This is a genomic window from Streptomyces sp. NPDC045470 (assembly GCF_040646595.1).
Classification (GTDB): Bacteria; Actinomycetota; Actinomycetes; order Streptomycetales; family Streptomycetaceae; genus Streptomyces.
In genome coordinates this window covers 267,997-324,872 of sequence record NZ_JBEZAN010000003.1, presented here as the reverse complement: position 1 = coordinate 324,872, position 56,876 = coordinate 267,997, and the positions used below count along the sequence as shown (strand labels likewise).

Genomic DNA, 56,876 nt, shown 5'->3' with positions numbered 1-56,876 from the left:
GTCGAGCAGGCACAGTTCGACGGAGCCGCCGTACGCGCCCGCCGAGGAGTACACGGCGAAGGAGGTGCCGGAGCCGTCCCCGTGGGCACCGAGCCGGTACGGGTCGCCGGGGGCGGGGGAGGTCGGGGAGACAGCCATCAGTCGTAACCGCCGAACATGAAGAGGGAGGCCCGCTGGTCCGCGGGGTTCATCAGCCCGTGCAGGTTGCCGCCCTTGAGAAGGGCGAGGTGCCCGGCGGGCAGCCGGCGCACCTCGAAGGAGCGCACCCGGCTGCCGGAGTCGGCCCAGTCGCCGACCACCATCAGCCCGTCGCCCTCCAGCATCAGGAAGACCTCCTGGTTGTCGCGGTGCCGGTGCAGACCGATGCCGCAGGCCGGGTCCAGGACGTGCAGGTCCATGTAGGTGACGGCGAGGAACGGCTCCACGTCGCCGCTCGGGTGCCCCTTGCGGCCGAACGCGTCGAGGTTGTACGGCTCCAGGGTGCGCCGCAGGTCGTCGGTGCCCGCCCAGCGGCCGTACTCGCTGAACAGCGTGCGGTATTCGAGGAAGCCGACGCCGCCGTGCGGGTGGGGGCTGGTGCCGACGCCGAGGTAGTTGTCCCAGCCGCGGATCTTCATCTCGAAGCCGAGGCGTACCGAACCGGAGGGCGGGTCGGCCGAGCCCGCGCCGTCGGGGCTCGCGGTCCAGCGCACGTCGATGTAGCAGGGGAGCACGGGGTGCATGGCGTGCCGCGGGGCGACCAGCCGCAGGTCCTGGTTGGTCATCTGGTCGCGGTGGAAGTCCTGGCCGAGGCCGGTGACGAGATCCGGCCGCGGTTGCAGGAGCCCGGAGTCGAGCGCCGTCCGGCCGCGTGGGCCGAGAAGGTCGCGGAGACCGTCGCCGACCCGGCCCCACAGCTCGATCGTGTAGAAGTCGGTCTCCTCGTCGTACGGCACCCGGACCGGCAGGGGGCGGCTGCCCTGGACGGACAGCACACAGCCGATGGCGTCGCCGAGCTGACCGGCCTCGCGCCACAGCGCGGAGTCCGGGCCGCCCCGGTAGGACAGTTGGAGGAACGGGCCGCGCCAGTCACCGATCTCGGCCCAGCCGCGCACCGCCCGGGTGTCGGCGAGGGTGAAGTCGCGGACGTTCTGCTTCTGGAAATCGGTCCTGTCGTCCTGCTGTGCCGGGTCGAGCTGGTCCTGGTCGGGCGAGGCGGGCCCGTACAACTGGAGCGTGCGCAGCGGGAACAGGTGCTGGAGCGAGGCGGGTTCGTACAGCTCGCGTTCGGCGGCGAACCGGGTGCGTTCGACCAGGCTCAGCAGCTTCAGCAGCGGGTTGGCCTCCGCGTAGTCCGGGGGCTTGACCGGGTCGACGCGGAAGACCGAGTCGGTGTGCACGATCTTGGGCATCGCGGGACCGCCTCAGGTGGTGTGGTAGAGGAACGCGACGAACTTCAGCGGCTCGGTGCCCGGGTTGCGGATGCCGTGCACGCCGCCGCTCTTGGTGTAGAGCACGCTGCCCGGTTTGACCGGCAGCTCACGGCACTTGACCGGGCCGATGCCGAAGACCGGCCGCTCGACCAGCGGGTAGGCGGCGGTCGTCGGGTCGTCGCCGTCGCTCATGTACGCGGTGCCGGTGCCGGAGACGACGTAGTACAGCTCCTCCGAGCCGATGTGCCGGTGGGCGCCCTCCACCGCGCCCGGCGGCACCGTCACCTCGTGGAAGAACACCAGGTCGCTGCCGAGTTCCCGCTGGAACAGCCAGCGCATCTGCACGATGTTGTCGTCCCGGCGTTCCGGATTGCCCTCGTCGGTCATGGCGTTGCGGTAGGTGACCGGCAGGATCTGCGCGGCGTCCGGGATGAAGAAGCCGCGCTGGAAGTCGAGGAGGTAGTTGCTGTCGGCGACGGTGTTGCGGGGGTCGCTGGGCTCCTGGGTGCGCGGCTCCTGGTGGGAGCGGAGGTAGGCGTTGTCCCACTGCGGGTTGCCCAGCCGCTGGCCCGTCGGGTACAGCACGCCGTCCTCACGGAAGGCCATCGCCACCTCGGAGACCGAGCCGAGCAGCGGGGAAAGCTGCGGCACCCGAGTGATCGGTGCGTTGCAGCCCATCAGCGGCAGGACGCGGTGGTCGTGCGCGGTGCCGTCCGGCGGCTCCAGCGTCTCCCAGATCTCCGTCGCGTACGCGCCGATCACCGGGTCCCAGTGCAGGGTCACGATGGCCTCGGCGGAGTCCGCCGGGTCCTCGCCGGTGACCTTCAGCCACGCCTTCGTACGGGGCCCCAGGCGCCGGTTGAACTCCCTGGCCTGCTCCACGAGCCGGATGCCGGAGTACTCGATGCGCAGCATCGGGCACAGCTTGGTGCCGCCGAGGAAGACGTCGCCCTTGATGGCGGTGCCGTCCGCCGAGCCGCGCACCTCGGCGACGTAGTAGCGGTAGCGGGAGGAGCGGGTGGCGTTGAGGTAGCGGGCGTGGTAGATCCGGTCCGGGTAGAAGACGACGCGGAAGATCTCGTTCTCGGGGTGGGTGTGGACCTCGTCGAAGCGGCTGTCCATGTCACGGCCTCCCGACCCTGTCCAGCAGCGCGTCGCCGACGCGGAAGGAGTTCGCCTCGATGGTCAGCGTCGGATTGGCGCTGCCCGAGGTCGGCATGAACGCCCCGTCGGTGACGTAGAGGTTGTCGAAGTTCCAGGCCCGGCAGTCGGGGTCGAGGACGGAGTCCCGGGCGTCCGTGCCGAACCGGGCACCGCCCAGCACATGGTTGGCGATCCGTACCACCGAACCGCCCACCGACCCCGAACTGACGTCGCGCACGTCACCGCCGCGCACCAGGATCTGCCGGCACTGCTCGGCGAGCGTGTCCATCAGCACCCGGTCGTGCGGGTGCCAGGTCTTGATGATGTACGCGACCGGGCGGCCCCACTTGTCCTTGACGCTCGGATGCAGTTCGATGCGGTTCTCCCGCTGCGGTACCTGGTTGGCCATGAACGCCACGGACAGACGCCGCCCGAAGCTCTCCTCCAGGTAGTCCTCGAAGCCGTTGCCGACGAGGCTCGTGTCGTAGAGGTAGCCCTTCCACATGGTGTCCATGTCCATCGCGTGCCAGGTGCGGGCGAGGGAGATGGGCAGGGCGCCGTCGGAGGTGTTGTTGTAGATCACGCCGCCCGCCCACAGACCCTGGGCACGGAACCACTCGGGGCGCGCGCAGTGGTCGGTGGCCCAGTCCGAGTCCAGCGTCTTGGACTTGTCGGCGCGCTCCGGCACGATGCACTGGGCGCCGCCGAAGCAGTGCGTCAGGAAGTAGCGCCCCAGCAGGCCGTTGGCGTTGACGCGCTTGTCGAAGGCCGGGTCGAGCAGCCCGGAGAGCTGGAGCAGCCGTACGGACTCGATGGCCGAGCAGGCCACGACGACGGTGCCGGCGATGAGCGTGCGCGGGCGGCCGCCGGGGTCACGGTAGTGCACCTTCGTCACACGCGGGCCGTCCGCCTCCAGGTGGGTGACGGTGCAGTTGGCCCGCAGGTCCAGGCCGCCGCTGCCGTCGGCGCCATGCAGCGGCGCCAGCAGCGACACCCAGACGTTGGACTTCAGGCCCAGCGGATCGCCGTAGCGGTTGACGAACGCCGTCTTGACGGTGTCGGCGTCGGCGGGCACCGTACGGCCGCTGGGCGCGTGGTCGCGGGTGATCACCGCGAGCGGTGTGCGGTAGCGGCGCATCCCGAGCGCGTCCATGCCGGCGGCCGCGTACGCGCTGATCGGATTGGGCTCCAGCGGCGGCTGGTAGTGGTCCTGGGACGGGACCTTGGCCTGCCCGTCCCAGGTCCCGTTGATGCCGACGAGTTCCTCGGCCTTGGTGTAGTACGGCTCCAGCGCGGCGTAGTCCAGCGGCCAGTCACGGGCCTCCCGGCGCACCTCGCCGTCCGGGTCGTCGCGCAGGTCGCCGCGCGACGCGTTGAGGGTGGCCAGCCGCAGGTCCTCGGGGGTGAAGCGGGGGGAGACACCGCCGTACAACTGGGTACCGCCGCCGACCACCTGGGCGGTGTAGCCCTCGATGGTGACCCGGTCCCGGCCGTCGCTGTCGCGGTAGACGTGCGGTTCGTCGTTCAGGTCCGGTTCCACGTGAGCGGAGTAGTACGACTCGCCGGTGTTGGCCACGCCCTGCACGGTGATGCGCTTCTCCGACCCGGTGGCGAAGCACTCGTCGCGCTTGAAGTCCGACAGGCCGGTGGGGCTCTGCGCCTGGGTGCGCAGCAGCGGCCCCTTCTCCAGCACGACCACCCGGTGGCCGGCCCGTACGAGCGTATGGGTGAGCGGCGCGCCGCCCGCGCCGCTGCCGATGACGACGACTTCGGCGCTCTCCTCGTCCATGCCGTCCCCCCTCAGCCGCGGTAGTCGGTGTTGTGGCCCAGCGGCGACTCCAGCGCCCGCCGCCAGTCGAAAAGCGTGCCGCCCCGCGCGTCCCGGAACCGGCTCTCCAGATACGTCCAGCCCGCCGCGCCGGAATTCCCACCGTGTTTCGGGTGGACGAAGGCACCGGTCATCGCGTGCCGGCGCAGGAGCAGCAGGAAGAACCGCGGACTTCCGTAACGGGAGTAGTCCCAGCCGTCCACCTTTTCGGTTTCCATCTGCCGGTGGAGATCCGCGTACAGCTCCGCGGGGGCGACCGCCGGATCGAGTCCGCCGAAACGGGACCGGATGATTTCCCCGATGATTTTGAGGCAGGTGTGGTAATCATCGGCATGGTGCTGTTCCTGGCGGGCGATCAGTTTGTCGATGTAGTTGACCGTGCCCACCTCGTCGTCCAGCAGATACGCCAGCGGGAATTCCTCGTCCCGGCTCGCGCGGTCCAGCGACTCGTGCACCTCGCGGATCAGCCGCCGGTTCTCGTCGAGCCGGAAGGGCAGCAGATGGCACACCAGCCGGCCCAGCAGCTCGCGCTCGGTACGGCTCAGCGACAGCGGCACGGTGCAGGCGTCGGTGAAGAAGCGGGACCACGGCTCGCCGTTGTCCAGCACGGTGCGCTGCGGGTTGACCGGGTCGAGCGTGTACACCCCGTCCACCGCGAACTTGTACGTGTGGACCTGCCCCTTCGGGACGCGCACGGTGGTGGCGAGGAAGCCGGTCGGCTCGCCGGCGAACACCAGCGGGCGCAGCGGCACCGGCGAGTGCAGCGGCCCGAAGGTGCCCAGGACGGCCACCGAGGCAGGGGCGGAGCGGCGGCCGTCGTAGACGAACGTCACGTCGTTGTACGGATACGAACCGGCCGCCGACGACCCGTTCCAGTGCGCGTCGACGACCGGGAAGCGCCACGCCTCACAGATCGCCGCGCGCTCGTCGCCCGGCGCGTACTGGCCGAAATCATGGCGCGCGTCCCGGCTTTCCCTGGCGAGGTATTTGGTGCAGTGATTGAGAATGTACTGATCGTCCTTCTCGATGACCTCGATCTTCACCGCGCACCTCCGGGACGGCTTGAGGTGCCATTGAAAGTATTGCGCGCGGCGGGGGTTGTCCACGCCGACGGCAGACGCCGTATCGTGCCGGTATGGGCGCCGCTTGGTACGAGAACAGGGGCCCGGCCCGAAAGGTGTTCCAGGTGGGGAGCCGCCCACACCCCGGCCCGGCCTCGGGGAACCGCGCATCCGGCTGGCGTTCTCCGGGATCGCTCCCGGTGACGTGAAGAAGCGGCCCGCGCGCGGCGCGGTGTTCGCGGTCGGCCCGGTGGCCGGGCGGACAGTGGTCGTGGCGCCCTGGGCAGCGTCGGCCGCGCGGCGGCCGTCCTGGCGCGGCGGGCGGGCGCGCAGGCCACCGGCACGGTCAGCCGTCCCGGCCGGCTCGCCGCGCTGCGGGAGCTGGAAGTGGACCGCGCGGTGTGCGCGGGGGCGACGTGGTGGACGCGGTGCCGGCCCTGACCGGGGGACGCGCGCCGACCGGGGTGTCGAGGTCGCCTTCGATGCCGACGCCGCCCTCGACGCGCGCCTGCTCGCCCCGGACGGCACCATCGCGGCCTACGCCACCCACGAGCCCGCCCCCGCGCACGAAGCCGTCGAACGTCCGGGGCGCCGGGCGGGTGCTGCTCGCGCTGCCGGACTGAGCGGCCGGGCCGGTCCGGAACCGCTCCGGCGCAGTCCCGGCCCCGGGACCGGTGGCCGTAAGCCCCGTGGCCGAACGGCGCCCGGTACGGCCGGACTGGGCCGTACGGCGTACATACCCGCGCGGAATGCGGGCACCCGGGCCGATCAGGGCAGGACCCCGAGGTGAGAGGAGACGCAGATGGTGGCGGAGGCCCGTAACGGGAGGCGGCCGCGCGTGGTGATCGTGGGGGCGGGCTTCGCCGGGTACGAATGCGCCCGCACGCTCGCCAGGAAGTCCCGCGGCGCCGCGGAGATCGTGCTGATCAACCCCAACGACTACTTCCTCTACCTGCCGTTGCTGCCCGAGGTCTCCGCCGGGATCCTGGAGCCGCGCCGGGTCTCGGTGTCGCTGACCGGCACCCTGCCGGACGTCCGGCTGGTGCTCGGCCAGGTCGGCGGCGTCGACCTGGCCCGCCGCCGGGTGGAGTACACCGACCCGGAGGGCCGCACCGGCTCGCTCGGCTACGACCGTCTCGTGCTGACCGTCGGCAGCGTCAACAAGCTGCTGCCCATCCCGGGCGTCGCCGAGCACGCGCACGGCTTCCGCGGCATGCCCGAGGCGCTGTACCTGCGGGACCACATGACCCGCCAGATCGAGCTGGCGGGCGCCGCCGAGGACCCGGCCGAGCGGGCCGCCCGGATGACCTTCGTGGTGGTCGGCGCGGGCTACACCGGGACCGAAGTCGCCGCGCACGGCGTGACGTTCACCCGGTCGCTGGCCCGCCACAACGCGGGACTGCGCGGCGCACCGCAGCCCCGCTGGATCCTGCTGGACCTCGCCGACCGGGTACTGCCCGAACTGGACCACCGGCTGTCGCGCACCGCGCACCGGGTGCTCAGCAAACGCGGCGTCGAGATCCGCACCAAGACCTCCGTCAAGGAGGCCACCTCCGAAGGGGTCCTCCTGGACGACGGCACGTCCGTCGACACCCGGTCGCTGATCTGGTGCGTCGGCGTGCGCCCGGACCCGCTGGTCGAGTCGCTGGGGCTGCCCACCGAACGCGGCCGGCTGTGCGTGGACGAGTTCCTCGCCGTACCCGGCCACCCCGAGGTGCTCGCCTGCGGCGACGCCGCCGCCGTACCGGACCTGACCCGGCCGGGCGAGACGACGCCGATGACCGCCCAGCACGCGCAGCGCCAGGGCAAGGTCGCGGCCCACAACGTCGCCGCCTCCTACGGGCAGGGCGAGCCGCGCGCCTACAAGCACCACGACCTGGGCTTCATGGTCGACCTCGGCGGGGTGCAGGCCGCCGCCAACCCGCTGCACGTCCCGCTGTCCGGTCCCGTCGCCAACGCCGTGACCCGCGGCTACCACCTGATGGCGATGCCCGGCAACCGGGTCAGGGTAGCCGCCGACTGGCTGCTGGACGCGGCACTGCCGCGCCAAGGCGTCCAGCTGGGCCTGGTGCGCTCCTGGTCGGTGCCGCTGGACACGGCGGCGCCGGAGCTGGCCCGCGTACCGGCCGACGGACGCGCGGGGAAGCACGACGGGCCCGCGGCGAAGGCCGCGAAGGACGACGCGCCGGACCGGCGGACGGCACCGGGTGAATCCGGAGCAACGGGGGAACCGGGGGAATCGGAGGGACCGGGGGAGGACACCGGCCCGAAGGACCGGCCCCAGGCGGCCGGACAGCAGTCCGACGGGCCCCGAAAAGCGGAAGGAACCTGATGACCACGCAGAACACCCCGGATGCCGACGCTCGCTACGGCCGGCTGCGCGAGCTGGGACAGCAGCTGCGCGTCGACTCCGTACGGGCCGCCGACGCCGCCGGCTCCGGCCACCCGACCTCCTCGATGTCCGCGGCCGACCTGGCCGCCGTCCTGCTCGACGCGCACCTGCGCTACGACTTCGACGACCCCGAGAACCCCGGCAACGACCACCTGATCTTCTCCAAGGGACACGCCTCGCCCCTGGTGTACGCCATGGGCAAGGCGGCCGGCGCCCTCACCGACGAGCAGTTGCTGACGTTCCGCAAGAACGGCAGCCTGCTGGAGGGACACCCCACCCCGCGCATCCCCTGGGTGGACGTGGCCACCGGCTCGCTCGGCCAGGGCCTGCCCTTCGGCGTCGGCGTCGCGCTGGCGGGCCGCGACCTGGACCGCGTCCCGTACCGCGTGTGGGTGGTGTGCGGCGACAGCGAGATGGCCGAGGGCTCGATGTGGGAGGCGTTCGAGCACGCCGGGTACGAGAAACTGGCCAACCTCACCGCGATCATCGACGTGAACCGGCTCGGCCAGCGCGGCGCCACCCGGCACGGCTGGGACCTGGACGCCTACGCACGCCGCATCCGGTCCTTCGACTGGCACACGATCGAGGTGGACGGCCACGACGTGGCCGCCGTGGACCGCGCGTACGCCGAGGCGGCCGCGACCACGGACCGGCCCACCGCGATCATCGCGAAGACCCGCAAGGGCCAGGGCGTGCGCGAGGTGGCCGACCAGGAAGGCAAGCACGGCAAACCGCTCAAGGACGCCGCGGAGGCGATCGAGGAGCTGGGCGGCGTCCGTGACCTGCACGTGGCGGTGCGGCCGCCGCGCGAGGCCGCGCCGCGCCCGCGGACCGGCGGCGGCACGCCCGAACTGCCGGACTACAAGGTCGGTGACTCCGTCGCCACCCGCAACGCCTTCGGCGAGGCGCTCGCCGCGCTCGGCGCGGCCCGCGAGGACGTGGTCGCGCTGGACGGCGAGGTCGGCGACTCCACCCGCGCCCAGATGTTCGGCGACGCCCACCCCGACCGGTACTTCCAGTGCTACATCGCCGAGCAGCAGATGGTGGCCGCCGCGGTCGGTATGCAGGTACGCGGCTGGGTGCCGTACGCCACCACCTTCGCCGCCTTCCTCAGCCGCGCCTACGACTTCGTCCGGATGGCCGCCGTCAGCCGGGCCGACCTCAACCTCGTCGGATCGCACGCGGGCGTCGCCATCGGCGAGGACGGCCCCTCGCAGATGGGCCTGGAGGACCTGGCCGCGTTCCGCGCCGTGCACGGCAGCACCGTGCTGTACCCGTGCGACGCCAACCAGGCGGCCCGCCTGACCGCCGCGATGGCCGACGCGAGCGGCATCCGCTACCTGCGCACGTCCCGCGGTGAGAGCCCCGTCATCTACGGGCCCGGGGAGGACTTCCCGATCGGCGGCAGCAAGACGCTGCGGGCCACGCCCGAGGACCGGGTCACCCTCGTGGCCGCCGGGGTGACCGTCCACGAGGCGCTGGCCGCCGCCGACACCCTGGCCGAGGAGGGCGTGGCGGCCCGCGTCGTCGACCTGTACTCCCTCAAGCCGGTGGATCTGCCGACGCTGCGGGAGGCCGCCGACGTCACCGGGCGGATCATCACCGTGGAGGACCACCACCCCGAGGGCGGCCTCGGCGACGCGGTGCTGGACGCCTTCACCGACGGCCGCCCGGTGCCGCGCCTGGCCCGGCTCGCGGTCCGCACCATGCCCGGGTCGGCGTCCCCGGAGGAGCAACTGCGCGCGGCGGGCATCGACGCTCAGGCGATCGCGGCGACGGCCAGGGGGCTGCTCACCTCGACACCGTGAGCGCCCGCGCTCGTGCGTACGGCGGCCCCGGCCCGGGAAGGTGCCGGGGCCGCCGTACGCGGTCCCTCGCCCAGCCGCTCACTTCGCCTTGCGGATCTCCTCCGCGCCCTTCTTGTCGAGCGCCGCGCGCACCAGCGCCGCCGCCAGCACGGCGGGCTCCGTCTTCTTCCCGGCGGCCTTGAGCAGCGCGTCGGGCGCGGTCGGCAGTCCGACGCGCTCCGCGCCCTGCAACGCCTTGGCGTCCAGGTGCGGCTCCAGCTCGGGCCACACGGCCTGCGCCTCCCGCAGGAAGATGTCGACACCGGCCGGCCCGAGGCCGGGCACCTCGCGCAGCAGCTTGCGCAGCCGGTCCGTGTCACCGTCCGCCGTGTCCCGTATCCGCCGCAGGTCGCCGCCGTACGAGTCGAGCAACAGCACCGCGCCGTCGCCCAGTTGGGTCGCGGTGCGTTCGTCGTAGCGCCGGTATCCGCCCTCGCCGAGGGCATCCACCCGCTGCTGCCAGGTCGCGTCCTTCATCCGCCGCGCGGTCCGCAGTCCCGCTTCGGACAGCGCGCGGCTCGCCGCCACCGCGATGTTCGCCTGGATACGGGCGCTGAGCAGGCAGGAGAGCACCAGTAGCTGGTACAGCGGCTGCGGCGTGTCCTTCAGGCGGATACCGGCCTCGTCGGCGTAGGTCCGGCCGTAGGTGTCCAGCAGGGCCCGGACCCGGGCGCGCTCGCTGCTCATGACCGCCTCCCGGACGTCGTGTCGTGCAGAGGTGTGTCCACGGTGTCCACGATGCCGTACATCTTCCTCACGTCCTGGTTTGCTCGGCCGGCACGGCGTTTCCCGGCCCGCGTACCCACCCGGTGGCCGGACCACCCGTCAACTCCCGTACGCTGCTCCTTCGACCGGAGGGGCTGGTGATTCCGGAGCCGCAGGGGGCTGCCGGGGCCAGTGGAGTGAAAGCGGGGGCCCATGAGCAGAACACGGTGCGCGGGAGCGGCGGCGGTCGCCACGGCGGTGGTGCTGGCGGCGGCAGGCCCGGCCGGCGCGGCACAGCCCGCCGGATCGTACGGCGCCACCACGTCCGTCGGTGTCCACAACGCCTACGAGAAGGCCAAGTACCCTTACTTCGCCGACGCGTTGGACTCCGGCGCGGGCCTCCTCGAACTGGACGTGTGGACCAACGCGCTCGGCAAGTCCTGGCGGGTCTCGCACAGCAACCCGTTCGGCAACAACAGCAACTGCGTCAACGCCGCCACCGCGGGCGAGCTGCGCACCAAGAAGCGCGACCAGGACCTCGGCGGCTGCCTCGCCGACATGAAGGCGTGGCACGACGCCCACCCCGGCCACCGGCCGGTCATGGTCAAGGTCGAGCTGAAGGACGGCTTCAACGACCAGGGCGGCCGGGGCCCGGCCGCCTTCGACGCACTGGTCCGCGCCAAGCTCGGCGACGCGGTGTACGGACCCGGCGACCTGGCCGCCGGCCACCGCGACCTCGACGAGGCCGTACGGGCGGACGGCTGGCCCACCCGCTCCGCGCTGAACGGCAAGTTCCTCTTCGAGCTCATACCGGGCACGGTCGAGGAGAAGAACCCCCTCGACAAGCTGTGGACCGACCGCGAGTACGCCACCCACCTGAAGAACCTCGCCGCCCAGGGCAAGCTCGCACAGTCCACCGCCTTCCCCGCGGTGCACGGCGCGGCCGGGGGCGACCCGCGCACCCGGTACGCCGACGCGGCGCTGCGCCCCTGGTTCGTGGTCTTCGACGGCGACGCCGCGACGTACCTGAAGGACGGCGTCGACACCGCCTGGTACGACAGCCGCCACTACCTCCTGATCATGACGGACGCGCACAAGGTGCCCCCGGTCATCGACGGCACCGAGCCCACCGAGGCCCAGGCACAGGCCCGGCTGCACCAGCTCGCCGCCGCCCACGGCAGCATCGCGACCGCCGACTGGTACCCGCTGCCGAAGGTCCTCAAGACCGTGGTCCCGCGCGGGAAGTAGCGCGTACGGGCGCGCCGCCTCAGACCCGTTCCGCGGTGGCGCGCCGGTACAGGGCGGCGGTGTCCGGGCCGAACCGGCTGCTGTACGAGGTCGCGTCGTCGCCGCCCTCCTCCAGGCCGCCGATGACCCCGGTCACCGTACCCAGGCCGGTGACCGGGTCGACGCCGGTGAGCATCGGGCCGCCGCTGGTCCCGTTGGGGAAGCCGGCGCAGTCGAAACGTAGCTGGCCGGGGACAGCGGTGGTGAGGTTCTGGCAGCCGACGGGCGTCTCCCGGTCGTCGGGGTAGCCGACCGTCCGGGTCGGCAGGCCGGCCGGCGCGGCGAAGCGGATCTGCTCGGCGCCGGTCAGCTCCTCGATGCGCTGCGCACCGGCTGCGCTGCCGTGCGGGCGGCGCACCCGCACGAACGCCACGTCGTGGGCGTCGTCGCGGTCGTCCGCCCAGCGCGGATCGACGTCGATACGGGACGGCACCCACACGCCGTACGGCAGGACGCCGTCGTGGTAACCGGGCGCGAAGACGAGGTTCGTACGGAAGCCGCGGTCGTGGACGCAGTGCGCCGCGGTGACGAGCAGGTCGCCTGCCGGGGAGTGCACCACGCTCGCGGTGCAGTGGTGGTCGGCGTCGCCGTCGCCGCCCGGCGAGAAGAGCGGGCCGACGGCGGGGGAGACGGCGGCCGGGGCGGCTTCGAGGGGCCGGGAGACCGGCAGGCCGGCCGTCTTCGCGGGGGGTGCGGCAGGTGCCGGGGCCGCGGCCCCGCCGGACACCGCTGCCCGGTCCGCCGCCGCGCGGGTGGTGACGCGAGGCGGAGCGGGGCGTTCGGTGTACGGGCCGGAGAGCAGCGCGTCGGCCGCCGCGTCCCCGTCGGCCGCTTCCTCGGCGTACGAGCCCGTGGCCGGGTCGCCGGGCGCCAGGTACCCGCCGTGCGTGAAGGACCGTACGGCCAGGGCCGTTCCGGCGCAGGCCAGGGTGAGCGCGGCACAGAGGCCGAGAGCGGTGGCGGTCCGGCGGCGACGGTACGGCCCGTCCGGGGCCGGGGGCCGTGCGGTGCGGCCGCGCTCGATGGTACTCACCAGCAGATCATACGGTTCCTGCCGGTCACGCGGTTCCGGGGCGGTCTTCCTCGTGCCCGGGCCCCGGGACCTGCCGGCCGTTCAGGCGCCGAGCGCGCGCATCAGCATCGGGAACGACGCCACCAGCTCACGCTCCCAGTACGGCCAGCCGTGCCCGCCCCTGGAAGCGCACACGGTCGCCGGGATGCCCAGCCGGGTCAGCTTGCCGCGCAGCTCCTGGTTCATCCCGTACACGGCCCGCTCGACCGGGTCCTGGGTGCCGTGCGCGGGCGGGTCGGTGCAGCGAGCGGGAGACGGCGCGGGCGGGCGGTCGCCGTCACCCCACGACCAGCCCGGCCCACCGTCGGTGGTCCCGTCCCCGTACGAGAGGTACAGCGGAGTGCCGCGCAGCGAGGCCGCCTGCTCCAGCGGGCTGTTGCGTTTCCACAGCCACTGCTGGCGCAGGTCGGCCGGGTCGGCCGTGTCGAACGGGTAACCCGGCTCGCCCCAGACGCGCTTCCAGTCGACGAGGCAGGTCAGCGCGCCCAGCTTGACGCCGTCCGGCCCGGAGAAGCCGCCGTCGGGCGACCGGTACAGCGGATGGACGGCGCCGCTGTACGAGGCGGCGGCACGGAACATGCCGGGGCGCGCCGCGGTGAACTTCAGCGCGCCGAGCCCGCCCATCGACAGGCCGGCGACGGCCCGCGCCGTCCCGGCCCGGTAGTCACGCTCCAGCAGCGGACGCAACTCGTCGAGAAGGTAGGTCTCCCAGGCCGGGGGTCCCCCGTTCCCGCCGTTGTACCAGTCGCTGTAACTGCTGCACCCGCTGGTCTCCGGCAGCACGACCAGGACGTCGCGGCCGGCGGCCAGTTGCTCGACATGGGTGTTGGCGGTCCAGTCCTTGTGGTTGCCGCCACCGCCGTGCAGCAGCCACAGCACCGGCCACGTACGGGAGGCGTTCTTCGACCAGCCCTTCGGCAGCAGCAGCCGTACCCACTTGACCGGCGCGTCGGTCGTGGGGGACGCGATACCGAGGTCGAGCATCCGGTCGCCGACCGGCACCTCGGCGACGACGCGGGCCGGATCGCGGGTCCGGTCGCGCGCCGGGCCGTCCGCCGCGTACGCGGGCTGTCCCGCCGCTGGGACCGTGAGGAACGGCAGCAACAGAGCCGTCACCAGACCCGCGCAGCCCGCGCCCCACGGCCGGCGGACGCGGGGGATTCGCCGCGGCCGCATGGTCACACTCCCGTGTTGTGCCGGATCACTGCCTCGGCCAGGCCCGCTTCGTTGGGAAAGTCCATCGGGACGATGCCCAGCCCCGTCCACCCGCGTGCCTCAGCGCCGTTCAGGAAGTTCTTCACCTGAGGGTTGAGCCGGTCCGCGTTGGAACGCGGGGGCAGCAGGGCAGCGGTGCTCACGTAGTTCATGAACAGCTTGCCGGGTTCCCTGACGGCCTTTTGGAACTGACCCTCGATGAGCGGGTACTTGCGCAGCGGCTCGGCCATGTAGTCGTCCTGGATGTCGAAGACGCGCGGATCGGCGTACCGCACCCCCGGCAACCCGTCGGAGTCGCCCAGCAGCACGACCTTGCCGCGGGCCTGCCCGAGAGAAGGCAGCGTGCCGTCCAGCCGGAACAGCGACCGCCAGCCCTTGCCGTCCAGGTAGCTGTCGAAGATCCGCCGGAACTCCGCCGCGCTCTCCTCGGAGTACTCCTGCTTGACGCGCATCAGTACGGTCTCCGACGGATGCGCCTGGAGGAACGCCCGGCACGCCACCAACACATCGCCGAACATCAGCTTCTGGTAGAACGCGCCGTGATGGATCGCGAAGGCCGAGTCGATGGCCCGGCAGCGTACGTCCAGGAAGCGGATGCCGCTGTCCAACTGCTGCGCGATGGTGGTGTTCTGGCAGACCACCCAGGGGCCGCCGTACCGCGCCCCGGAGTCGTGCGTCCCCGGGATGGAGAGCCGCTGCACCGCCGTGCTGTCCGGAAGAGCCGACATCCAGTCCTGCACGGAGGCGGCGCGCCGGGACCGCCCGGCCGGGCGTCCGACGGCCGGTGCCGCGACGGACAGCCCGCTCCCGGCTCCCGCCAGCACACCCGCGGCCGACACCGCCGCCGTCCCCTTCAGGAATCCCCGCCGGTCCATCCGTCCACCCCGGTCTCTCTGCCGCTCTGCCGCCCCTGCGCGAACAGGTGATCGGCAGCATCGAAGCACAGGAACGGAACGCTGCACAGGCGGCCGCGCGAACGCGCGGAGAAGACCGCGGTGCCTTTTCCCCGTACGGCCGTCAAGCGCCCTCGGGGCGCTCGCGGGGCGGTGCCGTGAGGGCGGGCCAGCGGCCGAGCATCCGCTCGCGCAGCGCACCGGCGACGCGGCCGAGACGGTGCAGGTCGTCGCGGTCGGCGGTGAGCCGGGCGACGACACCGAGCCGGTACGCCAGCCGCTGCCGCGCGGTGACCGTGCCCCACGTCCAGTCCTCCTCGGGGAGCCGGGCGAGGTGGTCGGCGGACCCGCGGTGGGCGCGCTGGACCAGCGCGTCGCCCCGGAGCAGCCAGCCCGCGCACGCGTCGACGAGGTCACCGGGCGGCGCGCCGCCGGTCGCCGCCTCCCAGGCCGCCCCGTACGCGGCTTCCGCCTCGCGCAGCAGCGGGCCGGGCGTGTCCGTGACGCACCAGCAGGTCGGGAAACCCATGCGCAGATAGGCGAGTTCGGTGAGACCGTTGCCCAGGGAGGACTGCTCGAAGTCGATGAACCGGATGCCGTCCGGGGTGTGCAGGTCGTTGCCGGGGCACGGGTCGCCGTGCAGCAGGGCGCGGCCGGGCGCGGTGCCGAGCCGCCGCAGCAGGGCCGCCAGTTCGGCGTCCGTCCCGTCCGGCACCGGCACCCCGAGGCGGCCGGCGAGGGCGAGGAAGGCGTCGAGGTCCGCGCGGACCGGACCCTGCCAGGCGGGCAGACCCGCCTCCTCCACGGGGGCGGACGAGGCGGCCGCGTGCAGGCGGGCCAGCGCCGACGCGTAACCGACCACCCAGTCCGGCGACGGCCGCCGGTGTTCCACGTGCTCCAGCACCAGGAGGCGCGCGCCGGGGTCCGTGCCGAGCAGCCGCGGCACCACCGGCGGCGTCACCCGTGCGGCCAGCCGCAGCGCGGTCACCTCACGGGCGTACCGCTCGTCGGCGTCCGCGCTCTCCACGGCCTGCTTGACCACCGCGGGTACGCCGCCCAGTTCCACCCGCCACACCCGGGACCGCGGGCTGCTGCCCAGCCGCACCGCGCGGCGGGCCGGGCCGAGCCGCTCCCGCAGGACATCCGTGAACGGCAGTTCTGTCGCCATGCGCGCATGGTCGCACGGGCTGATCACCACCGTCGCCGGATTTACCCCCGCACGTGGGCCGTCGTCCCCGCTCACCCCCTCGCCCCCTCACAACCGTGGGAAGAGATCCGTGAACGGCTCGGCGGACGTCGTGATGCCCCGGCTGAACGGGGCGTCGAAGTCCCACACCAGGAAGAGCAGGAAGGCGATCAGCGCGCTGAAGACGGCGGCCATCAGCAACTCCCGCCCCGACCTGCGGATCTGCAACGTGAAGATCAGCCCGATGGTGATCACGGCACCGGTGATCAGCCCGAACCAGACCACCGGCGGCAGGGTCGGCTCGATGCTGTCCGCGCGCGCGTTGCGGGCGTCGTCGGCCGCCGAGACCTGGTCGAGCAGGGGCTGGTAGTTCTGCCCCTCGTAATCGTCGCGCGGCCGGTAGTCGGTCACGTCGGCCCGTACCTTGGCCAGCAGTTCGGCGCCCCGGTCGGTGACCTCCCCCCGCTCGGCCATGGCCGGCCACTCCTGGTGGACGAGGTGGGAGACATAGGCGTCGACGTCCGCGCGGATGCGCTCCCGGGTGGCCTCCGGATAGGCCCGTACCCGTTCGCTGACCTCGTGCAGGGCCTGTGCCTCGGTCCGTACGGTGTCCTCGGCGCTGCCGCGGGCCTCCCAGACCCCGGCGATCGCGAGGCCGAGGACGATCGCGTACACCACCCCCACCATCATCGTCATGTACTCGATGACGTCGGGCGTCTCGGACGGGTCGTCGTCCTCGCCGATGCGGCGCTGCCTGAGGACCGTGATGGTCAGGACGACGGCGCAGACGGCGGCCATCGCGATGGTCAGTACCAGCCATTCCGACAAGGTGGCCTCCTACGAGGAACGCCGTCCGGACGAACCGGACGAGCTGGACGAACGGGGACGCAGCGCGGCGGCCGCCAGTACGGCGGGCGCGGTGATCAGCAGCATGGTGGTGACGACCGAATGGCCGCTGTGCTGCTTGCCGGCCGACGGGACGTACGCGCGCGGCAGGACGGCCGACGGGCTCGGCGTCGGGGCGGGACGCGGCGACGTGGGGCTGCTGGACGGCGGCGGGGCAGCCGCCGACTTGCTGGGGGTGGGGCGCGGCGGGGGCAGCGTCCTGGCCGGCGCGGCCGGCGCGGCGGAAGCGGGCGGCCGGGGGCGCGGGCGCGACGGCGTCGGAGTGGGTGTGGGCCGGGGTTTCGGGGGAGGGGTGTACGTGGGGGTGGGGGACGGCGGCGTGGGTGTGGGCCTGGGGGGCTTGGTGGGGGTGGGGCTCGGGGTGGGCGTAGGAGTGGGTGTAGGAGTGGGCGTGGTGCAGGGCCAGTGCCAGTCCGGCGGCATCGGCCAGCCGGTCGGCCCGTGCACCGGGGCGTGCGCCCCGGCGGTCGCGCACGCGTCGGCGGGCCGCGCCGCGGCAGCGGGCGGCCGGGCCTGCGCGGCACGCGGCGCGAGGAGCACGGCCAGAATCACCAACAGCGGTATCAAAAGCGCAGGTTGGGCGCTGCGGAAACGTTGCGATCCCTTCACGCTCGTGATGTTGCGCAACGCCGGCCGCCGTCAGCCGCCGAATGGCGGTGATTCCCCCGAACGATGGAATGCCGCCCGGTCGCCTGCGGGAGAACAGCCGAGGTGTTCGCACCGCGGTCGCAGGCCGCCCCGGTGCCGTACCGCGACGCCGGGAACGACCTCGCGGTCTCTACAACCATCCGCCTCCCCGGTACGTCTGACCAGGCATGAAAAGATCTATGGCACGTACACGGGGGCAGCGCCTGGCCGGGTCCGGGGCAGCGGCCCTGCTGACGGCACTCGGCACGGTGGTGACGTTCGGCGGCGCGACGCCGGTGGCCGCTGCCGGCGGTCAGCAGGCCACGGGGGCGCGGCTGACGGCCGAGCACATCATGAACACGTACTACATACCGAAGTACCGGGCGTCGGCCCCCGACGAGGGACCGACCGAGTACCAGATCAGCCTGAAGGCGACCGGACGTGGCGCCGACGGGCAGCCGCTGACGGTGAAGAACGTCAAGGTGAACATCGACCTGGCCGCCCTCAAGGGCAAGGCGCGTGTCGCCTGGGAGAACACGGGCTCCCACTGCAAGCGCTCGGGAACTCTCATGACCTGCGCGCTGGGGGACATCCAGGGCGCGCTGTTCACCCCGTTCCGCCTGCTGCCGGAGCCGGGTGCGGCGCTGGGCCCTGTCGGTGCCATGAACATCACCGTGACCAGTGCCAACGCCCCCACCGTCCGGCACACCACCCACGTCGTCATGGGAGCGCCGGTCCTGACCGCCCGGCAGAGCAAGCCGCTGACCGAGGTGCAGCCCGGTTCCGAGCTGCGGGTCTCGCCCGCCTTCGGCAACAAGGGTGACACCGCGATCGACGACGGTTTCCTCGTCCTGCTCACGGCCGAGCAAGCGACGCTGCGCAACCAGTACAGCAACTGCCGCTACGACAAGGCCACGGCCCCCACCAAGGCGCTGTGCGAGCTGCCCGGCCCGCTGCCCGCCGGGGCGGCCTACGAGACCGACGGGCCGCTGACGGCCGTGGTCGACAAGACGGCGATGTACGGCAAGGTCCACTACACCGTGCTCCGGGCGCACGACCCCCTCAACAACACCCTGCTGCCCGCCTCGTCGCCGCGCGGCACCGGAGGGCCGCTGGGCGTGCGTCCCGTCGACGGCAGCGGGGACGATTTCACCCCGTCCGCGTACTGGAAGGCCGAGATGGCCGGCAGCACCCTGGACTTCAGCACGAATCAGATCAACGACCTGCAGGCCGTCGGATTCACCATCAAGGGCAAGATCGGCCAGGTGGTCGACACGCAGGTGCCCTTCCCGCGGAACTTCCAGGGCGGGCTGATGCGGGTGAAGCTGCCCGCCGGTGTCAGCCTGGTGCCGATCAAGCCGGGGGGCCACCCGAGCGAGGACTCCTACTGCGGATACGCCTCGCAGGGGAACGGCCTGGTGCACTGCTTCGGAACCCTCGACCGCAACACCTACCTGCGGGCCCGCATCGACAAGCGCGTCCCGGGCGCCCAGGGCAGCATCTCCGCCGACTCGGACCCGGCGATCGACCCCGATCAGGAGAACAACACCGCGCCGGTGAAGGTGGAGTACGTCGGCTGAAGCCACCTGTGTACACCTCCTGAACGGCATGGTCCGGAACGGCAGGCGTGCAGTAGGCAGTCCCCATGACTGATCTTTGCCCGACTGGGCCGGAAGCGGGGGGCCAGGCGTTCTACCGGAACCTCGGTGACGGCCGCTACGAAAGCAGCTCGGCCACCGCAGGGCCGTGGAGCGCCAAGGCCCAGCACGCCGGCCCGCCCTCGGCCCTGCTGGGCCGGGCGATGGAGGAGCACGGGGCCCGTGACGGATTCCGTGTCGCGCGCGTCACCGTCGAACTGCCCCGCCCCGTACCCGTCGCGGAACTGCACGTCCAGGTGCGTACCGTCCGCTCCGGCGGACGTACGCACCTGGTCGAGGGCGAACTGACCGCGAACGGCGACACGGTGATGCTGGCCCGCACATGGCACATCGCCGCCGCCCCGGCCGACACCCCAACCCTGCGCCCCGCGGCCGGACCACCACCCCTCCCCGGCCCGCAGACGCCGCACACCATGGCCGGAGCACAGCCGTACGGCTACATCGCCGCCATGGAATGGCGCTTCGAGCCCGGAAAGGGCTTCGACACCCCCGGCCCGGGAACGGTCTGGGCACGCCAGCGCATCCCCCTGGTGGCGGGGGAACCGGACACACCACTCACCCGCGCGCTCACCCTGGCCGACAGCAACTGGGCGGTCGCCTTCCAACTCGACCACGTCCGCCAGTTCGTCATCAACACCGACATCACCCTGGCGCTGCACCGGGAGCCGGTCGGCGAATGGTTCTGCCTCCGGTCGGAGACGGCCGCCAGCCCCTCCGGCTCCGGACTGGCGCTCGGCCGGCTCGACGACACGGCGGGCGACTGCGGCCGCGTCCTGCAGACGCTGCTGGTGGCCGACCGCTGAACCGCACCTCTCTCCTGACCTGTTCCGACCTGTGAGGAGGCCCGCCGTGCCACTCGTCACGACCCCGGACGGAACCCGTATCGCCTATCAGCTCCGCGGTACGGGCCCCGTACTCGTCCTCCTCGCCGGCCAGGCCAACAGTCACCACTGGTGGGACGGTGTACGGGAGGACTTCCACGCCGCCCGGAGCGCCCTGACCCTCGACTACCGGGGCACCGGCGACAGCGACGCGCCCGATGCCCCGTACAGCACCGAACTGTTCGCCCAGGACGTCATCACCATCCTCGATGCCCTGGAGATCGACCGCGCCGACGTCTACGGCACCTCCATGGGCGGACGGGTGGCCCAGAAATTGGCCGCCCACCACCCCGGGCGGGTCCGTTCCCTGATTCTGGGCTGCACGTCACCCGGCGGCCGGCACAGCGTCGAGCGGAGCGACGACGTACGCCGCTCCCTAGCCACCACGGACCCGGCCGCCGCCCAACGCGCTCTGGCCGCCCTGATGTACACGCCCTCCTGGCTGGCCACTCACCCGGGCCCGCACCACACGATGGGCGACCCCACCATGCACACCCACGCCCGTCGCCGGCATCTGTCCGCCAGCCGCACTCACGACGCCTGGGAAGACCTGCCCCGCATCCGAGCCCGCACCCTGATCCTCCACGGCACCGCCGACCTCCTCAACCCCACCACCAACGCCCCCTTACTCGCCCGCCACATCCCGAACGCCCGCATGACCTGCTCCCCGGCGCCCGGCACGCCTACTTCGAGGAGTTCCGCGGGGTGGCGAGCCGGCTGGTGCTCGACTTCCTGGACGGCCTGTCCTCGGTGCCTCCCGCCCGTCCGCACTGACACTCGGAGGCAGTGCAGCGCGGTGGACGCGCCGAGGGCGTCCCCATGGTGATCACGTGTGTGGCGGCAGTTGTCATTGGCAACGGAATGCGGCTTGTTCTCCGCAGACCGCCAGTTTCTGCTCTCCGTCAGTGTGCCGCACCCCGGTGCGGGTGACGATACGGACGTTGAGTGTGTGTGGGGGTCCTCAACCTGAGTGTGTGTGGGGGCTCCTCAACCTGCTGGATGACTGGGACACCATGGGGGCAGGCTGCGCGGTCGGTGTCACGGGGAGCGGGGTACGCTTTTCCCGCGTTCGTCATGTCTGCTCTCGACGGATCGGTCTTCGTGCAAGGCACGGTGTGGCAGGACAGCATCGGGCCCGCAGCCCTTCCCGTCCCTCATCGAGTGCAGTCTCTCCGGAGCATTGCTTCTCTGAACGTCGGAAGGTCGTACCGAGCAGTCGCTGAAGACGAGGACACGCTGACTTGGATCGCCAGGTAGGCCAGGTAGGTATGGAAGAAGGCGGCCCGGAAGCGTTGCGGCGCGAGAATGACATCGTGCTGGATGTGGTCCAGGCGCTGCTCGGCCTCATCTCCTCGGACGTGATCGCTGTGGCGGTTCTCGTCGAGCAGCATCGGGTGGAGTTGACTTTCTGGGTCCGCCGTCGTACAGCCGAGATTGACGAGGACGTCGACCAGGCCGCTTTCGAGTTGGATGCTCTCTTCTCCGAAGAGCATCCCCTTATCGAATCCAGGATCACCGTGGGAGAACCGGACTCCAGATCGCTCGATTCTTACGGAAGAATGATCTACTGGGCGAAGTAGCTGGCTGCTCCAGTTGCCCCGCTGATTTGCTCGGCGGGGCAACTGGGGTCAAGGTCAGGTCCTTACGGAAAGAGATACTCCGAACCTGTCCGCTCCATCCGTCCACCACCGGCTCATCTCGAACCCGGCGGCCTTCAGCTCGTCCCGTACTCCTTCCTCCCGGAACTTCGCCGAGATCTCCGTCCTGATCTCCTCGCCCTCCGCGAAGGGCACGGCCAGATCCAGCGCCGGGATCTTCACCGTCAGTTCCTTCCTTGCCCGCAGTCGCATTTCGATCCACTCGTGTTCGGCGTTCCACAGCGCCACATGTTGGAAGTCGGCCGGGTCGAAGTCGGCTTCCAGTTCTCGGTTGATGACGTGGAGGACGTTTTTGTTGAAGTTGGCGGTGATGCCGGTCGGGTCGTCGTAGGCGGCCAGCAGGGTTGCTTCGTCCTTGACGAGGTCGGTGCCGAGGAGTATGGCGTCGCCGGGGGAGAGGAGGTCGTGGGCGGAGCGGAGGAAGGTGGCGCGTTCTTCTGGGAGGAGGTTGCCGATGGTGCCGCCCAGGAAGGCGAGGAGGCGGGGGGCGGGGGTGGCGGGGAGGGCGAAGCCCTGTTGGAAGTCGGCTACCAGGGCGTGGACGGTGAGGGAGGGGTGGAGGGTGAGGAGGGTTTCGGCGGCGGAGGTGAGGGCGGATTCGCTTACGTCGACGGGGACGTAGGTGTGGAGCTCGGGTAGGGCCGCGATGAGGTGGCGGGTTTTGTCGGAGGAGCCTGAGCCGAGTTCGATGAGGGTTCGGGCGCCGGTGGCGGCGGCGATTTCGGGGGAGCGGTTGATGAGGATTTCGCGTTCGGCGCGGGTGGGGTAGTAGTCCGGCAGGGTGGTGATCTCGTCGAAGAGTTCGCTGCCGCGGGCGTCGTAGAACCATTTGGGCGGGAGCTGTTTGGGGGTGCGGGTCAGGCCGTGGGCGACGTCGGCGCGGAGCGCGGCGGTGGTGGCGTCGGCGGGCAGGGTGCGGGTGACGGTGAGTGAACTCACGCGGCGGGCTCCTTGAGCGGGGTGAGGAGGACGTCGGTGGGCGTGGCCGCGAGCAGGGTGTACGCGGGGACCTCGGTCCAGTGGGGGGAGTCGTCGTACGGCTCGGAGGCGACGGTGGTGCTGCGTCCGGGCTCGGCGAGGTAGTAGAGGGAGTCGCCCCAGGCGGTCGCGGCGATGGTGGCGCCGTCGGTGAGGAGCAGGTTCAGCCGGGCGCCGGGCGCGGCGGCGGACACCGCCGTGACGGTGTCGGCCAGTGCCTCGGCGGGGTCCAGGCCGGCGCTGAGCCGGTGGTGCACCAGCGCCCAGAGGAAGGCTGAGTCGCAGCGGGCCGGGAGGGAGAGGAGTCGTTGTGGGGGCAGGTCGGCGGTCAGGTTCGCCAGGGAGCCGGGCCAGCCCGGGACCGCGCCGTTGTGGCTGAAGAGCCAGGGGCCGTCGGCGAACGGCGCGGCGGCCGCCTCGGCGTCCGCGCCGGCGAAGGTGGCGTCGCGGACGGCGGCGAGCAGTGCGGTGGTGCGTACCACCCGCAGCAGGTCCAGGATTCCGGTGTCGGCCCAGATGGGGCCGCCTTTGCGGTACCGGGCGGGTACCGGGTCGCCGGGCGCGTACCAGCCGACGCCGAAGCCGTCCGCGTTGACGGTGCCGTGGATCTGGTGGCGTGGTTGCCACGACTGGCGGTACAGGCCGTGGGAGGGGGCAGTGATCAGGGAGCCCAGGGGGACCTCCGGCCCCAGGTAGGCGATGTGTCGGCACATCAGTACCGCCCCCCGGGAGCGGGAGCGAGGGTGGCGGTGGGGGTGAGAGCGGCTTCGGGGGCGGGGTATGGCGTCGGGCTTCCCGGTTCGGTGTTCTGTGACGGACGCCGAGGGCCGGTGCGCTGTGACGGAGCACAGGGGTCGGTGCGCTGCGCCGGATTCCGGTGCCCGGTGCTCTGTGCCGCCGGGCACCCCGGTGCGACCGGGGTCCTCATGCGCCCACCGGATCGGCGTCGCGGGCGGTGCGGAAGCCGGCGAAGATCTGGCGCCGTACGGGCAGGTCCCAGTTGCGGAAGGTGCCCCGGCAGGCCACCGGGTCGACGGCGAACGAACCGCCGCGCAACACTTTGTACGGCCCGCCGAAGAACACCTCCGAGTACTCGCGGTAGGGGAAGGCGGCGAAGCCGGGGTACGGGAGGAAGTCGCTCGACGTCCACTCCCAGACGTCGCCGATGAGCTGGCGTATGCCGAGGGGGGACTCACCGTCCGGGTAGCTGCCGACGGGGGCGGGGCGCAGGTGTCGCTGGCCCAGGTTGGCGTGGGTGGGGCCGGGGTCCTCGTCGCCCCACGGGTAGCGGCGTGACCGGCCGCCGGTCGGGTCGTGCCGGGCGGCCTTCTCCCACTCCTCCTCCGTGGGCAGCCGTCGGCCCGCCCATCGTGCGTACGCGTCGGCCTCGTACCAGCTCACGTGCAGGACCGGTTCGTCCGGCGGTACCGGTTCGGTGACGCCGAAGCGCCGTCGCAGCCACTGGCCGCCCTCGTGGCGCCAGAACAGCGGGGCGTGCAGGTGGTGTTCGCGGACGTGGTCCCAGCCTTCGGGGGACCACCAGCGCTGTTCGTCGTAGCCGCCGTCCTCGATGAAGTCGAGGTACGCGCCGTTGCTCACCGGTGTGGTGTCGATGAGGAAGGCCGGCAGGAGGCGGCGGTGGGCGGGTCGTTCGTTGTCCAGGGCCCACGGTTCGGTGGAGGTGCCCATCGTGAACGGGCCTGCGGGCACCAGTACTTCGGCGGGCAGGGGGCCGTCGGTGGTCCGCGGCGGCTCGGGGGCCGTCAGCGCGGCCGGGCCGTGCCGCAGTTGGTGGGTGATGAGCATGGTCTCGTCGTGCTGCTGCTCGTGCTGCGCGATCATGCCGAAGGCGAAGCCGGAGTCGAGCAGCGGTTCGCCGCGCAGAGGGCTGTTCTCCAGGACGTCCAGAACCCGGCTGCGGACGTCCGCCACGTAGCCGTGTGCCTCGGCGGGCGGCAGCAGGGGCAGGGACGGGCGTTCGGCCCGCGGGTGCTCGAAGGCGTCGTACACGGAATCGATGTCCGGGCGCAGCGCGTCCCGCTTGCCGACCGCGCGCAGCAGCCACTGCTCCTCCTGGTTGCCGATGTGGGCCAGGTCCCAGACCAGGGGCGACATCAGCGGGGAGTGCTGGGCGGTGAGGTCGTGGTCGTCGACGCAGGTGGTCAGCGCGCGGGTGCGGTCACGCGCGGCGAGCAGGGCGCGCGCCGCGCGTTCCCGGAGCGCTTCGGGGTCGTGGGACTCGGGGTCGTGGGGCAGGGAGGTCACAGGCTGTCCTTCCCGAGGGTGAGCTGGTCCTCGTACGCGGCGTCCGCCGGGACGGTGGGAGGCGCGGCTGCCGGTTCGGGAGGCCCGGCCGGTTCCGATGGCGCGGTTGCCGACTCCGGCGCCGCGGCGGACGTCCCAGGCGGCCCGGAGGCCGTCCCAGGGGCCCCGGTGGCAGGGGCCGACGATCCGGAGGTAACCGGGCCGGGTGGCTCAGCCTCCGTCGCCGTCCCCGGTCCGGGTGGCGCTGCGTCTGTCGCCGTCGCCGGTCCTGGCGGCGCCGTGTCTGTCGCCGTCCCCGAACCGGGCGGCGCCGCGTCCGCCGTCGCCCCCGGTCCGGGTAGCACTGCCTCCGCCGCCGCCCCCGGTCCGGGCGGCACCGTACCCGCCACCTGCTCCCCGTACGCTCCCTCCAGCAGATCGTCCGCCGGGCACCGCCCCCGCGCCACGTAGCGTTCGGTGAAGCGGGCGACCGCTTCGCTCACCTCGGCCGGAGCGCCCAGCCGGGGCAGTGCCTCCTGCGCGATGGTGAAGCAGGCCAGCGCGGCGGCCCGCAGTTCGGGGTCGGTCAGTGCGCCCCGGGTGGCGTGCCGCCACAGCGGGTTGCGCGGCGCCGGACGGGAGCCGGCCGTCTCGGCGAGGGGTTTGACCACGCGGTACGCGCTCTCGGCGGCCTCCGGGTCGTCGAACAGCGCGGCCGTGACGGCCAGCGGCACGATCCAGCCGCCGTCCCCCGGCTGCGCGTCGATCATGCGCAGCTCCAGGTGCCCGCGCGGCCGTACGGGCGGGAAGAGCGTGGTGACGTGGTAGGCGAGGTCGTCCGCCGTCGGCGGACGCGGCGCACCCGTGCGGACCCAGTCGCGGAACGTCAGCCCCTCGGGGGCGTCCCACGGGCCGTCGTCGCCGCGGACGCACATCACGGGCGCGTCCAGGACGTAACCGGCCCAGGCGGCGCGCGGGTCGGGGCCGTCGGGTGGGGCGAGGGTGCGGGCCGGGTCCATCTGCGACCACACCACCTGGCGGGTGGAGCGGTAGCCGGTCGGGCACCCCTCGCTGACGGGGGAGTTGGCGAAGGCGGCGAGCAGGACCGCGCCCAGCAGGTGGGCCAGCCGCCAGCGGCGGCCGAGCCCGAGCGGGCCCGGCTCCTCATGGCCGGCGTCCAGGCAGACCTGTACGGACGCGGTGCCGCACATCATGGATCTGCCCGCGTGGCCCCAGCGGTCGAAGTACGCCTCCATGGCGTCGTAGCGGGGTTCGGTGAGCACCCGCCGCGGGGGGTGCCAGGGGTTGTGGCCGTGGCCCGCCATACCGAGGCCCATCTCCCGCATCGCGGGGCGGACCAGGGCCAGGTCGGCCGAGACGGCTTCGATGCACGCGGTGAGGGACGTGGCGGGCAGCGAGCTGAGCTCCAGCTGTCCGCCGGGTTCGAAGGTGAGGGCCGACCGCAGGGGGAGGGCACGCAGTGCGGTGGCCGCTTCGCGGTGTCGTACGGGGTCGACGGGACATCGGGGGTTGCGGGCGTCGTGGACGAGCCACTCGATCTCGACACCCAGGCGGCGGGGTGGTCCGGTCTTGAAGCAGATGCCACGCAGGTGGGCCTCCAGCTCCGCCTCCGTGACCGCCGGCCGTGCGGGCATGGGCTCCAACTCCCTCGGATCGGGACGACGGCTGCCGTCCGACGGCGGAATTGCCGCCCTCCACCTAAGCGGGTGCGGGCGGTGCACTCAAGGGCACATTCTCGTCGCCGGGGTGCCGGTGCGCGAGGGCACCGGCCCGGAGCGGTGCGGGACCGGGGCCGGTGCACCCGCGTCTGCCTGGGATTTTCCGGCGGTGACGGGTGATGCGGAGGGTTCGTTTCTTTGTGCGAATTTGGGGAAAGTGGATGCGGAGGACGCCGAGGCGTGCCGGGGACGGGCTGGAGGTGCGCCGGGCGCCGGGTCAGGCTGCCCAGGCCCGCCGTTCCGGGCCGCGTGGGTCGTCGGTGAGGGTCCACTCGGTGTCGATGCGCATCGTGGTCCGGCGTTCGGTGTCGTACGGGGCCCAGCCGGGGTTGCCGGTCGCGGCGAACCGGACCCAGCTCCCGTGCATCCGGTCGGCGAGGTCGGCGAGGTCCGCGGACGGCGCGTCGGGGCCGAGCAGGCCGCCGGGCCCGCGCAGGCCGGGCAGGTCCGTGCGGTCGAAGACGAAGGGGAGCTCCACGGCGTGGGCGGCGCCCAGCGTTCCGTCCAGGGCCCGGGAGCGCCAGGCGAACTCGTACCCGAAGGTGGCGGCCCCCGGGTGGGCGGCATGCGCGGAGGCCAGGGCCCAGCTCCCCGCGCCGAACAGCGCGTCGCCCATGACGGCGGACCGCAGCGCCCCGGCGGACGCCGCGGGACGCGTCGTCCGGTACGTCTCGACGAGCCGCGCCGGGTCCGGGTGCGCGCGGGCCGCCGCCGCGTCGACGTCCGCTGCGGTCGAGCTGGTGTACCGGCCCACCGGAGCCAGATAGAGATTTCCCTCCTCGGTGTTGGTCCCGATGAGCAGGTCCACGCCGGAAGCGGCCCCGGCGGCGACCGACGCGGCCGGCTGGGTGTCCAGGACCAGACTGAACAGGCTGAGGCCGAACAGCGGGTCGTGATGGGTGGCGGTCCGCAGGCAGATGCCCGCGAGCCGGGCAGCGGTCTCGACCAGTCGGGCGTCGTCGAGGTAGGCGAAGGCGTCGGCGTGCGGCTCGACGCCCAGGTCCGCGGCGGCCGCCCGGGTGACTCGGGCGGCCTGCTCGGTGCTGAAGGCCCCCAGGCCGCTGCCGCTCTGGACGATCGCCCGGCGGACGAGGCCGGCGGCCTCCGGGGCGGCGAGCACGCCCCCGACGACGGTGGCCCCGGCGGACTGGCCGAAGAGGGTGACACGGTCGGGGTCACCGCCGAAGGCGGCGATGTTCTCCCGTACCCAGCGCAGCGCGGCGACGACGTCGAGGAGGCCGCGGTTGGCGGGGGCCCCGGGGAGGTCAAGGAAGCCCGCGATGCCGAGCCGGTAGTTCAGCGTGACGAGGACGACGCCGTCGCGGGCGAAGCCGGCGCCGTCGTACAAGGCGGACCGCGTCGATCCGGCGACGAACCCGCCGCCGTGGACGAACACCATGACGGGCAGGCCGCCACTCGCGTCCTGCGGCGTCCGGACGGTGACGGTGAGGTAGTCCTCGCCGCGGCTCCAGCCGGCGCCGAAGTACGGCGTCATGTCCAGGCTGCCCAGGTCGCGTGCGGACTGCGGCGCGTTGGGGCCCGGCGTGGTGGCGTCCCGTACGCCGTCCCAGGGCGCGTGCGGCCGCGGCGGCGCGAACCGGCCGGGGCCCACCGGCGGGGCGGCGTAGGGAATGTCCAGGAAGACGGCACTGCCGTCCTGGCGCAGGCCGCGGACCGCTCCCTGGGCGGTGGTCACGACGGGGGCCGGGTGGTGGTTGTGGCGCACAGGCATGTCTTTCAGGTCGCTTCGGTCGCTTCGGTCGCTGTTCTCCGCAGGTCTCTCCGGACCCGGCAGTTCCTCGGGTTCCTTGGGTTCCTCGGGTTCCTCGGGTTCCTTGGGCACCTCGGATCCCTCCGTGCCCTCCGGGCTCTCAGTCCCGCTCGGCGTACGGCGTGAACGGGGCCCACCCCTTGATGGCGAACGCGCTCCCGTCGCGTACCACCTCCGCGGCGCCGTGCCCGCCCAGGTGCGCGGGGATGACGAGCGCGTGGGTGTCGGCTGCCCGGCCCAGTACCTTGCGCCGGGTGGCGCGGGCGCCCGCGGGGTCCTCGCAGAAGCAGCTGTTGGCGTCCGGTGCGAGGATCTGCGCCGGGCTGTGCAGCAGGTCGCCGACGAACACCGCGCGGTCGGTGCCGGACGCGAGGGTCAGTACGGAGGAGCCGGGGGTGTGCCCGGGGGCCGCGTCCAGACGCAGATTCGTGTCGATACGGTGGCTGTCCTCCCACAGGTGTGTCAGCCCCGCCGCGTGCACCGGAGCCACGCTGTCCTCGAACACGTTCTGATTGCCGCGGCCGAGTACCGGCTGATGGCCGTTGGCCGGATTCCAGAAGTCGAAGTCGTCCTTCGGCATCAGGTACGTGGCATTCGGAAAGGTGGGAACCCAATCCCTGCCGTCCAGGTACGTGTTCCAGCCGACGTGGTCGACATGCAGGTGCGTGTTGATGACGACGTCGACGTCCTCGGGTGCGACACCGGCCCGGGCCAGAGCGGCCAGGAAGCCGGTGTCCAGCCGGCTCCAGACCGGGGAGTACGGGCGTTCCTTGTGGTTGCCCACGCCGGTGTCGACCAGGATCGTCTTTCCTTCGCTGCGCAACAGCCAGGTCTGGATCGCGGAGTTGACGATACGGGTGTCGGGGTCCAGGAAATCCGGGGACACCCAGGAGGAGTTCTTCTCCCACACCTCCTCCGGGACGTCGGGGAAGAACGTGTCCGGCGTCATGTCGACCGGGCCGAAGTATTCCCGGACGCGGGTGACGGTGACGTTTCCGAGTTCGATGGTTTCCGGGTGTGGGTCGATGTGTGTGTCGATGCGTGTGTCGTGGATTGTTTCCGTGCGTGTTTTCATGCGGTGCCTTCGCGAATCCGTGGGTTTTCCCGGAACCGTACGAGCGGACCCGCCGCGTGAGGTATCCGTCAGGTGACTGCACCCACATCCGCACCCGCACCCGCACTCGCACCCGCTCACGCCCATGGGCGCCGGTCGCACCGCTTGTAGCCTGGGTGCGACGAGGCACGACGGCTCCATCCGGGAGCCCGCACTCCTGGAGACGGCGTGGACGAGCATCGAGCGGCCGCCGGCACGGTCGCAGGGTCGGCGCCGATTCCGGAGGACCGCATCGTCGGCCGGGACGCGGAACTCGTCCGCCTCTTCCGTACGGTGGACTCCCGGGCAGGGCATTCCTGGGCGGCGGATCCCGGTACGGCCGATTTCCGTACGGCGGACCCGGCAGCCGCGGCCGGTCCCGTACTGGTCCTCACCGGCGACGCGGGCCTGGGCAAGAGCGCGCTGCTGGACTCCGCGGCACGCCGCGCGGCGGCCCGGGGCGCCCGCGTCCTGCGCGCCTGCGGGAGCGAGTCGGAGGCGGATCTCGCCTTCTCGGCGCTGCACCAACTGCTGCGGCCGGTACGGGCCGAGGCGGACGCGCTGCCGCCGAGGCAGCGCGCGGCGCTGCACGACGCCTTCGGTACCGGGCAGGACGCCGCGTCCCCCGACCCCCTGCTGACCGGGCTCGCCGTCCTGGGCCTGCTGTCGGCGCTGGGCGAGCGGGGCCCCGTACTCGCCGTACTGGACGATGCCCAGTGGTGCGACCGCGCCTCCCTGGACGCCTTGGCGTTCGCCGCGCGACGGCTGGCGGACGAACCGGTCACGGTGCTGGTCGGCGCCCGCACCGGCGACTGCCTGCCGGGCTTCGACCGCCACGTGCCCGTGCTCACCCTCGGCCCGCTCGACGACGTGGCGGCGCACCGCCTGCTGGACCTTCAGCCGCAGCGTCCCACCGGACGGACCAGGACCCGCATCCTCGACCAGGCCGCCGGCAACCCCCTGGCACTGGCCGAACTGGCGCGGGCCGCCGCCGTCATGGAGACCGGAGCCGCCGGGGAACCGCCGTCCGCCGGTCCGCTCCCGCTCACCGACCGCCTGGAACGGCTCTTCGCCGCCCGCCTGCACGGCCTCCCGGCCCGTACGACGCGGGCGCTGCTGCTCCTGGCCGCCATGGACACCGCCGACCACGCCGCCGTACCGGCCGGGCTGCCGCACGCCGAGGACGACGCCTGGCTGCCCGCCGAGCAGGCCGGGCTCATCCGCCGTACGGGCCGGGACACCCGCTTCCGCCATCCGCTGGTCCGGTCCGCCGTCTATCATGCCGCGCCCTTCGACGCGCGGCGCGAGGCCCACCGCACGCTCGCCGGGATGCTGCCGGACGCACCGGACCGGCGCGCCTGGCACCTCGCCGCCTCCTCCGGACGCCCGGACGCGGCCGTGTCGGCCGAGCTGGAGCGGACCGCGGACCGGGCCCGCCGCCGGGGCGGCCACGCGGCAGCGGCCAAAGCGTTGCAGCGTGCCGCGGAGCTGGCCCCGCGGCGCGCGGACGGCGCTCGGCTGCTGGTCGAAGCCGCCGGCGCGGCCGTGTTCACCGGGGATCTCGCCTGGGTCGAGGAACTGGCCGCCGCGACACGCGCCCGTACCGACGATCCGGCGCTGCTGGCCTCCGTCGCGGCACACGCCGGCCGGCTGGCGACGCTGACCGTACGCCACAGCGTGGTCTTCTCCCGCCTGGCCGGCGCCGCCGAGGAACTGGCGGCCGGGCAGCCCGCCGTGGCGCTGGACCTCCTGGCCGGGGCCGCCGTGGTCCGCTTCTACTCGGGGGAGGAGTGCCGGCGGCGCCGTATCGAGGACATACTGCGGCGCATTCCCGAGCAGGCGTCACAAGACTGGCTGCGTGCCTGGGTGCAGGCCGTGTCGGACCCTGACGGCGGGCGGCCGCAGCTTCTCCGTTCCCTCTCGGCGTCGATGGCCGAGGCGGAACACCGGCCCGGTCGGCTCACCGCTCTCGCGGTCATGGCCTGGCTCCTGGACGAGACCCCGCAGGCAGCGCGCGCCTTCGACGCGGCCTTCGACCGCTGGGAGTCGCGCGGCCCGCTGCCTGCGGGCCTGGGTGGCGCCGCCGCCTGGACCTACGTGGAACTGGGCAGGTGGGGGCGGGCCCGCGAGGCCTGCGCACGCATGACGGCGGTCGGCGCCATGGCGGGCCTCGACCACGCCGTGGCGTGCGCGGCAGCGGTGGACGCCGTCGTACTGGCCCACCAGGGCGACGCGGCAGCAGCCCGCGCCCGCGCCGACGACGCGCTCGCCCTGATCGACCCGTTGGAGAGCCGCTCCGTCACCGTCTACGCCCGTCGCGCACTCGGCGCCGCAGCAGCCGCGGAAGGGGCGTACGACACCGCGTACGACCACCTCCGCGCGGCCTTCACGGCGGACGGCGCGCCGCTCCACTACCACGCGTCCTGCCCGGCCCTCGCGGACCTGGCCGCAGCGGGCGTGCGCAGCGGCCGACGCGCGGAGGCCACCGTGGTCGTCGAGCGCTGTGCGCGCACACTCGGGGAGCACGCCTCATCCCGGCTGCGCGCGCTGCTCAGCCGGGCCCGTGCTCTGCTGGCGGCGCCCGAGGACGCCGAGCCGCACTTCCGGGCGGCCCTGGCGGATCCGGTGCTCGCCCACTGGCCTTTCGAGCGTGCCCAGGCCCTGTTGGACTTCGCCGAATGGCTGCGGCGCCGACGGCGTATCGCCGAGGCGCGGCCGCTGCTCGTCGAGGCACTGGAGACGTTCCGGCGCCTGGGAGCACGTCCGTGGATCGACCGCGCCCGGACCGAATCGCGTGCCGCCGGGCTCGATGTCACGGCACCGGCCCCTGACGCGCTCGCCGAACTGTCCCCGCAACAACAACAGATCGTCGGACTGGCGGCCCGCGGACTGACCAACCGTGAAATCGGCGAAAAGCTCTTCCTCTCCCCGCGCACGGTCGGCTCGCACCTCTACCGCAGCTTCCCCAAGCTGGGCATCACCGCACGCTCCCAGTTGCGCGACCTTGTCGAGGGGGCGCGCACGGGGCCGGCTGACGTCGGCGGCCGGTGAGCGTGCCGCCGTCAGCCGGTCAGCCGGTCAGCCGGTCAGCCGTTCAGCCGTTCAGCCCGGCGGTCGGTCCTCCGGTCGGCCAGTCCGCCGGTCCGCCCGAGCGCGCGGCACCGGCACGCTGATCGCGGCTCACGTACGCTGCTTCCGGCCGCCGCGAGCAGGGGTTCCGGCGGCCTCGCGGGCACCGCCGTACGCATGGGCGGTGGCCGGGCGCCGCACGGGACGAGGGGACGCGATGACGAGTACGAAGAGCGGCGGCCGCGGCAAGGCCGCGAGGCCCCTGGCGGTCTTCGACCTGGACGGAACGCTCGCCGACACCGGGAACCGCCAGCACTTCCTGGAGCGCCGGCCGCGCGACTGGAAGGGCTTCTTCGCCGCGGCCCCGGACGACCCGCCGCTCGCCGCGGGTGTGGAACTGGCCCGGCAGAGCGCCGAGGAGTGCGAGGTCGTCTATCTGACGGGCCGCCCCGAGCGCTGCCGCCGGGACACCCTGGCCTGGCTCGGACAGCACGGGCTGCCCGAGGGGCGGCTGTACATGCGCCCGAACGAGGACCGGCGTCCCGCCCGGTACACCAAGCTGGAACTCCTGCGCCGCCTGGCGGCAGGCCGCGAGGTACGCCGAGTCGTGGACGACGACGAGCTGGTCTGCGACGCCTGCGAGCAGGCCGGCTACCCGGTCGTACGGGCCCGCTGGGCCGTGCCCTCCACCGACCTGAAGGACGCGCAGGAACGTGAGGGGCGTACCTGACCTCCGCGCCGCACCCGCCGCCGGTGATGGTGACCGTGCGTGATCTACTGTCGGCCGTACCACCGATCGACGCGACACCGAGGCCATGACCGACCACTGCTGCGACCTCATGCGGAACCAGGCGGATGCCGTCTGCGACCGGCACGACGACCCTTTCGCCTGCCCGGACGCCCTGATCCGCTTCAGTGCCAAGTTCCGCGAGTACGGCCTGATCATCCATGACGGCGGTACGTCGAGCATCACCATCACGTTCTGTCCCTGGTGCGGACGGCGGCTCCCCGAGTCGCAGCGGGACCGGTGGTTCGACGAGCTGGAACGCCGGGGGATCGTCCCGTGGGAGGACGAGGTCCCCGCGGAGTTCGAGGACGAACGCTGGCTGGCCTCGCCTCTCCAGGAATAGCGCCACCGCACGGCACGACGCCGCACCGGCCCGCACCACCACCCCTTCACCTCTCACCTCGCACCCCTGCACCTGGCCCGACATGCTTGCGATGGCGGTAACCCCCTGAGAGGGTGAGCCGCGCCGGCTGGTGGTGGTGCGCCCGCGCCCGGCCGAGGTACGGCGGCCGCGCCCGGCGACGGTTCCAACGGCTCGGAAGGGAACGGACGGTGGACGGTACGACCACAGGCGTGGCCCAGGTGGACGGCGTAAGGCTGCACTACACCCGGGCGGGCTCCGGCCCGCTGGTGGTTCTGCTGCACGGCTGGCCGCAGACCTCCCGGTGCTGGTGGCCGGTCCTCGGCGAACTGGCCAGGGACTACACCGTCGTCGCGCCCGACCTGCGCGGTTACGGCCGCAGTGACAAGCCGACGACCGGCTACGACAAGCGGCGGATGGCCGCCGACATGGCGGGTCTCGTCGAGTCGCTGGGGTTCGAGCGGGCCGCCGTCGTCGGGCACGACCGGGGTGCCAGGGTGGCCCACCGCTGGGCCCTGGACCGGCCCGAACAGGTGGCGCGGATCGCGCTGCTGGACATCGTGCCGACGCGGGAGATGGTGCGCCGCACGGACGCCACGGTCGCCGCCGGATACTGGCACTGGTTCTTCCACCTCCAGCCCGACCTGCCGGAGCGGCTGGCCGGTGCGGATGTCCGCGGCTATCTGGAGTACTTCTTCGAGCGGTGGACCCACAACCGGCACGCGCTGACCGACGAGGCCGTGGACGCGTACGTGGCGGCGTTCTCCCGCCCCGGCGCGCTGCGCGCGGGCTTCGACGACTACCGGGCCCTGGAGACGGACACCGCCCTGGACGACGCGGACTTCGCCGAGGGGCGGCTGCTGACCGTCCCGGTCCTGGCCCTGTGGGGAGCGGCCGGCCTGCCCGCGCGGCTGCCGACGCTGGACATCTGGCGGGACCATTGCGCGCAGCCGGAGCTGGTGACCGGCGCGGAGATCGCCGAATGCGGTCACTTCATCGCGGAGGAGGCCCCGGAAGCGCTGCTCGCGCATCTGCGTACCTTCCTGCCGAAGACCGCCTGACGGCCGCGGTCCGCCCGACGTCCCGTCAGGGGCGCGGCGGCGGGCCGCCCGTGGTACGGGCGCCGCGGCTTGCGCCGGCGTGCGTCGCCCGGGCGGCCGGACGTCGGCACAGAAAACGGACGATCCCCCTCCACAACTTGTCACAGGCACGAAGACGCTATTGGATCAGGGGCACCGACTGCGTACTATGCGCCATAGTTGATCAATCAAAGACCGACATGTCTGTTTCCCTATCCGGCCGAATGTGCCGTGACGCTGCTGAGAGGTGGTCAGGCGTGGGACCCGAGCTGACCGTTCCGCCGACCTACTCGCCCATCCCGCCCGCCGTCCACCCCCGGCACGTGGAGATCGAGGCCCGGACGACTGCCTGGGCGAATCGTTTCTCCATAGGGTCGGACGAACTGCGCGGACGGCTGGTCACCCACGGGATCGGCGGCTTCTCGGCCCGCATCCTGCCGGACGGCCGCGAGGAGGTCGTCTCCCTCCTCGCCGACTTCGTCCTGTGGCTCTTCGGCGTCGACGACGGCTACTGCGAGGAGAGCGATCTCGGCCACGATCCGGGCGCGCTCACCGGCGTACTGCACCGGCTGCTGCGCGTCGCGCAGAATCCCGAGGCCCCTGTCCTGCCGGGCGACAGCCTCGCCGAGGGCCTGCGCGACCTGCGGCACCGCGTCGCCCGCCACGGCACGGTGGGCCAGGCCGCGCGCTGGATCGACGCCCTGCGCGAATACTTCTTCTCCGTGGTGTGGGAGGCGTCCTACCGGCGCTCGGGCGCCGTGCCGAGCCTGCCCGACTACACCCTGATGCGGCTGTACGACGGGGCGACCTCGGTCGTCCTGCCCATGCTGGAGATGGGGCACGGCTACGAACTCCAGCCGCACGAGCGCGATCACAGGTCCGTGCGGGCCGCAGCAGAGATGGCCTCCTTCATCATCACCTGGGACAACGACATCTTCTCCCACCACAAGGAGAGCCGGGGGCCGGGCTACTACCTCAACGTGCTGCGCGTCCTCCAGAACGAGTACGGCATATCCCAGGAGGAGGCCCTGACCACGGCGATAGCCCAGCGGGACCGCGTGATGACGCTGTTCATGCGCCTGAGTGCGCACCTACAGCAGCAGGCCAGCCCGCAGTTGCGCCAGTACCTGCACAATCTGGGCACGTTCATCCGCGGGTCCCAGGACTGGGGCATCACCTCCCTGCGCTACACCACCCCGGACGACCCGGCCCGGCTGCCTTCGACGTTGCGCTCCACCCCCACCGACGACAGCCGTGCGCCGCTGGACATCCCGGTCATCTCCTGGTGGTGGGGTCTGGTCCCGGCCACCCCCGCTCAGGCGCGTGGCGCGGCGGACGACGGCGCACGCGCGCACGCGTGGGCGGCGCAGCCCACCGGCTGACCGCGGTCCTGGCGGGGGCGCCCCGCCGTCCGGCCCTCGCCCGGCGGGTCACTCCGCCGGGTCGTCCGGGCGGTCACCGAGCCGGTTACGGCTGGTCAGCGACCGCTGGAGACGGGTGAGCGCGCTGCTCGGCGACCGCTTGCGCAGGGCGGCGCGCGCCGCGTTGGCGCCGGGCGCGCCGTGCACACCACCGCCCGGATGCGCCCCGGCGGACGCCAGGAAGAGGCCCTTGACCGGGGTCTCCGGCCGCCCGGTACCCGGCACCGGGCGGAAGACGAGCTGCTGGTGCATGGCGGTCGTGCCCCCGTTGATGGCCCCTCCGTGCAGATTGGCGTCGAGCGCCTGCAACGTGGGCGGTGCAAGGATGCGGCGGGCCCGGATACGGGAGCGGAAGCCCGGCGCGTACCGCTCCACCTGCTCCTCCAGCCGGTCCGCCATCGCTTCCTGCTCGCCGCGGCTCCAGGAGCCGGTGATCCCGGCGTCCCCGGCGTCCGCACGGACGTCGTGCGGTACGTGGGTGTACGCCCACGCCGACTCGGTCCCGGCCGGTGACCGGGTGGCGTCGGCGGTGGTCATCTGCCCGAAGAGGGCGAACGGCCGGTCGGGGACCCGGCCCGCCGCGAGCTGCGCGGCGAACCGCGTCAGCTCGTCCACCCCCTCGGCCAGGTGCACGGTGCCCGCGCTCGCCGCTTCCCGGCAGGTCCACGGCACCGCGCCGTCCAGCGCCCAGTCGACCTTGAACGTCGCGAAGTCCCACTGGAAGCGGCGCAGGTCCGCCATCAGCCGCGTGGGCAGGTGCCGGCTGTCGACCAGCTCGCCGTAGAGGGACGGTACGGACACGTCGGCCAGTACGGCCCGGCCGGCGGACACCGATTCGCCGCCCGCGGTGCGTACCGCCACGGCGCGGCCCGCCCGCACGACGACCTCGGTCACACGCTCGCCGCAGCGCAGCACACCGCCGCGCGCCTCCAGCCGCCGTACCAGAGCCTCCGTCAGCGCGCCCGCGCCGCCGACCGGCACGGGAAAGCCGTACGACTGCCCGAGCATGGACATCAGCCAGCCGAAGCCCCCGCTGCCCGCGGCCTCCGGCGCCAGGTCGGCGTGCAGCGCGTTGCCCGCGAGCAGCAGCCGGCCGCCCTCACCGCCGAACTCCTCCTCGCCCAGCCGCCGTACGGGCAGCACCATCGTGCGGGCCAGCCGCAGGCCGCCCGCGCTGCGCAGCCGGGCGGCGAGCCGGGCCGTGGCCCGTACCGGCGGGAACGGCGTGAACAACGCCCCCAGGACGTCCGGCCCCACCCGGTCCCAGATCTCGCAGAGCCGCCGCCAGGCGTCGCCGTCGCCGGCGGCGAAGCGGTCCAGCCCGTCGGCGGTGGCCGGCCGCCGCCGTTCCAGCACCGCGCACCGGCCGTCGGCCAGCGGATGTGCGAGGACGCTGGGCGCGTGGCTCCACCGCAGCCCGTGCTCGTCGAGGCGGAGCGCGTCGAGCACCGGGGAGGCGGCGGCCAGCGGATAGAAGGAGCTGCACAGGTCGCTGACGAAGTCGGGGTGGACGCCGCGGTCGCTGCGGACCGCGCCGCCCGCTTCGGGCTGCGTCTCCAGGACCTCCACGCTCCAGCCCGCGTCGACCAGCAGGTTGGCGGCCACCAGCCCGTTCGGGCCGGCGCCGATCACCACCGCGTCGGGCATCTCAGAACGCCCCGCTCGGCTGCTGCCGGGGCCTGCCGCCCTCCACGACCTTGGCCAGTCTGCCGAGCATGCTGCGGTGCCGGATCTGGAGCAGGGCGTCCAGCACGGCGTTGTGCAGCAGCCCGCCGGGCCCGCGCAGCGGGTGTTCGTCCATGATGATGAGGCTGTGCTCGCCCCATGGGCGGATCTCGGCGGCGATCCGTGCGCTGCCCAGGGCACCGCTCTCGATCTCCAGCTCCAGTTCCCTGGGCGGCTCGACACGCCGGACGACGGTCCGGCCGCTCAGCGACCACGGACCCACGCGCACGCTGTACGCGATCGAGGACCCCAGCTCCGGCCAGTCGCCCTCGGCCGGTTCCGACCGGTAGGGACCGACCACCCACTCCTGGTACCGGGCGCCGTCGGCGAGCACCGCCCACACCGCGGCAGGCGGACTCTTGATCAGCTGATGTCTTACCGCCATGCGGTCTCCAACGTCAGGGGGAGCCGGTCGCCAGCATAGGCGGGTCCGGCTGTCCCGGCATTCGGGACCACGACCGTGTGCCCGTGACGGGCCGTACGACACCAGCCGGGCGGGTTTCGTGCCGGGCGTCGGCGGCGACCCGGCGTCACGTTGCGGAAGCCCGGTCCCGGGTACCCCCCCTCTGACCCGTCACCCCGACCGGTACCGCCCGCAGCCCGTGGAGGCCCGACCATGAGCCACGACCTTCCCCTGCGCGGACGCACCGCCGTGATCACCGGCGCCGCACGCGGCCTGGGCGCGCACATGGCGCGTTCACTCGTACGGCGGGGAGCCGACGTGGCCCTGCTCGGGCTGGAGGAGGACGCGTTGGAGCGGGTCGCGGCCGGCTTGCCGGGTCACGCCGAACACTGGCCGGTGGACGTCACCGACGAGGACGCCATGGACCGCGCCGCCGCCCTCGTGGAGCGCCGCTTCGGCCCGCCCTCCGTCGTCGTCGCCAACGCGGGGGTGGTGGCGGGCGGCCCCTTCCTCGACACCGACCCGGCCGTCTGGCGCCGCGTCGTCGAGGTCAACCTGATCGGCAGCGCGGTGACCGCACGTGCCTTCCTGCCCGCCCTCCTGCGCACCCGTGGCTACTTCCTCCAGGTCGCCTCCCTCGCGGCCATCGGCCCGGCGCCGATGCTGTCCGCCTACTGCGCCTCCAAGTCCGGGGTGGAGACGTTCGCGCAGGTCCTGCGCGCCGAGCTGGCCCATCGTGGGGTGGGGGTCGGTACCGCGTACCTCAGCTGGGCGGACACCGAGATGGTCCGGGACGCCGACCGCCGGACGGCGATGCGGGAGCTGCGCGCCCACCTGCCGTGGCCCGCGTCGAAGACCTACGACGCCGGTCCGGTGGCCGACCGTATGGTCCGCGGCATCGAACGGCGGGCCGCAGCGGTCTACGCACAGCCGTGGCTGCGGGCGGGCCAGGCGGTGCGCGCCGTCCTGCCGGGGATCGTGGCCGAGGGCTCGCGCCGCGCCTTCCTGCGCCTGGCGGGCCGCGCCGACCTCACGGCGACCGGTCTGCTCGGAGCGGGCGGCCGGGCGGCTGAGGCGTCCGGCGACACGCGCTGCTGACCGTGCGGAGTACGGGGGAGGGCACGGCCGTTCGGCGCAACCGGCGCGGCGGGCCCGCCGCACCCGGGACAAGCTCGGGGCATGGACCAAGCATCGGCTCCCCGGGCGCGGCTCGGGCTCGTCTTCCTGCTGACGGCAGCCGGGGTCGCTGCCGCCCTGACCCCCGGCGCCGCGGCCCAGGACCGTACGGACACCCGGGTGCCCGCCGCCGCGGAGCCCGCCCGTACGGCCTCCGCCTGGCTGCCCTACTGGGGCGACACCAAGGCCGCCTACCGCGACGCCCTCCAGCACGCCGCGCAACTGCACACCGTCAGCCCCTTCTGGTACCGGGCCACCTCCGCCACCACCATCAAGAGCCAGCACGGCGCGGGCGACAAACAGGTCATCGCGGGCCTGCACAAGGCCGGGATCAAGGTGGTGCCGACCGTCAACGAGTCCATGGACGCCACCGCCATGGCCGCGCTGCTGCACGACCGGTCCCGCCGCCACGCGCACATCGCGGCACTGCTGCGGCTGGTGGCCTCCCGCGCGTACGACGGCGTCGACCTCGACTACGAGACGATGGCGACCACCGGCAGCGCCCGGATGCGCGAGCGGGTGCGCACCGGGTACGCGCTGTTCGCCGACGAGCTGTGCGCCCGGCTGCACGCCAGGGGCAAGAGCTGCGTCATCACCGTCATGGCCCGCACCGGCACCTCCGGCAAGGCGTACGACTACGCACGCCTCGGCAAGGCCGCCGACCGCGTCCGGATCATGGGCTACGACCTGCACTGGGCCGGGGGCTCCCCGGGCCCGCTGTCCTCGCTCGCCTGGTACGAGGAGTTCCTGCGGTACGCCACCCGCACCGTGCCGCGGGACAAGCTCGAAGTGGCCTTCCCCGGGTACGGCTGGGACTGGACCCAGGGCGCCAAGGCCCGCGCCAAGCACCTGACCTGGAAGGAGGCGGAGGCGCTGCGCCGCCGCAAGGGTGCCGCCTACCGCTTCGACGCGAAGTCCGGCACGCCCCACTTCACGTACAAGGCGGGCCGGGCCGTGCACCACGTCTGGTACCAGGACGCACGCGGGGTCGCCGCGCACCTGCCGCTGCTGAAGAAGTACGGCGTACGCAACACCGGGCTGTGGGCGCTCGGGTTCGAGGACCCGCGGTTCTGGCAGGCGCTGGGCGGCGAGTAGCCGCAGCACCGCCCCGGACGGACTGCCGGCCCGCACGGTGAACATCAGCAGACTCTGCCCGGAGGCGTCCGGCGTGTGCAGCATCCGGAAGTCCAGCTCCATGGCGCCCACCAGCGGGTGGTGGAAACTCTCCACTCCGAAGCCGCAGCAGTAGACCGCGTGCCGCGAACGGAGCGTGCCGCACTCGGTGCTCTTCATGGACAGCTCACCGATCAGCTCCGCCAGTTGCGGGTCGTCCGGATGCTGCCCGGCCGCCATGCGCAGCGCGGCGACGGCCCGCCGGGTCTCCGCCTCGCGGTCCGGATACAGCTCGCGGGTGTGCGGGTCCAGGAACAGCAGCCGCTGGGTGTCGGGCCGGTCCAGCGGCCGTCCGGGGCTGTCGAAGTCCAGGTGGCCGGGGACCAGTGCGTGTCCCGCGGGGTCCCACGCCGGAGCCTCGAAGCGCCGGCCGAGCACCACGGCCGGCGCCTCGCCGAGCGCGGCGAGCAGTTGGCGCGTGCCGGAGCGCGCCCTGTCGGGCCGTACGGCCGGGCGCCGTAGGAGACCAGGCCGACGTCCTCCGGCTGGAGGCGGGTGCGGCGGGTCCGGAGGAGGTGCCCAACTCGGCGGTGGTGTCCATGACGGCCAGTGTTCGTCCACCGGGCGGCGCGGTGCCTGACCCTGGCGGTACCGGGCTCCGGGCGCTGCCGGTCGGGGACTTCGGCCTTGCCGATACCGGGCTCCGGACACGGCCGGTCGCGGGCCGCGGCGACCTGGGTACCGGGCTTCGGGCGCCGCCGGGCCGTGGACTTCGGCGCCCCGGTGGCCAGGCTGCCCGCGATCGGCTGTTCCCTCCGGGATACCGACCGCTTAGTATGCCGAGGGTCGCGGGCCCGGCAGGTTCCGGCACCCCGCGCTCCCCGCGTACCCGAGGTCTGTGGAGGCACCTGTGAAGGCATGGCGCGTACACGAGAACGGCGAGCCTCGCGAGGTGATGCGGCTGGAAGAAGTGCCGGACCCGCAGCCCGGGCCGGGACAACTGCTGCTGCGGGTGCGGGCGGCCGACGTCAACTTCCCCGACGCGCTGCTGTGCCGCGGCCAGTACCAGGTACGTCCGCCGCTGCCCTTCACGCCGGGCGTGGAGATCTGCGGCGAGGTGCTCGCCGCGGGCGAGGGCGCGTCCGCCGAGGTGGGCGCCCGGGTCCTGGCCCAGCCCCCGCTGCCGGGCGGTGGCTTCGCCGAACTGGCCCTCGCGGACGCGGCGTCGGTGCGTCCCGCGCCCGACGCCCTGGACGACGCGGAGGCGGCCGCACTGCACATCGGCTACCAGACCGGCTGGTTCGGTCTGCACCGCCGGGCCCGCCTCCAGCCCGGCGAGACGCTGCTCGTGCACGCCGCGGCGGGCGGGGTCGGCAGCGCCGCCGTCCAGCTCGGCAAGGCCGCGGGGGCCCGGGTCATCGGGGTGGTGGGCGGCTCCGACAAGGCGGCCGTCGCCCGCGAACTGGGCTGTGACGTGGTGCTGGACCGCCGCACCGACGACCTCGTGGCCGCCGTCAAGGAGGCGACCGGCGGCCGGGGCGCCGACGTGGTCTACGACCCGGTGGGCGGCGACGCGTACGCCAAGTCCGTCAAGTGCGTCGCCTTCGAAGGCCGGATCGTGGTCGTCGGCTTCGCCAGCGGCACCGTACCGGCCCCCGGCCTCAACCACGCCCTGGTGAAGAACTACACGATCCTCGGCCTGCACTGGGGCCTGTACAACACCAAGGACCCGGCCGCGGTCGACGCCTGCCACGAGGAGCTGGCCAAGCTGGCCGCGCAGGGCGTCATCAAGCCGCTGATCGGCGGCCGGGTGCCGCTGTCCGGCGCGGCCGAGGCGGTCCAGCGCGTCTTCGACGGCACCACCACCGGCCGCCTCGTCGTGGTCCCCGGTCTGGAGGACGCGCGATGACCGAGGTGATCACCGAGGCCGGGAGCCCCGACGCCGACGGACTGCGCCGCCGCACCGCCGACCTGCTCGCCGCCCACCCGCCCGCCACCACCGACCCGCTCGACTTCCTGCGCGCCCGCTTCGACGCCGGGCTGGCCTGGGTCCACTTCCCCCGGGGCCTCGGCGGACTCGACGCGCCGCGCGCGCTCCAGGCCGTCGTGGACGCCGAACTGGAGGCGGCCGGCGCGCCGGACAACAACCCCCGCCGTATCGGCATCGGCCTGGGCATGGCCGCCCCCACCATCCTCCGCTTCGGCACGGACGAGCAGCAGAAGCGCTTCCTGCGGCCGCTGTGGACCGGCGAAGAGGTGTGGTGCCAGCTGTTCAGCGAGCCCGGTGCCGGCTCCGACCTGGCCGCGCTCGCCACCCGCGCCGTACGGGACGGCGACCACTGGACGGTGGACGGCCAGAAGGTCTGGACGTCCGGCGCCCACCAGGCCCGCTGGGCGATCCTCATCGCCCGTACGGACCCGGAGCTGCCCAAGCACCGCGGCATCACCTACTTCGTGTGCGACATGACCGACCCCGGCGTCGAGGTGCGGCCGCTGCGGCAGATCACCGGCGAGGCCGAGTTCAACGAGGTCTTCCTGACGGGCGTACGGATTCCCGACGCGCACCGCCTCGGCGCGGTGGGGGAGGGCTGGAAGGTCGCCCAGACCACGCTGATGAACGAACGGGTGGCGATCGGCGGCGCCCGGCTGCCGCGCGAGGGCGGCATGATCGGCGTCGCCGCGCAGGCGTGGCGCGAGCGCCCCGGGGCCCGCACCCACGACCTCCACCAGCGGCTGCTGCGCCACTGGGTGGACGCCGAGGTCGCCCGCCTCACGGGCGAGCGGCTGCGTCAGCAGCTCGCGAAGGGGCAGCCGGGGCCGGAAGGCAGCGGCATGAAGCTGGCGTTCGCCCGGCTGGCCCAGCAGATCAGCGGCTGGGAGGTGGAGTTCCTGGCCGAGGACGGGCTGGCGTACGACGACTGGACGCTGCGCCGCCCCGAGGGCGTGGACTTCACCGGACGCGACGCCGGCTACCGCTACCTGCGCGCCAAGGGCAACTCCATCGAGGGCGGCACCTCCGAGGTGCTGCTGAACATCGTCGCCGAACGCGTCCTGGGGCTGCCGCCCGAGCCGCGCACCGACAAGGACGTCGCCTGGAAGGACCTCCCCCGATGACCGCTCCGAACCAGGCCCAGGCCGCCCCCGCCGCACCGGCCCCCGCGCAGCCCGACGCCGTCCCCGACCTCCTCTACTCGGAGCCCGAGGACGACCTGCGGGCCGCCGTCCGCTCGCTGCTGACCGACCGCGGCGGCCCGGCCGCCGTCCTGGCCGGCCTGGAGAGCGGCCGGACGCACGACACCGGACTGTGGCGCTCACTGGCCGCCGACATGGGCACGGCCGGACTGCTGGTCCCGGAGAAGCTCGGCGGGCAGGGCGCGAGCACCCGCGAGGCCGCCGTGGTCCTGGAGGAACTGGGCCGCTCGGTGGCGCCGGTTCCGTACCTGACCAGCGCGGTACTGGCCGTGACGGCGCTGCTCGGCTGCGAGACGGACCGCCCGGAAGTGGCCGGGCCGCTCGCCGCGCTCGCCGAAGGGCGCAGCGTCGGCGTGCTCGCCGTACCTCTGCCGACGGCCCCGGGCGCCCTGCCGGAACCGGCCGTACGGGCCGACGCCGACGGCGCGCTGAGCGGCGAGGTGACCGGCGTCGCGGACGCCGCCGCCGCGGACGTGCTGCTCGTGCCGGCCGACGGCCCGTACGGATACGCGCTGTACGCCGTCGGCACGACGGCCGACGGGGTACGGACCACGCCCGGCACACCGCTCGACCTGACCCGCACCCCGGCCAGGGTCACCCTCGACCGCGCCGCCGGACGGCTGCTGGCCGGGCAGGACACGGCCCGCGCGGCGGTGACCGGGGCCCTGCTCGCGGGCGCGGGGCTGCTCGCCTCCGAACAGCTCGGCATCGCCGAATGGTGCCTGGCCGAAACCGTGCGGCACACCGGCCGACGCACCCAGTTCGGACGCCCGGTCGGTTCGTTCCAGGCGCTCAAGCACCGGATGGCCGCGCTCTGGCTGGAGGTCGCCTCGGCCCGGGCGGCGGCCCGCAACGCCGCCGACGCGCTGGCCACCGGCAGCCCGGACGCGCGGGTGGCGGTCGCGGTCGCGCAGGCGTACTGCGCGCCCGTAGCGGTGCGCGCGGCCGAGGAGTGCATCCAGTTGCACGGCGGCATCGGCATGACCTGGGAGCACCCCGCGCACCTGTTCCTCAAGCGCGCCAAGGCCGACGAGATCGCCCTGGGCACCCCGGGCCGACACCGCGAAGCGCTGGCGGAACTGGTGGAGCTCCCGGCTCCGTAGCGGCTCCCGGGCTCGCGCTCCGGCCGCGGAGCGCCCCGCCCCGGGAGCCGGCGCCCCGGCCACCGGGCGGGCGATCCCCTACCCGATGAGACTCAAGGGCCCGCTGACGTCACTCTCCTTGCCGTCCTGGGTCGTCACCTCGATCGTGTAGGAGGTGTCCGGCGGGACGGTGGGCAGGGTGGCCAGGGCCTCGCCGGCCTTCTTGGTGCCCGCCTTGGGCGCGACCAGTGAGAGCCGGTCGTGTCCGCCGGACGGCGTGCGGGCGCTCAGCCAGACGTCCACCTCCTTCCCGGTGGTGTTCGACCACTGGACGAGGAGGCCGCCCGCCACCTTCGCGCTGGAGCCGGCGGCCGGTGTCGTGACCTTCAGGGCCGGGCCGGCGGCGGACGGGGCGGCGGCCGGTCCGACCGCGAGGGCGGCCGCCGCCGCGGTGGTGGCGGCTCCGACGGCTATGCCCTTGGCCTTCGCCGTACGCATGATGACCTCCGTGTCGTCGGGGGCGGTCGGGCGAAGCTTCCCCGCGCGGTGAGATCATCACCGGTGCCGGGGCGACGGCCACCTCACCGGGGGCCCTTGAGCGGCCGAGGCGTCGCGGCTGTACGACACTGTGTCCACACGGCGGTACCGCGCCCGGTGTCCGCGCGGGCAGCACGACTCCGCCCGTTACGCAACCGTTATGTCTAAAAAGTGCAGTTCGGGTAGCGTCGTACCCATGAAGATCGCAACCCGTCGCCGCACGGCCTCCGGGGCGGCGCTCCGCCGGTACCCGCAGGCCGGCCCGGCGTCCCTGCTGGCCGCCGTCCTCCTGGCGGTGCTCACCGCCGTGGCACCCGGCGCGCGGGCCGCCGGAGGGCTCGACGAGGCGGCGGACGCCCTGAAGAAGGGCCCGGTGTACGTGGACCCGCGGGCGTCCGGCGAGCTGTCGTCCGCCGACGCGGACGCCCTCGCCAAGAAGATCAAGGACTCCGGGAAGCCGGTCTTCGTGGCGGTGCTGCCCAAGGCCGCCGAGTACCGGCCCGAGACCCTTCTGCGGGACCTGCGGACCAAGACCGGTGTCAGCGGCGTCTACGCCGTCGAACTCGGTGACCGGTTCAACGCCGCCGCCGACCGGCGGGTGATGTCGGTCAATTCCGTACGCAACCTCGTCGGCGCCGTCCAGCGCTCCGGCTACGGCACCACCAAGGAACGCCTGAACAGCTTCGTGGACACCGCGACCCAGCAGGCGTCCGGCCACGAGCCGGCCTCCTGGGGCGGCGACGGCGCCGGTGTCAGCACCGGCGCGCTCGTCGGCCTGGGCGCGCTGGTGGCCGTCGGCGGTGGCGGTGCCTACGCGCTGCACCGCCGCAACAAGAAGCGGCGGGCCGAGGAGGAGCGGGCCGCGCTGGAACAGCTCCGCGTCGTGGTGGACGAGGACATCACCGCCTTCGGCGAGGAGCTGGACCGGCTCGACTTCAACCCCGGCGAGCCCGGTGCCGACGACGCGATGCGTGCCGACTACAGCCACGCGCTGGACGCGTACGAGAACGCCAAGACGGCGATGGCCCGCGCCGAGCGCCCCGGCGACGTCGAGCCGGTCACCAAGGCCCTGGAGGACGGCCGGTTCGCGCTGGCCACCCTGGCCGCGCGGCGCGAGGGCAAGCCGCTGCCCGAACGCCGGGTGCCGTGCTTCTTCGACCCGCGGCACGGGCCGTCCGTCGCGGACGCGGAGTGGGCGCCGAACGGCGCGGCGCCCCGCACGGTCCCGGTCTGCGCCGCCGACCAGGCGCGCCTGGCGGACGGGCAGGAGCCGATGGCCCGCACGGTGCAGACCGAGTACGGGCAGCGTCCTTACTGGGACGCGGGCCCGGCCTACGGCCCCTGGGCGGGCGGCTACTTCGGCGGCGGCATGCTGCCGGGCCTCCTCGTGGGCACCATGCTCGGCAGCGTCATGATGGGCCCGTCCGCCTACGCCTCCGACTTCGGCGGCGGCCAGCAGGGAGCCGAGGGCGGCGACGTCTCCGGCGCGGACTTCAACCCGGACGACTTCTCCGGCGGTTTCGGCGGCGGCGGTGACTTCGGCGGTTTCGGTGGCGGCGACAGCGGCGGTGGCTTCGGCGGCGGCGACTGGTGACACGCGCCGCCCGGCCGGTGACGACCGGGCCTACCGGCTGACCGGCGCCGCCCGGACCCGCTTCGCGCCCAGGAACCGCGTGTAGCGGGCCCGCCGGGCGAAGTCCGCGTACGTCCACACGGCGGGCCGTCCGGCCTCCTTGCAGAGGTGCAGCACCTGGCCGGGCTCCAGGTGCACGCCGACGTGTGCCCCGTACCCGGCGGGCCGTCCCGGCGCCTCCCCGGCGTCGAAGAGCACCAGGTCCAGCGGTCCCGGCGGATCGGCCCGTACGGTCGCCGCGGTGTCCACCCACAGTTCGGCGGACCGCAGCGGCGGCACCTCACGTCCGAAGTGGCGCAGCACGGCATAGGCGTAGAGCTGGCAGTTGGCGCCCGCCGTCACGTCGTACGGGTGGCGGCCCGGCGGCGGGGGAGCGCCGGGGTGCCGGGCGCCGTCGTAGGGGACGTCCCGCAGGCCGGCGGGCAGGCGGTGAAGCGGATCGGCGGGCATCCGCCCATGATGACGGTCCCCGCGAGCGGGGGTGGCGGAGCTTCCGTTTCTCTCATGCTGTTTAATTGCCTGCACTTTGCAACAACATACGGTCTTCAGTAGGGAGTGGGCATGAGGTCCCGGTCGATACGCTCAGCGACCGCCGCGGCACTGGCGGGAACGGTGGCGCTCACGGCGGCGGCCTGCTCGACGCCCACCAGCGGCAAGGGCGGCGCGTCCGGTGCCCAGGACTCCGCCGTGGTCGGCATCGCCTACGAACCGGAGTCGCTGAGCCCGCTGCTGGGGTACGGCAAGGACGGCAACTCCAAGATCTTCGACGGGCTGCTCACCCACGACGCGGACATGAAGCTCCGGCCCGCGCTGGCCGCGAAGCTGCCCGAGGTCTCCGACGACGGCAGGACGTACACGTACACCCTGCGCGACGGCGTGACCTTCAGCGACGGCAAGCCCTTCACCGCCGACGACGTGGTCTTCACCTACGAGACCATCCTCGACGCGAAGACCAACAACGCCTCCAAGGCCGAACTGGACGCCCTGGAGAAGGTCGAGAAGAAGGACGCCCGCACCGTCGTCTTCCACCTCAAGTACCCCTACGCGCCGTTCGCCGAGCGCACCGTCCTGCCGATCGCCCCGCAGCACGTCGCGGGCAAGCAGGACATCAACCACGGCTCCTTCACCACCGCGCCGATCGGCACCGGCCCCTACATCCTCACCAAGTGGTCCAAGGGTGAGAAGCTCACCTTCAAGGCCAACCCGCACTACTGGGGCGGCGCCCCCAAGGTGAAGAACTTCACCATGGCGATCATCAAGGACGACGACGTGCGCGCCACCCGGCTGCGCTCCGGCGACCTCGACGGCGCGATCCTGCCGCCCAACCTCGCCGCCACCTTCACGTCCGACAAGGACAAGAAGTCGCTGGCCGCCAAGACGTTCGACTACCGCACCGTCACCCTGCCCACCGCCAACGAGGTCACCGGCGACAAGGCCGTCCGCCGGGCCCTGGACATCGCGGTGGAACGCAAGGCCATGGTCGACGGCATCCTCGACGGCGCCGGCAAGCCCGCCTACGGGCCCGTACCGACCGACAGCCCCTGGTTCGCCAAGGGCACCGAGCGCGCCCACGACCTGAAGAAGGCCGAGCGGATCCTCGACGACGCCGGCTGGCAGAAGGGCGAGAACGGCATCCGCGCCAAGGACGGCCGGCCCGCCTCCTTCAAGCTCTGGTACCTGGCCGGCGACAAGCTCCGCCAGGAGCACGCGCTCGCCTTCGCCTCCGACGCCAAGAAGGCCGGCATCGAGGTGAAGGTCGAGTCCGGCCCCTGGGAAGCGATCATGCCGAACATGAAGACCGACGCGGTCCTCGCGGGCGGCGGCAGCCCCGCCGACCCGGACTTCGACCAGTACCTGCTGCTGCACTCCTCGCTCGCCGGCGACGGCTTCAACAACATGTCGCGCTACGACAACCCCAAGGTCGACAAAGCCCTGGTGGACGCCCGCCGCACCGACGACAAGGCCGCGCGCAAGGCCGGCTACGACGCCGTGCAGCGCGAACTCGTCGACGACCCGGCGTACGTCTTCCTCACCCACATCGACCACCTCTACGTCCTCAAGGACCGGTGGAAGGACCTCACCACCCAGGTCGAGCCGCACGACCACGGCCTGGCCTCCGGCCCGTGGTGGAACGTGGAGGACTGGCAGCCCGCCACGTGAACCGCCTCGCACAACTGCCCTGGGCCCCCATGGCGCGGATGACGGGACGGCGCACCCTGTTCGCCGTACCCGTCCTCCTCGCCGTCACCCTCGGCGTGTTCGCCGTCGCGGCCGCCGCGCCCTTCGACCCGGTCAGGGCGTACGCGGGCACCGCCGGGCTCACCGCCTCCCAGGCGAACCTCGACCAGATCCGGCACAACCTGGGCGTCGACCAGCCGCTGTTGGGCCGCTGGTGGCACTGGCTGACCGGCGCGCTCACCGGCGACCTCGGCGACTCGGCGACGCTGCGCGCACCCGTCTCGCAGGTCATCGGCGAGCGCATCGGCTGGTCGGTGCTGCTGTGCGCCCTGGCGTTCGTGATCGCCATCGTCCTGGGGACGCTGCTGGGTGTCCTGGCGGCCCGGCGGCCCGGTTCGATGCTCGACCGCGCCGTCACCTCCGCCGCGTACACCCTGGAGGCCGCCCCGCCGTTCTGGCTCGGGCTGCTGGCCGTCTGGCTGTTCGCGCTCAAGCTCGGTGTGCTGCCGGCCGGCGGGCTGACCGACACCGGCAGTGAGATCGCCACGGCCGGGCAGGTCGCGCGCCACGTCGTGCTTCCGGCGCTGGTCCTCGCCGTCTCCCAGCTCCCGTGGTTCGTGCTGTACGTACGGCAGGGGGTCGGCGACGCACTGGAGGAGGACCCGGTGCGCGGCGCACGGGCCCGCGGTCTGAGCGAGCGCACCGTCCTGTTCCAGCACGCCCTGCGCTCCGGGCTGCTGCCGGTCCTCACCCTGGTCGGCTCCCGCGTGCCGGAATTGATCACCGGGGCGCTGCTCGTGGAGTCCGTCTTCAGCTGGCCGGGCATCGCCGCCGCCACCGTGGACGCGGCGACGAGCGTGGACTTCCCGCTGCTGGCCGCGCTGACGGTGCTGGCCACGATCGCCGTGCTGATCGGCAACCTGCTCTCCGACCTGATGTACGGACTCGCCGATCCGAGGGTGGGCTTCGATGGCTGAGACGGTGAACGCACCCGGCGAAACGGCCCGCACGGCCGGAACGTCCGCCACCCGCTGGCACCAGCGCTCCGCGCGGCCCGGCGGCCACGGCGGCCGCACCCGTACCCGGACCCTGCGCGTCCGCACCTCCGCCGTCCTGGTGGCGGCCGTCCTCCTGGCCGTGATCGTCGTACCCCTCCTGATCCCCCTGGACCAGCAGGCCGTCGACCTCGCCGCCAAACTCCGGCCACCCTCCCCCGCCCACCCCTTCGGCACCGACGAGGTGGGCCGCGACCTGCTGCTGCGCTGTGTGTACGGGTTGCGCGTCTCGCTGCTCGTCGGTGTGGTCGCGGCGCTCGTCGCCACCGTCATCGGCACCGCGGTCGGCGCGCTGGCCGGAGCGCTCGGCGGCTGGGCGGACCGCGGCGTGATGCGCGTCGTGGACCTGTTCTCCTCCGTGCCGCACCTGCTGCTGGGCATCTTCATCGTGGCGATGTTCCGGCCCGGCGTCTGGCCCGTGATCATCTCGGTGGCGCTGACCCACTGGCTGTCCACCGCCCGGATCGTCCGGGCCGAGGTGCTCTCCCTGCGCTCCCGCCCGTACATCGACGCGGCCGTCTCCGGCGGCGCCTCCCGCCTGCGGGTCGCCGTCCGTCACCTGCTGCCGGGCGTACTGCCGCAAGCCGGGCTCGCCGCCGTCCTGATGGTCCCGCACGCCATCTGGCACGAGTCGGCGCTGTCCTTCCTGGGGCTCGGGCTGCCCGCCCACGAGGCGAGCCTCGGCAACATGGTCAACAGCGCGCGCAGCTCGCTGCTCGCGGGTGACTGGTGGCCGACCCTCTTCCCCGGCCTGTTCATCATCGTCCCCACGCTCGCCGTCGCGGGCCTGGCCGGCGTCTGGCGCGAACGCATCAACCCGCGCCGCCGATCGGAGCTGATGCTGTGACCGAGCCGTCCGAATCCGCGGCCCCTGCCGGTCCGTCCGCGCCCGAGGTCCCTCCCGTGCTGTCCGTACGCGACCTCTCCGTACGCTTCCGGATGCGCGGCGGGCGGCACGTCGCCGCCGTCACCGGCGTGTCCTTCGACCTCGCGCCCGGCCAGTGCCTCGCGCTCGTCGGCGAGAGCGGCTGCGGCAAATCCGTCCTGGCCTCCGCGCTGCTCGGACTCCTCCCGGGCAACGCGCAGACCGCGGGCACCGCGCACCTGGACGGCACGGAACTGCTCACCGCCTCCGAACGCGAGCTGTCCCGCTCCGTACGCGGCCGCCGCATCGGCCTGGTGCCCCAGAGCCCCGCCGCCCACCTCACCCCCGTACGCACCGTACGGGCGCAGTTGGAGGAGACCGTCCGGGAGCTGACCGGCACACCCAAGCACGCGCTGCGGGCCGCCGCCGAGCAGGCCGCGGCGCGGGCCGCCTTCCCCGCCGGCCACCTCGACCGCCACCCGCACGAACTCTCCGGCGGCCTCGCGCAGCGCGCCGCCACCGCCCTCGCCCTGGTCGGCGACGCCCCGCTGCTGCTCGCCGACGAGCCGACGACCGGCCTGGACCGCGACCTGGTGGACCGTACGGTCGACGAACTGCGCCGCCACATCGACACACCCGGTGACACCGCGGGGGCCGGGCGGGCACTCCTCATGATCACCCACGACCTGGCGGCGGCCGAGCGGATCGCCGACCGGGTGGCCGTCATGTACGCGGGACGGATCGTCGAACTCGCCCGGGCGGCGGACTTCTTCGGCACCCCCGGCCCCCGCCACCCGTACGCGCGCGGCCTGCTCGACGCCCTCCCGGACCGTGCCTTCACCCCCATCGCCGGAATGCCGCCGGAACTGGGCGACCTCCCGCCGGGCTGCGCCTTCGCCGCCCGCTGCGACCGGGCCACGGACCGCTGCACGACCGCCGTGCCCGCGCTGACGGACGGCACCGCCTGCCACCACCCGCTGGAGCCGCCCGAGGCCCCCGCACGCCAGGCCGCACACGAGGGGGCAGCCCGTGCTTGAACTCCACTCGATCACCGCGGGCTACGACCGCAGCCGTCCGGTCGTCCGTGACGTGACCCTGCGCATCGCGGACGGCGAGGCCGTCGGCCTGCTCGGCCCCAGCGGCTGCGGCAAGTCGACGCTGGCCCGGGTGGCCGCGCTGCTGCACCGCCCGGACGCCGGCACCGTCGTCCTCGACGGCGTGCCCGTCAGCGGTTACCGCCACCGCGCCACCCCCGCCCAGCGCACCGCGTACGGCGTCGTCTTCCAGCAGCCCCGCCTGTCCGCCGACCCCCGCCTGCGCCTCGCCGACCTGATCACCGAACCCCTGCGCGCCATCGGCCGCCGCACCGAGATCCCCGCCCGCCTCGCCGAACTGGCCCCCGCGGTGGGCCTCTCCGACGACCTGCTGTCCCGCCGCCCCCACGAGGTGAGCGACGGCCAACTGCAACGCGCCTGCCTGGCCCGCGCCCTGATCCTGCGCCCGCGCTGGCTGATCTGCGACGAGATGACCGCGATGCTCGACGCCTCGACGACGGCCGCCCTGGTGGCGGTCGTGGAGGAGTACCGGCGCGACTCGGGGGCCGGGCTGCTGGCGGTCGGGCACGACCGTGTCCTGCTGGAGCGGTGGTGCGACCGGACCGTGGGCTGGGCCGAGCTGGGCTCCTCCGGGACGGGCGGCTGAGCGGGCGCCGGCAGTCCCTCGGGGCTCGCGGTCACACGTCCCAGGTGACCGGGAGGCGCTTCACCCCGTAGATGTCCGCGATCTCCGGGCGCAGCGCGACCTCTTCGGCCGGTACGGCCAGGCGCAGCGAGGGGAAGCGGTTGACCAGCGCGGGGAACGCGACACCCATCTCGACGCGGGCCAGCTGCTGACCCAGGCACTGGTGGATGCCGTGGCCGAAGGCCAGATGCCCGCCGCCCTGCCGCCGGAGGTCGAGCGTGTGCGGATCGGTGAAACGCTCGGGGTCGCGGTTGGCGGTGTTGAGCGACAGGATCACCGGCGAGCCGGCCTCGATGGTGTGGCCGCCGAGCTCGACGTCCTCCAACGGCACCCGCATGAACGTCTTGGCGACGCTGAGATAGCGCAGCAGCTCCTCCACCGCCCGGTCGGCGAGCGCGGGCTCGGCGCGCAGCGCGGCCAGTTGCGCCGGGTTCCGCAACAGCGCGAAGGTGCCCAGTGCCAGCATGTTCGCGGTGGTGTCGAGCCCGGCCGCCAGCAGGACCAAGCTGATCCCGCGCAGCTCCTCGTCGGTCAGGTCGCTGTCGGTGAGTTCGCTGAGCACGTCGTCGGTGGGGTCCGCGCGCTTCGCGGCCACCAGCTCCGCGAGGTAGTTCTGTACCGCGGTGTAGGCCGCTATCAGCTCCTCGTCGGTCGTCTCCCCGCTCATGAACGACTCGACCTGTGCCTGGAAGGAGTCCCGGTCCTCGTACGGCACGCCCAGCAGCTCGCAGATCATGACGGCGGGGACGGGCTTGGCGAACGCGGTCACCAGATCCGTCGGCGGACCGGTCTTCTCCATGGCGTCCAGGCAGTCGGCGGTGACCTGCTCGACGCGCTCGGTGAGCAGCCGCATCCGCCGGACGGTGAACTTGCCCGCCAGGGGCTTGCGGTAGCGCCGGTGCTCCGGGTCGTCCATGAGGACGAACTCGCCGGGCGGCGCCGGAGGGACCTCGATGTCGCCGTAGTCGATGGTCGGGTGGTGGCGCATCAGCTCCTTGCGCGAGCTGAACCGCTGGTCGGCCAGGACCGCGCGGGCCAGGTCGAAGCCGGTGACCAGCCAGCCGGGTGTCCCGCCGGGGAAGGTGTAACGGCTGATCGGGCCGTGCCGGCGGGCTTCGGTCAGCTCTTCCGGCGGGGCGAAGGGGCAGCCCGACCTGGTCGCTGTCGGCAGCGTGGGGACGGTGTGGAGGGACTCGCTCATGACCGCTCTCCTCATGTCGCGATAGTACGCGTTTTTGCGCAGTCCGAAAGCTACGTTGCATTCAGGGTCGAGTCAATCGCATGAAAGGCGTAACTACAGGTAAAGAGCGGAATATTGATGCAATGACGCTGGCCTCGAATGCAACGGAGCGTTGCAATGAGGGCGGGCGAAGGCAATACTGCCGCCATGCCAGGAGGACGACTGACCCAGCAGGACCGCCAGCGCGTCGCGGCCGGACTCGCCGACGGGCTCACCTACGCCGAGATCGCCAGGCGGCTCGGCCGGCCGACCTCGACGATCAGCCGGGAGGTCGGACGCAACGGCGGCCCCGGCGGCTACCGGCCCCAGCAGGCGCACCGGGCGACGGCCCAGAGGGCGCGGCGCGGCACACCGGTACCACCCCGCGCGCCAGGAGGGCCGGGCGGCGCGGTGGAACAGGAGGTGATCGAGCTGGCGGTCAGGTCGGGACTGCCGAGGATCACGGCGCGCGTACACGTCGACCTGCTGCTGTCCGAGGACGGCAGGCGCACCGCGGCCGAGCTGACCCGCAGACTGGGCGTCAGCCCGGCCTCCGTGTCCGTGGCCGTGAACTACCTGGTCCAGCACGGATATGTCCGACGCGAGCGCGATCCGCGGCGGCGCCGCGACGTCTACGTGGTCGACGACGACGCCTGGTACCACTCGGTCGTGCTCAGCGCCCGGCGGACGCTGGAGTCGGCGCGGGCCGCACAGGCGGCGGCGGAGGCGTTCGGGCCCGACAGTCCCGTGGGGGAACGGCTGGCCAGGACGGGAACCTTCCTGGAACGGGTCGTCCTGGACCTGGAGGATTCGGCCGACCGCTGGCGCTCCCTCCTGGCTTGACGCCTGACGTGACCGCCTGACGTGACGCCTGATGTGACGGGGCGTCCGCCGCCGGGCGTTCGAGCCCGGAGCCGGGGGCGCGGGTCAGGGGGCGCCGTACCGGTCCTTGAGGTGCCGGCGTACGGCCTTTCCCGTGCCGGTGCGGGGCAGGTCCGGTGCGACGACGGCGGAACGGGGGATCTTGTAACCGGCCAGGCGGCCGGAGAGGGAGGCGAGGACCTCGTCCGGGTCGAGGACCACGCCCGGCGCCGCCACGAGGACCGCGCGGCCGACCTCGCCCCACTCCGTGTCGGGGACCGCGATCACGGCGCAGTCGGCGACGCCGGGATGGGTCAGGAGCGCGTGCTCGACCTCGGCCGGGTAGATGTTCTCGCCGCCCGAGATGATCATTTCCTTGATGCGGTCCACGACCGTCACCCCGCCGTCGGCGTCCGTACGGGCCGCGTCGCCGGTACGCAGCCAGCCGTCCGTGAAGGCGGCCGCGCTCTCCCGGGGCCGGTTCCAGTAACCGGCCATCACGTTGGGGCCGCGGACCAGCAGTTCGCCCGTCTCGCCGACGGAGGCGTCGACGGCACCGGCGGCACCTTCGGCCCCGGAACCGGCCGGACCGGTCGAACCGGGGACCACGACGCGGACGTCGGTGAACAGGTGCGGCACGCCCGCCGGCCCCGGCGCGACGCCGGCCGGCCCGTGAGGGGTCAGCAGGACGCCGGGCGCCGCTTCGGTCATGCCGTACCCCTGGCGCAGCACGAGCCCACGCCGCGCGTAGGCGCCGACCAGCGCCTCGGGCACCTGGGCACCGCCGCACACCAGGGTGCGCAGGGACGACAGGTCGGCGTCCGGCCAGCGCGGATGGGCGGCGATCCGGCGGAACATCGTGGGAACGCCGAACAGGGACGTGACGCGGTGCCGTTCGACGGCTTCGAGCGCCGCGCCCGCGTCGAAGGACTCCATCAGCACACAGGTGCCGCCCTTGAGCAGTACCGGCAGGGCCTGCATGCCCAGTGCGGCGGCGTGGTAGAGCGGTGCGGCGATCAGGGCCGTCTCGTCGGCCGCCAGGTCTTCGTCGATCAGGACGTTGACGGCGTTCCACGTGAGGTTGGCGTGGGTGAGCACGGCGCCTTTGGGACGGCCGGTGGTGCCGGAGGTGTAGAGGATCACGCAGGGGTCGTCCGGCGCCACGGCCTCTTCGACCGGTGCCGCGGGGGCGGCCTCTCCCGTCGCGTCCACCTCGACGACCGGCACGCCCGTGCCTGCCGGTACGCCGGTGCCCGCGGGAGCGCCGGGGGAGTGGCCGGGGCGCAGCAGCACCCGGGCGCCGCAGTCCGTGAGCTGGTGGGCCAGCTCCGGCGGTGCGAGCCGTACGTTGAACGGGACGAACACCGCGCCCAGCAGCCCGGCGGCGAACAGGGACGCCAGGAACTCCGGCCGGTTGGGGCCGAGGAAGCCGACCCGGTCGCCCTTGCGCACACCCTGGCGCCGCAGGGTGCGGGCGATGTGGGTGGCATGGGCGTACAGACCGGCGTAGCTCGTGCGCCGTCCGTCGCCGTGGACCACCGCCGTACGGTGCGGGGTGCGCCGCGCCCGCCGCGCGGCCCAGGCGCCGATGCCTTCGTCGTGCATGTGCTGACCCTCTCCGGTCGCTCGGGAGATCCGCCTGGCGTGTCACCCGTTCGAGGGGCACGCGTAGTGACACGATATTACCGATGGTAATTTATTAGTGACTCTGTGTACTCGACGTGTGGGGAGGCTGCGGTGACCGCTGGCCCAGGTACGGCGCTTCTGATGGACGCGCGGGTCCG

General features: G+C 73.2%; 47 protein-coding genes and 4 pseudogenes (2 of these 51 only partly in view). 26 read left to right on the top strand and 25 right to left on the bottom strand.

Going from position 1 to position 56,876, the window contains the following annotated elements; all coding sequences use genetic code 11:
* The 5 genes in view from glgX to AB0A97_RS11775 are tightly spaced (at most 12 nt apart) and all read right to left on the bottom strand, a layout consistent with a single transcriptional unit that may run on beyond the window.
* Positions 1 to 138, bottom strand: partial view of a glycogen debranching protein GlgX gene (gene glgX, locus AB0A97_RS11795; RefSeq protein WP_361147921.1) — the 5' end (the start) only. It extends 1,896 nt beyond the left edge of the window; the window shows 138 of its 2,034 coding nt (coding positions 1-138); its start codon is at positions 136 to 138; its stop codon lies beyond the left edge, outside the window.
* Positions 138 to 1,391 (bottom strand): hypothetical protein, encoded by a 1,254-nt coding sequence (locus AB0A97_RS11790; protein WP_361147919.1) that lies wholly within the window; start codon positions 1,389 to 1,391, stop codon positions 138 to 140. The genes glgX and AB0A97_RS11790 overlap by 1 nt, the downstream gene beginning before the upstream one ends.
* Positions 1,392 to 1,403: 12 nt before the next feature.
* Positions 1,404 to 2,534 (bottom strand): cupin domain-containing protein, encoded by a 1,131-nt coding sequence (locus AB0A97_RS11785; protein WP_361147917.1) that lies wholly within the window; start codon positions 2,532 to 2,534, stop codon positions 1,404 to 1,406.
* Position 2,535: 1 nt separating this feature from the next.
* A complete protein-coding gene (locus AB0A97_RS11780; protein ID WP_361147915.1) occupies positions 2,536 to 4,344 on the bottom strand; it encodes a GMC family oxidoreductase in 1,809 nt (602 codons plus the stop codon).
* Positions 4,345 to 4,355: 11 nt separating this feature from the next.
* Positions 4,356 to 5,426 (bottom strand): gluconate 2-dehydrogenase subunit 3 family protein, encoded by a 1,071-nt coding sequence (locus AB0A97_RS11775; protein ID WP_361147913.1) that lies wholly within the window; start codon positions 5,424 to 5,426, stop codon positions 4,356 to 4,358.
* Between the two features lie 820 nt (positions 5,427 to 6,246).
* Between AB0A97_RS11775 and AB0A97_RS11770 the strand changes: the two genes are divergently transcribed.
* The gene (locus tag AB0A97_RS11770) at positions 6,247 to 7,776 is read left to right on the top strand and encodes an NAD(P)/FAD-dependent oxidoreductase (protein WP_361147911.1); all 1,530 of its coding nucleotides are present in this window, start codon (positions 6,247 to 6,249) and stop codon (positions 7,774 to 7,776) included.
* Positions 7,776 to 9,644 (top strand): transketolase, encoded by a 1,869-nt coding sequence (locus AB0A97_RS11765; protein ID WP_361147910.1) that lies wholly within the window; start codon positions 7,776 to 7,778, stop codon positions 9,642 to 9,644. Before AB0A97_RS11770 ends, AB0A97_RS11765 begins: the two co-directional genes overlap by 1 nt.
* A 78-nt stretch (positions 9,645 to 9,722) precedes the next feature.
* Here the strand turns inward: AB0A97_RS11765 and AB0A97_RS11760 are convergent, their stop codons facing one another.
* Positions 9,723 to 10,370: an endonuclease gene (locus AB0A97_RS11760; RefSeq protein ID WP_361147908.1), complete on the bottom strand. Its 648-nt coding sequence runs from the start codon at positions 10,368 to 10,370 to the stop codon at positions 9,723 to 9,725.
* 231 nt (positions 10,371 to 10,601) lie between these two features.
* Between AB0A97_RS11760 and AB0A97_RS11755 the strand changes: the two genes are divergently transcribed.
* Positions 10,602 to 11,636, top strand: coding sequence for a phosphatidylinositol-specific phospholipase C domain-containing protein (locus tag AB0A97_RS11755; RefSeq protein WP_361147906.1), 1,035 nt, complete (start codon positions 10,602 to 10,604; stop codon positions 11,634 to 11,636).
* A gap of 19 nt (positions 11,637 to 11,655) precedes the next feature.
* Here the strand turns inward: AB0A97_RS11755 and AB0A97_RS11750 are convergent, their stop codons facing one another.
* From AB0A97_RS11750 to AB0A97_RS11725, 6 genes are all read right to left on the bottom strand, one after another.
* Complete coding sequence (locus tag AB0A97_RS11750; protein ID WP_361147904.1) at positions 11,656 to 12,708, bottom strand: serine protease; 1,053 nt, start codon at positions 12,706 to 12,708, stop codon at positions 11,656 to 11,658.
* Positions 12,709 to 12,789: 81 nt separating this feature from the next.
* On the bottom strand, positions 12,790 to 13,923 hold the full coding sequence (locus AB0A97_RS11745; protein WP_361147902.1) for an alpha/beta hydrolase family protein: 1,134 nt from the start codon (positions 13,921 to 13,923) through the stop codon (positions 12,790 to 12,792).
* A 2-nt stretch (positions 13,924 to 13,925) separates the two neighbouring features.
* A complete protein-coding gene (locus tag AB0A97_RS11740; RefSeq protein WP_361147900.1) occupies positions 13,926 to 14,837 on the bottom strand; it encodes a phosphatidylinositol-specific phospholipase C domain-containing protein in 912 nt (303 codons plus the stop codon).
* Between the two features lie 142 nt (positions 14,838 to 14,979).
* Entirely contained in the window at positions 14,980 to 16,023 is a 1,044-nt protein-coding gene (locus tag AB0A97_RS11735; protein ID WP_361147899.1) for an aminoglycoside phosphotransferase family protein, read from the bottom strand.
* Between the two features lie 87 nt (positions 16,024 to 16,110).
* Positions 16,111 to 16,869 carry a DUF4239 domain-containing protein gene (locus tag AB0A97_RS11730; protein WP_361147897.1) on the bottom strand — a complete coding sequence of 253 codons (759 nt, stop codon included), beginning with the start codon at positions 16,867 to 16,869 and terminating at the stop codon, positions 16,111 to 16,113.
* 9 nt (positions 16,870 to 16,878) lie between these two features.
* Positions 16,879 to 17,499, bottom strand: a complete 621-nt coding sequence (locus AB0A97_RS11725; RefSeq protein ID WP_361148772.1) for a hypothetical protein — start codon at positions 17,497 to 17,499, stop codon at positions 16,879 to 16,881.
* A gap of 275 nt (positions 17,500 to 17,774) precedes the next feature.
* Between AB0A97_RS11725 and AB0A97_RS11720 the strand changes: the two genes are divergently transcribed.
* From AB0A97_RS11720 to AB0A97_RS11705, 4 genes and pseudogenes are all read left to right on the top strand, one after another.
* Positions 17,775 to 19,154 carry a hypothetical protein gene (locus AB0A97_RS11720; protein WP_361147895.1) on the top strand — a complete coding sequence of 460 codons (1,380 nt, stop codon included), beginning with the start codon at positions 17,775 to 17,777 and terminating at the stop codon, positions 19,152 to 19,154.
* Between the two features lie 65 nt (positions 19,155 to 19,219).
* The gene (locus AB0A97_RS11715) at positions 19,220 to 20,035 is read left to right on the top strand and encodes a thioesterase family protein (RefSeq protein ID WP_361147893.1); all 816 of its coding nucleotides are present in this window, start codon (positions 19,220 to 19,222) and stop codon (positions 20,033 to 20,035) included.
* Between the two features lie 46 nt (positions 20,036 to 20,081).
* Positions 20,082 to 20,887, top strand: a pseudogene (locus tag AB0A97_RS11710) (alpha/beta hydrolase).
* Between the two features lie 467 nt (positions 20,888 to 21,354).
* Positions 21,355 to 21,693 (top strand): hypothetical protein, encoded by a 339-nt coding sequence (locus AB0A97_RS11705; protein ID WP_361147892.1) that lies wholly within the window; start codon positions 21,355 to 21,357, stop codon positions 21,691 to 21,693.
* Positions 21,694 to 21,747: 54 nt separating this feature from the next.
* Here AB0A97_RS11705 and egtD read toward each other — a convergent pair whose 3' ends face one another.
* From egtD to AB0A97_RS11675, 6 genes and pseudogenes are all read right to left on the bottom strand, one after another.
* Entirely contained in the window at positions 21,748 to 22,710 is a 963-nt protein-coding gene (gene egtD, locus AB0A97_RS11700; RefSeq protein WP_361147890.1) for an L-histidine N(alpha)-methyltransferase, read from the bottom strand.
* Entirely contained in the window at positions 22,707 to 23,462 is a 756-nt protein-coding gene (egtC, locus tag AB0A97_RS11695) for an ergothioneine biosynthesis protein EgtC (RefSeq protein ID WP_361147888.1), read from the bottom strand. The genes egtD and egtC overlap by 4 nt, the downstream gene beginning before the upstream one ends.
* A 211-nt stretch (positions 23,463 to 23,673) precedes the next feature.
* Positions 23,674 to 25,014, bottom strand: coding sequence for an ergothioneine biosynthesis protein EgtB (egtB, locus tag AB0A97_RS11690; RefSeq protein WP_361147886.1), 1,341 nt, complete (start codon positions 25,012 to 25,014; stop codon positions 23,674 to 23,676).
* Between the two features lie 407 nt (positions 25,015 to 25,421).
* A pseudogene (egtA, locus tag AB0A97_RS11685) lies at positions 25,422 to 26,648 on the bottom strand (ergothioneine biosynthesis glutamate--cysteine ligase EgtA); the annotation flags it as partial.
* 301 nt (positions 26,649 to 26,949) lie between these two features.
* Positions 26,950 to 28,464, bottom strand: coding sequence for a carboxylesterase family protein (locus AB0A97_RS11680; protein WP_361147884.1), 1,515 nt, complete (start codon positions 28,462 to 28,464; stop codon positions 26,950 to 26,952).
* Positions 28,465 to 28,603: 139 nt separating this feature from the next.
* On the bottom strand, positions 28,604 to 29,578 hold the full coding sequence (locus AB0A97_RS11675) for an MBL fold metallo-hydrolase (protein ID WP_361147883.1): 975 nt from the start codon (positions 29,576 to 29,578) through the stop codon (positions 28,604 to 28,606).
* 207 nt (positions 29,579 to 29,785) lie between these two features.
* On the opposite strand from AB0A97_RS11675, the gene AB0A97_RS11670 reads away from it, so the two are divergent.
* The 5 genes from AB0A97_RS11670 to AB0A97_RS11650 all read left to right on the top strand — a co-directional run bounded on the left by AB0A97_RS11670 (position 29,786) and on the right by AB0A97_RS11650 (position 36,274).
* Positions 29,786 to 32,647, top strand: coding sequence for an AAA family ATPase (locus AB0A97_RS11670; protein WP_361147881.1), 2,862 nt, complete (start codon positions 29,786 to 29,788; stop codon positions 32,645 to 32,647).
* 235 nt (positions 32,648 to 32,882) lie between these two features.
* Complete coding sequence (locus tag AB0A97_RS11665) at positions 32,883 to 33,395, top strand: hypothetical protein (protein ID WP_361147879.1); 513 nt, start codon at positions 32,883 to 32,885, stop codon at positions 33,393 to 33,395.
* 85 nt (positions 33,396 to 33,480) lie between these two features.
* A complete protein-coding gene (locus AB0A97_RS11660; RefSeq protein WP_361147878.1) occupies positions 33,481 to 33,795 on the top strand; it encodes a hypothetical protein in 315 nt (104 codons plus the stop codon).
* Positions 33,796 to 34,004: 209 nt separating this feature from the next.
* Positions 34,005 to 34,874, top strand: coding sequence for an alpha/beta hydrolase (locus AB0A97_RS11655; RefSeq protein WP_361147876.1), 870 nt, complete (start codon positions 34,005 to 34,007; stop codon positions 34,872 to 34,874).
* A 275-nt stretch (positions 34,875 to 35,149) separates the two neighbouring features.
* Positions 35,150 to 36,274, top strand: a complete 1,125-nt coding sequence (locus tag AB0A97_RS11650) for a selina-4(15),7(11)-diene synthase (protein WP_361147874.1) — start codon at positions 35,150 to 35,152, stop codon at positions 36,272 to 36,274.
* A gap of 48 nt (positions 36,275 to 36,322) precedes the next feature.
* Here AB0A97_RS11650 and AB0A97_RS11645 read toward each other — a convergent pair whose 3' ends face one another.
* Positions 36,323 to 37,960 carry an NAD(P)/FAD-dependent oxidoreductase gene (locus AB0A97_RS11645; RefSeq protein WP_361147872.1) on the bottom strand — a complete coding sequence of 546 codons (1,638 nt, stop codon included), beginning with the start codon at positions 37,958 to 37,960 and terminating at the stop codon, positions 36,323 to 36,325.
* 1 nt (position 37,961) lies between these two features.
* Positions 37,962 to 38,423, bottom strand: coding sequence for an SRPBCC family protein (locus AB0A97_RS11640; protein ID WP_361147871.1), 462 nt, complete (start codon positions 38,421 to 38,423; stop codon positions 37,962 to 37,964).
* Between the two features lie 231 nt (positions 38,424 to 38,654).
* On the opposite strand from AB0A97_RS11640, the gene AB0A97_RS11635 reads away from it, so the two are divergent.
* Both AB0A97_RS11635 and AB0A97_RS11630 read left to right on the top strand, forming a co-directional pair.
* Positions 38,655 to 39,539 carry an SDR family oxidoreductase gene (locus AB0A97_RS11635; protein WP_361147869.1) on the top strand — a complete coding sequence of 295 codons (885 nt, stop codon included), beginning with the start codon at positions 38,655 to 38,657 and terminating at the stop codon, positions 39,537 to 39,539.
* 81 nt (positions 39,540 to 39,620) lie between these two features.
* Positions 39,621 to 40,712, top strand: a complete 1,092-nt coding sequence (locus AB0A97_RS11630; protein ID WP_361147867.1) for a glycosyl hydrolase family 18 protein — start codon at positions 39,621 to 39,623, stop codon at positions 40,710 to 40,712.
* Between the two features lie 54 nt (positions 40,713 to 40,766).
* Here AB0A97_RS11630 and AB0A97_RS11625 read toward each other — a convergent pair.
* A pseudogene (locus AB0A97_RS11625) lies at positions 40,767 to 41,168 on the bottom strand (transcriptional regulator); the annotation flags it as partial.
* 472 nt (positions 41,169 to 41,640) lie between these two features.
* Here AB0A97_RS11625 and AB0A97_RS11620 point away from each other — a divergent pair.
* The 3 genes from AB0A97_RS11620 to AB0A97_RS11610 are packed head-to-tail and all read left to right on the top strand — an operon-like array spanning position 41,641 to position 45,025.
* Entirely contained in the window at positions 41,641 to 42,639 is a 999-nt protein-coding gene (locus AB0A97_RS11620; protein WP_361147865.1) for an NADPH:quinone oxidoreductase family protein, read from the top strand.
* Complete coding sequence (locus AB0A97_RS11615; RefSeq protein WP_361147863.1) at positions 42,636 to 43,844, top strand: acyl-CoA dehydrogenase family protein; 1,209 nt, start codon at positions 42,636 to 42,638, stop codon at positions 43,842 to 43,844. The genes AB0A97_RS11620 and AB0A97_RS11615 overlap by 4 nt, the downstream gene beginning before the upstream one ends.
* Positions 43,841 to 45,025: an acyl-CoA dehydrogenase family protein gene (locus tag AB0A97_RS11610; RefSeq protein ID WP_361147861.1), complete on the top strand. Its 1,185-nt coding sequence runs from the start codon at positions 43,841 to 43,843 to the stop codon at positions 45,023 to 45,025. The genes AB0A97_RS11615 and AB0A97_RS11610 overlap by 4 nt, the downstream gene beginning before the upstream one ends.
* Before the next feature lie 78 nt (positions 45,026 to 45,103).
* Here the strand turns inward: AB0A97_RS11610 and AB0A97_RS11605 are convergent, their stop codons facing one another.
* Complete coding sequence (locus AB0A97_RS11605; protein WP_361147859.1) at positions 45,104 to 45,502, bottom strand: hypothetical protein; 399 nt, start codon at positions 45,500 to 45,502, stop codon at positions 45,104 to 45,106.
* A 235-nt stretch (positions 45,503 to 45,737) separates the two neighbouring features.
* On the opposite strand from AB0A97_RS11605, the gene AB0A97_RS11600 reads away from it, so the two are divergent.
* The gene (locus AB0A97_RS11600) at positions 45,738 to 47,135 is read left to right on the top strand and encodes a hypothetical protein (RefSeq protein WP_361147857.1); all 1,398 of its coding nucleotides are present in this window, start codon (positions 45,738 to 45,740) and stop codon (positions 47,133 to 47,135) included.
* A 30-nt stretch (positions 47,136 to 47,165) separates the two neighbouring features.
* Here the strand turns inward: AB0A97_RS11600 and AB0A97_RS11595 are convergent, their stop codons facing one another.
* A complete protein-coding gene (locus AB0A97_RS11595; RefSeq protein WP_361147855.1) occupies positions 47,166 to 47,624 on the bottom strand; it encodes a cell wall hydrolase in 459 nt (152 codons plus the stop codon).
* Positions 47,625 to 47,735: 111 nt separating this feature from the next.
* Here AB0A97_RS11595 and AB0A97_RS11590 point away from each other — a divergent pair, with 111 nt between their 5' ends.
* The 5 genes from AB0A97_RS11590 to AB0A97_RS11570 all read left to right on the top strand — a co-directional run bounded on the left by AB0A97_RS11590 (position 47,736) and on the right by AB0A97_RS11570 (position 52,973).
* On the top strand, positions 47,736 to 49,334 hold the full coding sequence (locus AB0A97_RS11590; protein WP_361147853.1) for an ABC transporter substrate-binding protein: 1,599 nt from the start codon (positions 47,736 to 47,738) through the stop codon (positions 49,332 to 49,334).
* Positions 49,335 to 49,363: 29 nt separating this feature from the next.
* Positions 49,364 to 50,329, top strand: coding sequence for an ABC transporter permease (locus tag AB0A97_RS11585; protein ID WP_361148770.1), 966 nt, complete (start codon positions 49,364 to 49,366; stop codon positions 50,327 to 50,329).
* The gene (locus AB0A97_RS11580) at positions 50,322 to 51,254 is read left to right on the top strand and encodes an ABC transporter permease (RefSeq protein WP_361147851.1); all 933 of its coding nucleotides are present in this window, start codon (positions 50,322 to 50,324) and stop codon (positions 51,252 to 51,254) included. Before AB0A97_RS11585 ends, AB0A97_RS11580 begins: the two co-directional genes overlap by 8 nt.
* A 92-nt stretch (positions 51,255 to 51,346) precedes the next feature.
* Positions 51,347 to 52,309, top strand: coding sequence for an ABC transporter ATP-binding protein (locus tag AB0A97_RS11575; protein WP_361148768.1), 963 nt, complete (start codon positions 51,347 to 51,349; stop codon positions 52,307 to 52,309).
* On the top strand, positions 52,302 to 52,973 hold the full coding sequence (locus AB0A97_RS11570; protein ID WP_361147849.1) for an ATP-binding cassette domain-containing protein: 672 nt from the start codon (positions 52,302 to 52,304) through the stop codon (positions 52,971 to 52,973). Before AB0A97_RS11575 ends, AB0A97_RS11570 begins: the two co-directional genes overlap by 8 nt.
* 31 nt (positions 52,974 to 53,004) lie before the next feature.
* On the opposite strand, the gene AB0A97_RS11565 is transcribed toward AB0A97_RS11570, so the two are convergent.
* Positions 53,005 to 54,213 (bottom strand): cytochrome P450, encoded by a 1,209-nt coding sequence (locus AB0A97_RS11565; protein ID WP_361147847.1) that lies wholly within the window; start codon positions 54,211 to 54,213, stop codon positions 53,005 to 53,007.
* Between the two features lie 186 nt (positions 54,214 to 54,399).
* Between AB0A97_RS11565 and AB0A97_RS11560 the strand changes: the two are divergent.
* Together AB0A97_RS11560 and AB0A97_RS11555 are read left to right on the top strand one after the other, a co-directional pair.
* Positions 54,400 to 54,546 (top strand): annotated as a pseudogene (locus tag AB0A97_RS11560) (helix-turn-helix domain-containing protein); the annotation flags it as partial.
* Between the two features lie 96 nt (positions 54,547 to 54,642).
* Complete coding sequence (locus AB0A97_RS11555) at positions 54,643 to 55,074, top strand: helix-turn-helix domain-containing protein (protein WP_361148766.1); 432 nt, start codon at positions 54,643 to 54,645, stop codon at positions 55,072 to 55,074.
* A gap of 84 nt (positions 55,075 to 55,158) precedes the next feature.
* Here AB0A97_RS11555 and AB0A97_RS11550 read toward each other — a convergent pair whose 3' ends face one another.
* A complete protein-coding gene (locus AB0A97_RS11550; RefSeq protein ID WP_361147845.1) occupies positions 55,159 to 56,697 on the bottom strand; it encodes a long-chain fatty acid--CoA ligase in 1,539 nt (512 codons plus the stop codon).
* 132 nt (positions 56,698 to 56,829) lie between these two features.
* Here AB0A97_RS11550 and AB0A97_RS11545 point away from each other — a divergent pair, with 132 nt between their 5' ends.
* Positions 56,830 to 56,876: the start of a cytochrome P450 gene (locus AB0A97_RS11545; RefSeq protein ID WP_361147843.1), read on the top strand. Its footprint extends 1,213 nt past the window's final position; the window shows 47 of its 1,260 coding nt (coding positions 1-47); its start codon is at positions 56,830 to 56,832; its stop codon lies off the right edge, out of view.

Bases quoted from the DNA above. Each gene is read 5' to 3' on its own strand.
- AB0A97_RS11760 (WP_361147908.1), bottom strand. From the start codon at position 10,370: ATGAGCAGCGAGCGCGCCCGGGTCCGGGCCCTGCTGGACACCTACGGC.
- AB0A97_RS11770 (WP_361147911.1), top strand. From the start codon at position 6,247: ATGGTGGCGGAGGCCCGTAACGGGAGGCGGCCGCGCGTGGTGATCGTG.
- AB0A97_RS11720 (WP_361147895.1), top strand. From the start codon at position 17,775: ATGGCACGTACACGGGGGCAGCGCCTGGCCGGGTCCGGGGCAGCGGCC.
- egtC (WP_361147888.1), bottom strand. From the start codon at position 23,462: ATGTGCCGACACATCGCCTACCTGGGGCCGGAGGTCCCCCTGGGCTCC.
- AB0A97_RS11645 (WP_361147872.1), bottom strand. From the start codon at position 37,960: ATGCCCGACGCGGTGGTGATCGGCGCCGGCCCGAACGGGCTGGTGGCC.
- AB0A97_RS11600 (WP_361147857.1), top strand. From the start codon at position 45,738: ATGAAGATCGCAACCCGTCGCCGCACGGCCTCCGGGGCGGCGCTCCGC.
- AB0A97_RS11785 (WP_361147917.1), bottom strand. From the start codon at position 2,534: ATGGACAGCCGCTTCGACGAGGTCCACACCCACCCCGAGAACGAGATC.
- AB0A97_RS11550 (WP_361147845.1), bottom strand. From the start codon at position 56,697: ATGCACGACGAAGGCATCGGCGCCTGGGCCGCGCGGCGGGCGCGGCGC.
- AB0A97_RS11675 (WP_361147883.1), bottom strand. From the start codon at position 29,578: ATGAAAACACGCACGGAAACAATCCACGACACACGCATCGACACACAC.
- AB0A97_RS11745 (WP_361147902.1), bottom strand. From the start codon at position 13,923: ATGCGGCCGCGGCGAATCCCCCGCGTCCGCCGGCCGTGGGGCGCGGGC.
- AB0A97_RS11595 (WP_361147855.1), bottom strand. From the start codon at position 47,624: ATGCCCGCCGATCCGCTTCACCGCCTGCCCGCCGGCCTGCGGGACGTC.
- AB0A97_RS11735 (WP_361147899.1), bottom strand. From the start codon at position 16,023: ATGGCGACAGAACTGCCGTTCACGGATGTCCTGCGGGAGCGGCTCGGC.
- AB0A97_RS11580 (WP_361147851.1), top strand. From the start codon at position 50,322: ATGGCTGAGACGGTGAACGCACCCGGCGAAACGGCCCGCACGGCCGGA.
- AB0A97_RS11640 (WP_361147871.1), bottom strand. From the start codon at position 38,423: ATGGCGGTAAGACATCAGCTGATCAAGAGTCCGCCTGCCGCGGTGTGG.
- AB0A97_RS11765 (WP_361147910.1), top strand. From the start codon at position 7,776: ATGACCACGCAGAACACCCCGGATGCCGACGCTCGCTACGGCCGGCTG.
- AB0A97_RS11665 (WP_361147879.1), top strand. From the start codon at position 32,883: ATGACGAGTACGAAGAGCGGCGGCCGCGGCAAGGCCGCGAGGCCCCTG.
- AB0A97_RS11755 (WP_361147906.1), top strand. From the start codon at position 10,602: ATGAGCAGAACACGGTGCGCGGGAGCGGCGGCGGTCGCCACGGCGGTG.
- AB0A97_RS11790 (WP_361147919.1), bottom strand. From the start codon at position 1,391: ATGCCCAAGATCGTGCACACCGACTCGGTCTTCCGCGTCGACCCGGTC.
- AB0A97_RS11615 (WP_361147863.1), top strand. From the start codon at position 42,636: ATGACCGAGGTGATCACCGAGGCCGGGAGCCCCGACGCCGACGGACTG.
- AB0A97_RS11585 (WP_361148770.1), top strand. From the start codon at position 49,364: ATGGCGCGGATGACGGGACGGCGCACCCTGTTCGCCGTACCCGTCCTC.
- AB0A97_RS11565 (WP_361147847.1), bottom strand. From the start codon at position 54,213: ATGAGCGAGTCCCTCCACACCGTCCCCACGCTGCCGACAGCGACCAGG.
- AB0A97_RS11630 (WP_361147867.1), top strand. From the start codon at position 39,621: ATGGACCAAGCATCGGCTCCCCGGGCGCGGCTCGGGCTCGTCTTCCTG.
- AB0A97_RS11590 (WP_361147853.1), top strand. From the start codon at position 47,736: ATGAGGTCCCGGTCGATACGCTCAGCGACCGCCGCGGCACTGGCGGGA.
- AB0A97_RS11610 (WP_361147861.1), top strand. From the start codon at position 43,841: ATGACCGCTCCGAACCAGGCCCAGGCCGCCCCCGCCGCACCGGCCCCC.
- AB0A97_RS11575 (WP_361148768.1), top strand. From the start codon at position 51,347: ATGCGCGGCGGGCGGCACGTCGCCGCCGTCACCGGCGTGTCCTTCGAC.
- AB0A97_RS11635 (WP_361147869.1), top strand. From the start codon at position 38,655: ATGAGCCACGACCTTCCCCTGCGCGGACGCACCGCCGTGATCACCGGC.
- AB0A97_RS11780 (WP_361147915.1), bottom strand. From the start codon at position 4,344: ATGGACGAGGAGAGCGCCGAAGTCGTCGTCATCGGCAGCGGCGCGGGC.
- AB0A97_RS11715 (WP_361147893.1), top strand. From the start codon at position 19,220: ATGACTGATCTTTGCCCGACTGGGCCGGAAGCGGGGGGCCAGGCGTTC.
- AB0A97_RS11660 (WP_361147878.1), top strand. From the start codon at position 33,481: ATGACCGACCACTGCTGCGACCTCATGCGGAACCAGGCGGATGCCGTC.
- AB0A97_RS11680 (WP_361147884.1), bottom strand. From the start codon at position 28,464: ATGCCTGTGCGCCACAACCACCACCCGGCCCCCGTCGTGACCACCGCC.
- AB0A97_RS11740 (WP_361147900.1), bottom strand. From the start codon at position 14,837: ATGGACCGGCGGGGATTCCTGAAGGGGACGGCGGCGGTGTCGGCCGCG.
- AB0A97_RS11605 (WP_361147859.1), bottom strand. From the start codon at position 45,502: ATGCGTACGGCGAAGGCCAAGGGCATAGCCGTCGGAGCCGCCACCACC.